At 58.6% G+C, this 46,688-nt stretch carries 39 protein-coding genes and 1 pseudogene; 22 read left to right on the plus strand and 18 right to left on the minus strand.

What is annotated here, in order from left to right; genetic code table 11:
- Nucleotides 1-67 precede the first annotated feature (67 nt).
- Nucleotides 68-322 (plus strand): annotated as a pseudogene (locus tag A6D6_RS15310) (DDE-type integrase/transposase/recombinase); the annotation flags it as partial.
- Nucleotides 323-624: 302 nt separating this feature from the next.
- On the opposite strand, the gene A6D6_RS15315 reads toward A6D6_RS15310, so the two are convergent.
- The 5 genes from A6D6_RS15315 to A6D6_RS15335 form a co-directional block, all read right to left on the minus strand.
- Nucleotides 625-1,230: a TetR/AcrR family transcriptional regulator gene (locus A6D6_RS15315; RefSeq protein WP_026949633.1), complete on the minus strand. Its 606-nt coding sequence runs from the start codon at nucleotides 1,228-1,230 to the stop codon at nucleotides 625-627.
- A gap of 240 nt (nucleotides 1,231-1,470) precedes the next feature.
- Complete coding sequence (locus A6D6_RS15320; RefSeq protein WP_116028209.1) at nucleotides 1,471-2,703, minus strand: NAD(P)/FAD-dependent oxidoreductase; 1,233 nt, start codon at nucleotides 2,701-2,703, stop codon at nucleotides 1,471-1,473.
- Nucleotides 2,704-2,778: 75 nt separating this feature from the next.
- Nucleotides 2,779-4,428 (minus strand): GMC family oxidoreductase, encoded by a 1,650-nt coding sequence (locus A6D6_RS15325; protein WP_116028210.1) that lies wholly within the window; start codon nucleotides 4,426-4,428, stop codon nucleotides 2,779-2,781.
- 17 nt (nucleotides 4,429-4,445) lie between these two features.
- Complete coding sequence (locus tag A6D6_RS15330; protein WP_116028211.1) at nucleotides 4,446-5,858, minus strand: cytochrome P450; 1,413 nt, start codon at nucleotides 5,856-5,858, stop codon at nucleotides 4,446-4,448.
- 12 nt (nucleotides 5,859-5,870) lie between these two features.
- Nucleotides 5,871-6,191 (minus strand): 2Fe-2S iron-sulfur cluster-binding protein, encoded by a 321-nt coding sequence (locus A6D6_RS15335; RefSeq protein ID WP_014994420.1) that lies wholly within the window; start codon nucleotides 6,189-6,191, stop codon nucleotides 5,871-5,873.
- Between the two features lie 123 nt (nucleotides 6,192-6,314).
- Between A6D6_RS15335 and cypR the strand changes: the two genes are divergently transcribed.
- From cypR to A6D6_RS15400, 14 genes are all read left to right on the plus strand, one after another.
- Nucleotides 6,315-7,379, plus strand: coding sequence for a transcriptional regulator CypR (cypR, locus tag A6D6_RS15340; RefSeq protein ID WP_116028212.1), 1,065 nt, complete (start codon nucleotides 6,315-6,317; stop codon nucleotides 7,377-7,379).
- A 192-nt stretch (nucleotides 7,380-7,571) separates the two neighbouring features.
- Nucleotides 7,572-8,504 (plus strand): metal-dependent hydrolase, encoded by a 933-nt coding sequence (locus A6D6_RS15345; RefSeq protein ID WP_014994418.1) that lies wholly within the window; start codon nucleotides 7,572-7,574, stop codon nucleotides 8,502-8,504.
- Nucleotides 8,501-9,340 carry an SDR family NAD(P)-dependent oxidoreductase gene (locus A6D6_RS15350; protein ID WP_116028213.1) on the plus strand — a complete coding sequence of 280 codons (840 nt, stop codon included), beginning with the start codon at nucleotides 8,501-8,503 and terminating at the stop codon, nucleotides 9,338-9,340. Before A6D6_RS15345 ends, A6D6_RS15350 begins: the two co-directional genes overlap by 4 nt.
- A gap of 20 nt (nucleotides 9,341-9,360) precedes the next feature.
- On the plus strand, nucleotides 9,361-10,356 hold the full coding sequence (locus A6D6_RS15355; RefSeq protein ID WP_228234744.1) for an alpha/beta hydrolase: 996 nt from the start codon (nucleotides 9,361-9,363) through the stop codon (nucleotides 10,354-10,356).
- A 32-nt stretch (nucleotides 10,357-10,388) separates the two neighbouring features.
- Nucleotides 10,389-12,038, plus strand: coding sequence for a flavin-containing monooxygenase (locus tag A6D6_RS15360; RefSeq protein ID WP_116028214.1), 1,650 nt, complete (start codon nucleotides 10,389-10,391; stop codon nucleotides 12,036-12,038).
- Nucleotides 12,035-13,027 carry a hypothetical protein gene (locus A6D6_RS15365; RefSeq protein WP_201303807.1) on the plus strand — a complete coding sequence of 331 codons (993 nt, stop codon included), beginning with the start codon at nucleotides 12,035-12,037 and terminating at the stop codon, nucleotides 13,025-13,027. The genes A6D6_RS15360 and A6D6_RS15365 overlap by 4 nt, the downstream gene beginning before the upstream one ends.
- Nucleotides 12,993-13,520, plus strand: a complete 528-nt coding sequence (locus A6D6_RS21735) for a TLP1 C-terminal extension domain-containing protein (protein WP_201303808.1) — start codon at nucleotides 12,993-12,995, stop codon at nucleotides 13,518-13,520. Before A6D6_RS15365 ends, A6D6_RS21735 begins: the two co-directional genes overlap by 35 nt.
- A 19-nt stretch (nucleotides 13,521-13,539) precedes the next feature.
- Nucleotides 13,540-14,724 carry an acyl-CoA dehydrogenase family protein gene (locus tag A6D6_RS15370; RefSeq protein ID WP_089033102.1) on the plus strand — a complete coding sequence of 395 codons (1,185 nt, stop codon included), beginning with the start codon at nucleotides 13,540-13,542 and terminating at the stop codon, nucleotides 14,722-14,724.
- A 10-nt stretch (nucleotides 14,725-14,734) separates the two neighbouring features.
- Nucleotides 14,735-15,610: an alpha/beta fold hydrolase gene (locus A6D6_RS15375; RefSeq protein ID WP_232802237.1), complete on the plus strand. Its 876-nt coding sequence runs from the start codon at nucleotides 14,735-14,737 to the stop codon at nucleotides 15,608-15,610.
- A gap of 17 nt (nucleotides 15,611-15,627) precedes the next feature.
- Nucleotides 15,628-16,809 (plus strand): lipid-transfer protein, encoded by a 1,182-nt coding sequence (locus tag A6D6_RS15380; RefSeq protein ID WP_116028215.1) that lies wholly within the window; start codon nucleotides 15,628-15,630, stop codon nucleotides 16,807-16,809.
- 12 nt (nucleotides 16,810-16,821) lie between these two features.
- Nucleotides 16,822-17,280: a MaoC family dehydratase N-terminal domain-containing protein gene (locus A6D6_RS15385; RefSeq protein WP_014994410.1), complete on the plus strand. Its 459-nt coding sequence runs from the start codon at nucleotides 16,822-16,824 to the stop codon at nucleotides 17,278-17,280.
- Nucleotides 17,277-17,696 carry a MaoC family dehydratase gene (locus A6D6_RS15390; protein WP_116028216.1) on the plus strand — a complete coding sequence of 140 codons (420 nt, stop codon included), beginning with the start codon at nucleotides 17,277-17,279 and terminating at the stop codon, nucleotides 17,694-17,696. Before A6D6_RS15385 ends, A6D6_RS15390 begins: the two co-directional genes overlap by 4 nt.
- Before the next feature lie 56 nt (nucleotides 17,697-17,752).
- Complete coding sequence (locus A6D6_RS15395) at nucleotides 17,753-18,559, plus strand: SDR family NAD(P)-dependent oxidoreductase (RefSeq protein ID WP_233918103.1); 807 nt, start codon at nucleotides 17,753-17,755, stop codon at nucleotides 18,557-18,559.
- Between the two features lie 4 nt (nucleotides 18,560-18,563).
- Nucleotides 18,564-19,724, plus strand: a complete 1,161-nt coding sequence (locus A6D6_RS15400) for an acyl-CoA dehydrogenase family protein (RefSeq protein WP_116028218.1) — start codon at nucleotides 18,564-18,566, stop codon at nucleotides 19,722-19,724.
- A gap of 203 nt (nucleotides 19,725-19,927) precedes the next feature.
- Here the strand turns inward: A6D6_RS15400 and A6D6_RS15405 are convergent, their stop codons facing one another.
- The 4 genes from A6D6_RS15405 to A6D6_RS15420 all read right to left on the minus strand — a co-directional run bounded on the left by A6D6_RS15405 (nucleotide 19,928) and on the right by A6D6_RS15420 (nucleotide 26,566).
- Complete coding sequence (locus tag A6D6_RS15405) at nucleotides 19,928-21,712, minus strand: AMP-binding protein (protein ID WP_116028219.1); 1,785 nt, start codon at nucleotides 21,710-21,712, stop codon at nucleotides 19,928-19,930.
- A 340-nt stretch (nucleotides 21,713-22,052) separates the two neighbouring features.
- Complete coding sequence (locus A6D6_RS15410) at nucleotides 22,053-23,672, minus strand: class I adenylate-forming enzyme family protein (protein WP_116028220.1); 1,620 nt, start codon at nucleotides 23,670-23,672, stop codon at nucleotides 22,053-22,055.
- A gap of 116 nt (nucleotides 23,673-23,788) precedes the next feature.
- Nucleotides 23,789-24,832, minus strand: a complete 1,044-nt coding sequence (locus A6D6_RS15415; protein ID WP_014994404.1) for a BtrH N-terminal domain-containing protein — start codon at nucleotides 24,830-24,832, stop codon at nucleotides 23,789-23,791.
- 93 nt (nucleotides 24,833-24,925) lie between these two features.
- Entirely contained in the window at nucleotides 24,926-26,566 is a 1,641-nt protein-coding gene (locus tag A6D6_RS15420; protein ID WP_014994403.1) for a 3-(methylthio)propionyl-CoA ligase, read from the minus strand.
- 659 nt (nucleotides 26,567-27,225) lie between these two features.
- Here A6D6_RS15420 and A6D6_RS15425 point away from each other — a divergent pair.
- The 6 genes from A6D6_RS15425 (at nucleotide 27,226) to A6D6_RS15450 (ending at nucleotide 36,135) form a co-directional block, all read left to right on the plus strand.
- A complete protein-coding gene (locus A6D6_RS15425) occupies nucleotides 27,226-28,623 on the plus strand; it encodes an OmpP1/FadL family transporter (RefSeq protein ID WP_236564123.1) in 1,398 nt (465 codons plus the stop codon).
- A gap of 35 nt (nucleotides 28,624-28,658) precedes the next feature.
- Nucleotides 28,659-31,736, plus strand: coding sequence for an Ig-like domain-containing domain (locus tag A6D6_RS15430; RefSeq protein WP_116028221.1), 3,078 nt, complete (start codon nucleotides 28,659-28,661; stop codon nucleotides 31,734-31,736).
- A 118-nt stretch (nucleotides 31,737-31,854) separates the two neighbouring features.
- The gene (locus A6D6_RS15435; protein WP_236564124.1) at nucleotides 31,855-32,820 is read left to right on the plus strand and encodes an alpha/beta fold hydrolase; all 966 of its coding nucleotides are present in this window, start codon (nucleotides 31,855-31,857) and stop codon (nucleotides 32,818-32,820) included.
- On the plus strand, nucleotides 32,801-34,303 hold the full coding sequence (locus A6D6_RS15440) for a flavin-containing monooxygenase (protein WP_014994398.1): 1,503 nt from the start codon (nucleotides 32,801-32,803) through the stop codon (nucleotides 34,301-34,303). The genes A6D6_RS15435 and A6D6_RS15440 overlap by 20 nt, the downstream gene beginning before the upstream one ends.
- A 24-nt stretch (nucleotides 34,304-34,327) precedes the next feature.
- Nucleotides 34,328-35,191 carry an SDR family NAD(P)-dependent oxidoreductase gene (locus A6D6_RS15445; RefSeq protein ID WP_116028222.1) on the plus strand — a complete coding sequence of 288 codons (864 nt, stop codon included), beginning with the start codon at nucleotides 34,328-34,330 and terminating at the stop codon, nucleotides 35,189-35,191.
- 32 nt (nucleotides 35,192-35,223) lie between these two features.
- A complete protein-coding gene (locus A6D6_RS15450) occupies nucleotides 35,224-36,135 on the plus strand; it encodes a metal-dependent hydrolase (protein ID WP_116028223.1) in 912 nt (303 codons plus the stop codon).
- Nucleotides 36,136-36,207: 72 nt separating this feature from the next.
- On the opposite strand, the gene A6D6_RS15455 is transcribed toward A6D6_RS15450, so the two are convergent.
- The 8 genes from A6D6_RS15455 to A6D6_RS15490 all read right to left on the minus strand — a co-directional run bounded on the left by A6D6_RS15455 (nucleotide 36,208) and on the right by A6D6_RS15490 (nucleotide 44,590).
- A complete protein-coding gene (locus A6D6_RS15455; protein ID WP_014994395.1) occupies nucleotides 36,208-37,806 on the minus strand; it encodes a GMC family oxidoreductase in 1,599 nt (532 codons plus the stop codon).
- Nucleotides 37,799-38,911 carry an acyl-CoA dehydrogenase family protein gene (locus tag A6D6_RS15460; protein WP_014994394.1) on the minus strand — a complete coding sequence of 371 codons (1,113 nt, stop codon included), beginning with the start codon at nucleotides 38,909-38,911 and terminating at the stop codon, nucleotides 37,799-37,801. Before A6D6_RS15460 ends, A6D6_RS15455 begins: the two co-directional genes overlap by 8 nt.
- A 9-nt stretch (nucleotides 38,912-38,920) precedes the next feature.
- Complete coding sequence (locus A6D6_RS15465) at nucleotides 38,921-40,081, minus strand: acyl-CoA dehydrogenase family protein (RefSeq protein WP_026949624.1); 1,161 nt, start codon at nucleotides 40,079-40,081, stop codon at nucleotides 38,921-38,923.
- Nucleotides 40,082-40,124: 43 nt separating this feature from the next.
- Nucleotides 40,125-41,675 carry a long-chain-fatty-acid--CoA ligase gene (locus tag A6D6_RS15470; protein WP_014994392.1) on the minus strand — a complete coding sequence of 517 codons (1,551 nt, stop codon included), beginning with the start codon at nucleotides 41,673-41,675 and terminating at the stop codon, nucleotides 40,125-40,127.
- Between the two features lie 49 nt (nucleotides 41,676-41,724).
- Nucleotides 41,725-42,120: a PaaI family thioesterase gene (locus A6D6_RS15475; protein ID WP_014994391.1), complete on the minus strand. Its 396-nt coding sequence runs from the start codon at nucleotides 42,118-42,120 to the stop codon at nucleotides 41,725-41,727.
- A 43-nt stretch (nucleotides 42,121-42,163) separates the two neighbouring features.
- Nucleotides 42,164-42,625 (minus strand): PaaI family thioesterase, encoded by a 462-nt coding sequence (locus A6D6_RS15480; protein WP_035451349.1) that lies wholly within the window; start codon nucleotides 42,623-42,625, stop codon nucleotides 42,164-42,166.
- A gap of 78 nt (nucleotides 42,626-42,703) precedes the next feature.
- The gene (locus A6D6_RS15485; protein ID WP_199466731.1) at nucleotides 42,704-43,720 is read right to left on the minus strand and encodes a BtrH N-terminal domain-containing protein; all 1,017 of its coding nucleotides are present in this window, start codon (nucleotides 43,718-43,720) and stop codon (nucleotides 42,704-42,706) included.
- Nucleotides 43,721-44,590, minus strand: a complete 870-nt coding sequence (locus A6D6_RS15490; protein WP_014994388.1) for a metal-dependent hydrolase — start codon at nucleotides 44,588-44,590, stop codon at nucleotides 43,721-43,723. It abuts the gene before it with no gap.
- 383 nt (nucleotides 44,591-44,973) lie between these two features.
- On the opposite strand from A6D6_RS15490, the gene A6D6_RS21740 reads away from it, so the two are divergent.
- Nucleotides 44,974-45,243, plus strand: coding sequence for an efflux RND transporter permease subunit (locus A6D6_RS21740; RefSeq protein ID WP_197020991.1), 270 nt, complete (start codon nucleotides 44,974-44,976; stop codon nucleotides 45,241-45,243).
- A 115-nt stretch (nucleotides 45,244-45,358) separates the two neighbouring features.
- On the opposite strand, the gene A6D6_RS22175 is transcribed toward A6D6_RS21740, so the two are convergent.
- Entirely contained in the window at nucleotides 45,359-45,538 is a 180-nt protein-coding gene (locus A6D6_RS22175; protein WP_116028235.1) for a patatin-like phospholipase family protein, read from the minus strand.
- Nucleotides 45,539-46,688 lie beyond the last annotated feature (1,150 nt).

The following is a 46,688-nucleotide window of genomic DNA, read 5'->3' on the forward strand; positions in this document are numbered from 1 at the left end:
CTCTTTCCGCACCCGCCCGCATCCCAATCTGAACCGCCCCGGCTTTACCGGAGACTCCATATCTTGAGATGTTTACGCACACTGTATCGTCGGTTGGCGCGTAGCAACGTCGAAGAAAACGGCACTGGTACTGGACGCTCTGGAGCAAGCCCTGTGGTCACGAAAGCACAGGCAAGGATTGATCCACCATAGTGATCGGGGAAGCCAATATCTCTCGATCCGCTACACAGAACGTATGGCTGATGAGGGTATCGATGCCTCAGTCGGCACCACCGGCGACTCCTACGACAATGCGCTGGCCGAGACCATCATCGGCTTATTTGTAGTAATTCAGACTTGACCTGACAGTTGCCGATTCTTCAGCAGGTGTCTGTCAGGTGAAGTTCAGCCTATTAACTTTTACTTCTGGATCGACTTCTTATCCCACAAGGTGCGACTGGCGTTCTACCGCAACACTTCCTCCCCTGGTGGTGTATTATTGCTGTAGCAATTCAGCGTAACGTACAGATCTTCCTTTAACGCTTCCAGGCTGTTGTATATTTTCCGGCATAATGATGAAACTTCTTGGGGAACCTTCTTATGGAAGCGCTCGCAGATGTCACTGGTCTGCGGTAATACTATGAATCACATACCTTCGTTTAGCACCGCGTCGCGGATCATGCGCCAGACAAAATCGCCTATCTCCTCGAGCGTATAGCGACCATCGTCGCTAAACCAAGTGGCTACCCAGTTGAGCGCACCGAGGCCTATAAGACGCAGCAAATCCAGATCCACTTCCTTTCGAATTACCCCTTTCTCCGCCAGTGACTTAAGCATAGTCGCCCAGAGGGACTCATAACGGTCGCGCAGCTTGATCATCTCCTTACGTGCTTCGCCGCGCAGAGAACGCCACTCAAACAACAGTACATAGACCATGTCCGAGCCGCTGACCAGCATCTGAAGGTGCGCATTGATGCCTCTACGCAATTGCTCCACGGGTTCCGCCGCACCGGCCACGGCTTCGGAGACAGCAGTCGAGGTTTGCTCCAAACCAAGGCGCATCAAATCAACAAGAATATCCTCCTTGGCCTGATACCGGTAATGAAGGCTGCCGGGCAGCAGATCACACGCTTTTGCGATTTCTTTCACCGTGGTCCGGTCATAGCCCTGCTCCCGAAACAGTCGAGCGGCGGATGTCAATACAAACTGACGATCAGACCGGGCCGGGCCGACCTGGCGCTTTTTTTTCATGGTTTTCTCCTCCGGCCTCGGGGTGCGGCGCGAATCCGAATTGCGAGAGCCCATTGCCTGCATCAGACCGACGACTCCCCCCGGAATGGCTCGTCGCGCCGAAGATCCGCGCGGCCCCATTGATTTTCTCACAAGTCATCGGGTGAGCACCACCGGCCTTGGTCAGCTGGCCGGGAAAGAGACCCGGGCCGCGTGCGGTCTGCGTCGCACCGCATGGCGGCGCTGCTTCAGTATCAAGCCTTATGCCAACGATTTCAATTCGGTGCTCGGATCCTTCAATGCTTCAACACTGACGTCCTTGCCTTGATATACGAGCTTCTTCCCGACCATGAAGGCCATGGGCATATTTACCGCGTCAACGGCCACCAGCCGGCTTCCCTGTAAATAGAATACCACAAATGCTTCATCCGAGGGACTGCCGCGAACCACCCGCTGATCGTGGTTTTGAGATAACCCCACCATTTGCAAGCGTACGTTAAACTGGTTCGACCAGAACCACGGCACGCTTTTATAGGGCACGCGCTCACCCATAAGCGTCGCGGCCGCCGTACGGGCCTGATCGACGGCATTCGCCACGGACTCAAGTCGTTGCATCTTTTCAAATAACAGATTCCGGTGGCGGGTACAGTCGCCGATCGCCAGGACAGCGGGATCCGCGGTACGAGTAAACTCGTCAACGACAATACCGTCATCACAGGGCAAGCCCGCGGCCTCGGCCAGAGCGGTTTCCGGAAGAACACCGATGGAAACAAGCACGATATCGGCCGGCACGATACCGCCGTTCGCCAATCTCACGCCAGTCACACAACCTTGCTCTCCCGCTTCGAAGCCGGTAACCGCGGTGTTCAAACGTACATCCACGCCGGCGTCAGTATGCTTGGCGTAAAAGAATGCGGACATCTCCGGCCCAGTAACCCGTTGCATAAGCCGATCAGCGGCTTCCAGTACGGTGACATCGACGCCGCTCTTGTTTGCGCTGGCGGCGACCTCGAGACCGATATAACCGCCACCCACGATGACCAAACGTTTCCCTGCAACTAATCGTTGACGCAAGTTATCCGCATCGGCTATATCATGCAAATAGTGAATGCCTTTCAAGTCCGCTCCTGGCGCATTCAAACGCCGAACACGCGATCCCGTGGCCAGGACAAGTTGATCGTATTTCAAGGTGCTCTGGTCCGACAACCGGATGATCTTGTTGTTTCGATCGATTTGCACGACTCGCACACCGAGCCGCAACTGATGACCCGCGTTTTCATATATTGAGATCGGCTTCAAATACAGTGAACCCTGATCAACTTCGCCTGTCAGGTAATTCTTGGACAGAGGCGGGCGCTGATAGGGTGGGTGGGGCTCTTCGCCCACCAGAATCACTTTATGCTGATACTTCTTTTGCAACAGTGTTGTCAAAAGCGCTCCCGCCGCGTGCCCGCCGCCAACGATGACCGTCGTTTGTTTCTGATTGTTCGTCATAGCCTGTCTCTTTTTTACTGTGCCTTGGGGTCCAATTTCACGATTAAAAACGCCATGGGGACGAGCACGCCGCACTCAATACCGCGATCGGCCGCGGGACACCTTGAAATCCTCGAGAATCATCTCGGCCCCCTTCTCGCCAATCATGGTCGCCGGCTGATGAGTATTTCCGCCCACCAGGGTCGGCATAACGGAAGCATCAACCACCCGCAGGGACCGGAGGCCATGCACGCGCAGTCGGGGATCGACCACCGCCATTGGATCCAATCCCATCTTACAGGTACCTACAGGGTGGTAGGCCGACTCGCCGCTACGCCTCACCCATCTGGCGAGCTCTTCGTCACTGCGCAGCGTCGGTCCCGGCGATATCTCGACCTCGTGGTGAGACGCGAAAGCCGGCTGCTCCAGAATCCTGCGTACTAAACGCACCCCCCGAACGAGTTTCTCGACGTCGGCGGGCTCAGCCATATAATTGGGGTCTATCAGCGGTGCCGCGAAGGGATCGGCACTGTGCAAACCGACGTGGCCGCGCGACAAAGGCCGGAGCCCATAAATCATCACGATGTAACCATAACCGCTCATCGCGGTCTTCATATCCCGCCCGTGATCAGCGTACAGCATCGGCCCGAAATGCAGTTGCAAGTCGGGGATCGGCTCTTCCGCACGGGAACGAATAAACCCACCGGCCTCGGCGCCGTTACTCGACAGTAAACCGCGACGACCGCTCAGATACTGCAGCAGGGCCCGAAGGCCCTTGAACCAGTAGCTCGGATGCATGGAAATGCTCTGGCGGTCGCGCGCTCTAACACGCACGAACACGTCGATGTGATCCTGCAGATTCCGTCCCACGCCCTCCAGCTCATGACGCAATTCAATCCCGTGCCGGGACAGTTCACCGCGCGGCCCGATTCCAGAAAGCATCAGCAGCTGCGGAGAATTAAACGCGCCGCCGCAGAGAACTACTTCGCGCCGGGCACGGACCTGAGCCAGCCCCTTCCCGCTCCGATATTCGACACCGGTGGCATGGCCGCCCTGGAGCAACACACGCGTGACGTGCGCTCCGCTGCGGACAGTCAGGTTGGACCGAAACGCCGCGGGTTCGAGATAGGCACGCGCATTACTACAGCGCGCGCCGTCCTTCTGATAAACATAGTAGTAGCCCACGCCTTCCTGTTCACGTCCGTTGAAATCCGGGTTGCGCCGGTGGCCCGCCTGCATCGCCGCCTTGACGAACGCCGTGCTTAGCGGATTGGTATAGCGGCGCTCGGCAATATTAAGCGGGCCACCCCGACCATGAAACGCCGTTTCAAGAGCCGCCAGCTCCGGCTCGAAATGTTCGGATCTTCGGAAGTAAGGCAACACATCGGCATACGACCACCCTTCGCAACCGAGCCGTGCCCACTCGTCGTAGTCCCGGGCATGTCCGCGAATGTAGACCTGCGCGTTCATGCCGCTGGACCCGCCGACCATCTTACCTCGTGGCTGATATAAGGCACGGCCATACATGTGCCACTGCGGCTCGGTATTGAACTGCCAGTTGACGCGACGACTGAAGATCAGCTGCAGAAAGCCCAGCGGCATATTCACGAACGGATTGCGGCGGCTCTCCGGACCTGCCTCGAGCAACAGCACCGAATGGCGGCCGCATTCGGATAGACGGTTGGCGACGACGCATCCGGCCGAGCCCGCCCCAACCACGACATAATCGAACTGTTCGGATGACATCGGCTCCGGACGTGAATTCAATTTTTTGCGGTCAACTTGACCATTAGCTTGGAATAGCCCCGCACAAAGTTGGACTGCACACGCTCGGGCTCACCCACGACCTCTATGTTATCAAAGCGCTTGAGTAACTCTTCCCACAAAATCCGCAATTGCAACTCAGCCAGACGGTTTCCCATGCAACGGTGAATGCCGTAGCCAAAGGAAATATGATTCCGCGCGTCCTTTCGATCAATAATAAGCTGGTCGGGATTTTCGAACTTTCGTTCGTCTCTATTACCGGAGGCATACCACATCAACACGCGGTCCCCTTTCTTAATGGTCTGACCACGCAGCTCCACGTCCTGCGTGGCAACCCGGCGCATGTGCGCGAGTGGAGTTTGCCAGCGGATAATTTCCGAAACCATGTTCGGAATCAATTCCGGGTTTTTCTTCAGCTTGATGAATTCCTCGGGGAACTGATTCAGGGCCAGCACACCGCCGCTCATGGAGTTGCGGGTGGTGTCATTGCCGCCAACAATCAGCAGCGCCAGGTTGCCGATAAACTCCATTGGACGGTTAATCAAATCCCGGGTATCCTCGTTACTCTGTAGCATGCTGATCAAGTCGAAACCCGGAGGCTCGCCAGCCTTGCGTCGTGCCTCCTTGTCTCGCCAAAGCCTCGAGAATGACCAGGCCATGTCCGCGGCATCGTCAAACATGATGTCTTCGTCGGTAAACTCGCCACCAGTCGCCGAAGATGCTCCGGACAGTCGGTCCGACCAATCAACCAGCTTGTGACGCTGCTCGTAAGGGAAATCCAGCAACGTTGCCAACATACGCCCGGTCAACTCCTTGGACACTGCCGGCACCCAGTTGAAAGCCTTGTCCAGGGGCAGACTGTCGAGCACCTCGGCGGCGCGCTGCCGGATCAGCCCCTCCATTTCCTTGAGATTCTGGGGTGCCACCACACCTTGGACCGCCCGGCGTTGCACATCATGTTTTGGCGGATCCATGGCGATAAACATTTCCACCGACAACCCTTCCGGAGGATCACCCAGAATGATTTGTGGCTCGGAGGAAAAGAGCTCGTGATTCTTATCGACGAACAAAATGTCTTCATAGCGTGTCACCGACCAGAATGGCCCGAACTGGCTGCTTTTCTGGAAGTGCACCGGTGCCTCATCACGTAACCGCTTGAAATAGGCACCCCACTGATCTTGCCGATACAGAAAAGGGTTGCTGGTGTCAATATCCTCAAGTGCCAGGGTATTGACGTCAGGCACGGGCTGTTCGAGAAACTTGACCTGTGGGCGTGTTGACCCCAGTGCCTTTTTCTTCGCTTTCATCAGAGATTTGAGTGCCTTGATCTGTAAGTGCATAGGCACCAATCTCGATGTGGCATTAATCATCTTTGTTTGCATGGCATCGTTCGTGCCTGACTTGGTTGACATGGTGACCTCCCGCTACATCTGAAATTCAGGCAACAGAACGGTCATACCGTCCATCGCCTCAGTGGTTCGAATCTGACAGCCCAGCCGAGAAGTTTCTGCCCGCTCCGGAGTCATGGACAACATCTGCTCTTCAGCATCATTTATTTCCCCGGTCTTTCCGAACCATTCATCGGTCACTATCACGTGGCAGGTGCCGCAGGCGCATTCCCCACCGCAGTCTCCGTCGATGCCGGGCACAGCGTTATTAACAGCAACCTGCATCAGCGAGGAACCAGATTCAAACTCGGCAATGTGCTCGGTACTGTCATGCTCAATGAACGTAATCTTACCCAAGACCTTTCTCCAGCAAGTAACTTAATGACTGCATCGTGGTTGTTGATTCGCTTGCCAGGGAGGTCATTTATTGACACACTGGGGTCATTTAAAGACAGGCATGCCTATCAACGGACCGTATCAATGACACAGCAGAAGGGTGAACCGAAAGCTTCGGAAGGCGGCATTCCGTCGAACTATTCACGACTTATTGCCCGCGAGCTGGACTTAACCGTCAGCCAGCTACCCTCGTTGCTGCAAGGTACCGGTCTCGGTATCGCGCAATTTCTGGGCGAGGACAGTCTGCTCACGCCAGCTCACCAGGTGCGGATTTTACGCAATGCACTGGCGTTGTCGGGCCAGTTTGAGTTCGGCTTACGGCTGGGTAAGCGTCTGACCCCGGCGACCCACGGCGCCATCGGTTTTGCCGCCTCGAGCAGTCCGGACCTGCTCACCGCGCTACAGGCGATTCAGACATTCCTACCTACTCGCGCAAGCATCGTCGAGCTACACCTGCAGGAAGCTGAAGAACACCTGGAATGCCGACTGGACTTCCAAGTGCCGCTGGACGCGGATATCGAGCGTTGCCTGGCGGATACCATGATCGTGGTGCTGCTTGAATTCGGCGAGTTCGTTGTCGGTCGCCCACTACATGAGGCTGAAATTTGTTTTACCCACCGGACACCTGAGTACCACGCGATGTACTCGGACTACTTGCCCGGTCGCATTCGTTTTGGCTCCGATAAGTTCACACTAAAACTGCCGATGGCACTGTGCCTGGAACCGAACGCCTCCGCCAATCATGAAAATTACCGCCTGGCTCTTGAGCAATGTGAATCAATGCTTGCCGAGCTTCAGAACCACAAGCCCAGCTACCAGACCCGGCTTAAGAAGATGATGCTATCGAGACCCCCCGGTTCGCTCAGCGAAGACGAAGCAGCGGCCTCCCTTTTCATGAGCAAACGCACTCTCGCTCGCAAGCTCAAGGAGGAAAACAGTAGTTTTAGGAAAATTCGTGACGAAATCCTATCCCGGCAAGCGATCAGCTACCTGTGTGACAGCAAGCTTTCGATCGAAGCCATCGCCGCGTTGATGAACTATCATGACGGAGCCAATTTCAGGCGTGCCTTCAAGCGCTGGTTCGGTCTTTCGCCCGATCAGTACCGGCAGCACGCCGGTTCCCGGCACACTCTACCCCCTGCCCCCTAGTGGTCCGGTACCACGCTCCGGCATTCCGTTTCCTTTCTTTTGTACCGTATCTCGACCGGCCTTTCCCGCCGGTCTGACGCGATCTGTTTCCCGGCGCGCGAAGATATCCACTGACTGCTTTTTTCGGGCCTTGACATTTGGTCAATCGCCCAAATAAAGTGACTCAACAGTCGAACTACTCAGGAGGTCGACATGGTGATCGCGAGCCGCAAGATTGGTTACGATGAAGTCGAACACAGGGATTTGAATTTCGGCATGAGCCCGGAGACGGTGCCGCGCCACTGGTTCAACAACGATCCGTGGATCACTCACTGGATGAACGCGATCCTGGCCGCGGTGCCGGACGGCGAGCGCTGGGTCATGCAGGCCACGAGTAAGCAACTCGAGAATCTTCACGATCCGTCAGTGCGCAAAGCCGCGATCAGCTTTATTCGACAGGAACGCTCCCATGCACGGGAGCATGACGCCATGAATGAAGCGATGGTCGCGCACGGCATTCCAATAGACCGGGCGGAGGCCGTGTTCAAGGCGATCAGAAAGCCCCTTCAACGCTACCTGGGCGGCGCCACCCAGTGCGCCATGGCCGCGAACTTCGAGCATTTCACGGCCGTGATTTCCCAGGTAATGCTCGATCATCCGGAACTGTGGGACGATACCAGGCAGGAAGTCGCCGCCATGCTGTTCTGGCACTTCGTGGAGGAGACGGAGCACAAGTCAGTCAGCTTCGACGTGTTCGGAGAGGTAAGCGGGGGCGGCGTCCGCGCTTACGCAATCCGCATGGCGACGCTCGCTCTGGGTACAGCCCTTTTCCTGCCTCTGGTGCACGGTAACTGGCTGTATTTCCTCTGGAAAGATCGGCAGCTCACGAACATCCCCTCGGCACTGCGCGCCATTAAGTGGTTGTACTTCGCACCTGGAATCTTCACCCGAGCTTTTGTGATCGATACGCTGCCTTTTCTCTCCCCCCGCTTCCATCCATGGGACGCCGATAACCGGGAAGTCATCCACGCCTGGAAGCGCGCCTACGAGGAAACCGGTGATGCCCAGCAGGCTTACCAAGCATTCCGGCAATGGCATGACGATAACAGGCGTGACACAACAGCGGAACGAGTGACGGCGGCGTGAGCGGTGCCAAGCGTAAAACACTGAAACCCTCCGAGGGGGCGGCGGCCCTGGTCACGGGGGCGGGCAGCGGCATCGGCCGCAGCTTCGCCTATGAGATCGTGCGCCGTGGCGGATCAGTGATCTGCGCGGATATAGACCGCCAGCGCGCCGAGCAAACCGCCAGCATACTCTCGGAATTGGGCGAAGGTCGGGCTGTCGCCTACCGCTGCGACGTAGGTAGTGAAAAGCAGATGGCCACGCTCGCCGACAAGGCCGAATCGCTGCTCGGACGGCCAATGACGTTGGTGGTCAATAACGCCGGGGTGGGCGTAGGCGGCCGCATCGGAGAAGTGCCGCTTGGCGATTGGCGCTGGTGCCTCAAAGTCAATCTTTGGGGCGTCATTCATGGTTGTCACTTCTTCGCACCCAAGCTGCGCGCACTGGGCTACGGCGGCATTGTCAACGTGGCTTCGGCCGCCGGTTTCGGCGCGGCGCCGGAGATGAGTGCGTATAACGTGACCAAGTCCGCGGTCCTTTCACTCTCCGAAACTCTGGCGGCCGAGCTGACCGGCACCGGCGTGCATGTTTCGGCCCTGTGTCCCACCGTGGTACCCACCAACATTCTGGACAAGGCGCGCCTGCCCGAGCACCGCGGCGATTTCGCCCATGCCGCCATGCGCAAGTGGACCTTCGCCACCAGCGACCAGGTGGCACGCCGGACCCTGGACGCCCTCGATCGAAAGCAACTTTATGTGGTGCCGCAGTTCGACGGGCGTTTCATGTGGCGGTTCAAGCGCTACGCGCCGCGGCTATACGCTCGCGCGCTGGGCGAGGCGTATCGCCTGGCCGGGGGCTGATATCCGGCAGGAGGCAAATCATGACATCATTCTCGGCAAGAGTTGCCGACCGTGGTTTTCGGCTACTGATGAAACGCGAGCCGGCTAGTCCCGACGAGTTGGTGATGCGGTTACGGCGCATCGCCGCGATGGCCCGCCTGCCGGGCGGGCTGCCGTCCGGAGTCACCGCGCGCAAGACCACCATTGGCAATGAACCGGCCGTACCACCCGGCGTGCCGGCGGTGCGTGTCAGTCCCAGTCAGCCCACGGCCACCGTGCTGTATCTCCACGGTGGCGCCTTTATCAGTGGCCGTTTCCCTACTTATGCTGAGCTTTGCGGGCAGCTGGCCAAGAGACTGAACGCACGCGTGTTCTGGATCGACTACCGCCTAGCGCCGGAGGCGGCCTACCCGGCCGCCCTCGACGATGCCCACCATGCCTACAGGGCGCTGGCCGAGGACTATCCTGACGAGCCGCTGGCCCTGATCGGAGATTCCGCGGGTGGCAACCTCACTCTGGCCACGCTGCTGAGGCTGCGCGATGCGCAGGCCGCCTCGCCCGATTCCTCCCCCCGCATGCCAGCCTGCGCCGTGTCGATCTCACCCGGCGCCGATGCGGTTGGCGATACACCGTCGCGCCAGGCCAACGCGGCCAGCGATGCCATGCTGACTCCACGCATGATCAAGATGGCCACCGATCTGTATCTGGCCGGCCATGATCCCCGGGATCCCTATGTCTCACCGATATACGGCGATTTCCGTGGCCTGCCGCCTCTTATGCTCACTGTGAGCGAATCCGAGGCCCTCCGTGATGATGCCTATCGGGTAGCGCACCGTGCGCGCCAGGCCGGCGTGGCCGTGACCCTGCGCGCCCGCTGGAATATGCCACATGTGTGGCCGGTGTTTCATTCCATGTTGCCGGAGGCGCGCCAGGACGTTACCGAAATAGTCGGCTTTATGCGCCGGCATTTGTCGGCGCCCGTAGCATGCACCCGGGCCGTGGCACGGACGAAACTGCGCCTCGCGCATAGCGGCTAAGCGGCCTGCTAAAAACTGGAAGGAGGACCACTATGAATGTCGCGGAGGACCGGATTCAACAAAGCCGTCGTGGCCAGCGGGCGCCGCGCCACGGGAGCGCTGAACCCGACCACGAGATTTTGATCATCGGCGCCGGCTTCGCCGGAATGGGCGCGGCCATCGAGCTTCTCAGCCGCGGCATGAAATCCTTATCGATCATCGAGCGTGCCGCCGATGTCGGCGGCACCTGGCGCGACAACCGCTACCCCGGCGTGGCGGTGGACATCACTTCTTTCGTCTACTCTTTTTCCTTCGAGCAGAATCCGAACTGGTCGCGGGTCTTCGCGCCGGGTGACGAGCTGCAGAACTACGCCCGCCGTGTGGCCAGCAAATACGGCCTCTATCCCTACATACGTTTCGGCGTCAGCGTGAAGCGTGCCGAGTTCGATGAAGGCGAGCACTTGTGGCGGGTGACAACCGACAAGGGATGTGTCACCGCACGCCACCTAGTGTCCGCCACCGGCGGGTTGATCTCGCCGAAGATGCCGGATATCGAAGGGGTCGAGGATTTTCAGGGCGAGCGCATGCACACCGCGCGCTGGGACCACGAAGTGGATCTCACCGGCAAGCGGGTGGCGGTGATCGGTACCGGCGCCACCGCGGTGCAGCTGATTCCCGAAATCGCCCCGCGGGTGGCGCATCTGGATGTCTATCAGCGCACGCCCATCTGGGTACTCAAGAAACCGGATGTCCGTATGCCCGGCTGGATGCGCACCGTCTTTCGTTGGTCGAGCCTGGCCCAGCAGGGAGTACGTACCACCACCGATGCGCTGACCGAATCGTTGATGATCATCGCGGCGGTTTACTATCGGCGCTTTCCTTGGCTGGTGCAATGGGCCCAGCGCGCCGGCGTCAACAACATGCGCGAGCAATTGCCCGATAACCCGGAGTTATGGGGCAAATTAACCCCGCGATATGGCTTCGGCTGTAAGCGGCCGACATTTTCCAACAACTACTTTTCCACCTTCAGCCGTAGCAACGTCGATCTGATCACCACCCCTATCCAACGCATCACTCCCAAGGGCATCGAGACCATCGACGGCATTGAGCACGAGATCGATGTGCTGATCCTGGCGACCGGCTACAAGGTTTTCGAAAAGGGCAATCTGCCCTCCTATGAAGTCGTGGGACGCGGCGGTGTGGATCTGGGCGAATTCTGGGAGCGGAACCGTTACCAGGCCTATGAGGGCCTGACAGTACCCGGCTACCCCAATCTCTACATCATGCTGGGTCCATACGCGCTGATTGGTTCATCCTATTTCAAAATGGTCGAGGGTAACGCCATTCACGTGGCGCGCTGCATCCAGGCCGCCCGAAAGCGGGACGCGACTTGCGTGGAGATTCGTCAAGACGTGCACGATCGCTACTTCCGGAATATCCAACGACGCCAACAAGGGACGGTGTTCCTTAACCACAATTGCGCGGCCTCTAACAGCTATTACTTCGATCATCATGGCGACGCGCCCATGCTTCGACCTTCTACCTCTTTCGAGATGCTTTGGCGAGCGAAACACCTGCCCATGGCTCATTACCATTTCAAAAAGGCCTATCCGGCAGGATGGCTATCAGATGACTCAAGGCTGACGTCCAACAGCAGGCCTTTTCCCGGAGATGATACCGTTGCGGAGGTTATTCGCCGATGACGACTCATGAGGAAACAACACCGGTGCTGGTCGGCGCCGGCCAGATCAGCGCGCGCGAACCGGATACCGAGCGCACCCCCATAGGCCTGGTCGCCGAGGCTGCCCGAGCCGCGGCGGCGGACTGCGGTGTGACCGGGGTTCTGGGTCAGATCCAGTCGTTAACGTGTCTCAACATATTGGCGCCGTCTTATTCCGATGCCCCGTCCACCCTGGCGCGGCATCTGGGCATCGACCCCGGCGAGCGCTTCTACACACCCATAGGCGGGAACATGGGTCAATGGCTGGTCGGTTACTATGCCGATCGCATCGCCGCCGGTGGTCTCGATTGTATCTTGATCGCGGGCGGCGAGGCGCTTGCCACACAGATGCGCGGCAAGGGCGCCGGCCTGTCCGGAGTGCTGGACACCGCCACCGGCGAGGGTCCGCGACTGCTCGGCGATGACCGCGAGCCGACCAATTCGGCGGAACAACGCCACGGGCTCAATCTGCCCATCCAGATCTATCCGTTGTTCGAGCAGGCGCTGCGGCGTCGCTACGGCCTTGACCCAGCCGAGCACCGACGAATGCTGGGCGAATTCTATGCCCGATTCAACGCCGTCGCGGTCGACAATCCGCGAGCCTGGCGCCGCGACCCTTTATCGGCGGCCGATATCGCCGAGCGCTCACCCAAAAATCGCATGGTCGGCGCGCCCTACACCAAGCACATGAACGCCCTCATCGCGGTGGATCAGGCCGCCGCGCTGGTAATGATGTCCGTGGCCAAGGCCCGGCGGCTGGGCATCGACCCTGAACGCTGGGTGTACCCCCTGGCCGCGGCAAACGGCCACGATCATTGGTTCGTCTCCCAGCGGGCGGATCTTTCCCGCTCGCCGGCGATCACCGCCTGCGGCGAGCGGCTGGATCGACGCGATCGATCACCTGGACCTGTACAGCTGTTTCCCCAGCGCTGTACAGATGGCGCGCGATGCGCTGGGTATCTCCGTGCATGATCCCCGGCCACTGACCGTCACGGGTGGCTTGGCTTACCATGGCGGGCCCGGCAACAACTATTGCACCCACGCCATCGCCGAGATCATGAACCGTATCCGCGCCGACCGAAGCACCACCGGATTGGTCAGCGGCGTGGGCTGGTACATGAGCAAGCATTCGCTGGGGCTCTACGGCGGAAGACCGCCCGTCGGCGGTTGGCGGCCGATCGATCCGGCCGGGCTGCAAGCCGAGATCGACGCCGGCCCCGTCGTGGAACTGGTGGAGCAGGCGCAGGGCAAGGCCCGCATCGAGACCTACACTGTCATGCACGACCGCGCCGACCGCCCGGTCCAGGGTATTGTGCTGGGCCGCCTGAGCGATGGCCGGCGGTTTGTTGCCAACACTCCCACCGACACGGACCTGCTCAATGCCATGACGAACGAGGAATTTCTCAATCGCACGGGCCGCGTGCACCACGATGGCAAACGCAACCTATTTACCCCGGAGGGGTGAGCGCAAGGGGGAGACGATAATGAGCATCGCGTCCGAAGCCCAGTTCGACCAAGCGCGCGTAGCCGAACGCATGCGTGACATTCGCGAGGCCACCCGCGTCGTGAGCGAAGGCTTTTCCCGGGAATACATGCGCGAATGCATCGATAATCACCGATTCCCTCAGGAGGCCTGGGAAGCGCTGGGCGAATATGGGCTGCTTGGCATCACCATTCCCGAGGACCTGGGGGGCTCGGGCGGCGGCCAGGTGGAACTAGTCGCGCTGATGGAAACGCTGGCCGAGGCCGGGCTGGTGCTGCCCATGCTGTTGCTCACTGGGTTTGCGCGAGTGCCGATCATCCGCAATGGCACACCCGGGCAAATAGAGCGGTTCGTCAAGCCGACAATCAGCGGGGCCGAGAAACTGTGCTTCGCAATCACCGAGCCGGATGCCGGGACCAACAGCTTCGCGATGTCCACGCTGGCGACACCGGATGGTGACGGCTATCGGCTGACCGGGCGCAAGGTTTTTATTTCCGGTGCGGCGGACGCCGATCGAATGCTGGTCGTGGCCCGCACCCAAAAAGCCGGCGAAGTCAAACGACGCACCGAGGGTATGTCCTTGTTCGTGGTGGATACCGACGCGCCCGGCGTGGAACTACAGCCCCTGAATATCGACGTCGGTTGGCCGGAGCGGCAATACCTGGTTTTTTTCGATGACGTCAAACTCGACGCGGGTCGCTTGATCGGCAACCCGGGACAGGGCCTGGCCGGAATGTTCGAGGCGCTGAATTCGGAGCGCCTGCTGGTCACCGCCATGTCCGTGGGCCTGGGCAATTACGCTCTCAAAAAGGCAGTGGCCTACGCCAACGAACGCAAACCTTTCGGCACCCCCATCGGGGGTTATCAGGCTATACAGCACCGGCTGGCCGAGGCCAAGGCCGAATTGGAGGCAGCACGGCTGATGATGATCCACGCGGCTGCGACGTTCGACGCCGGTGGCGATGCCGGTTCTCATGCCAACATGGCGAAATTGCTGGGTTCTCGCGCGGCGGTCAAAGCCGTCGAGGCCGCCCTGCAGACCCACGGCGGCTACGGTTTCGACCGGGACTACGACATCATCACGCTATGGCCTTCGGCACGGTTAATGGAGGTTGCACCAATCAACAACGAAATGCTGCTCAACTACATCGGAGAACATGTCCTTGGCTTACCCAAATCCTACTGAGACGCGTGACGTGATCGAGCGTGACGGATTCACTGCCCCGGACGGGCGGCAAATCGCGCTGTGGCGCTGGCCCGGATCGCGCGAACGCCCCACCCTGCATTGGGCCCATGCGACGGGCTTCCATAGCCAGGTTTACCGCTCGCTGCTCGACGAATTGGCTGACGATTGCAACGTGCTGGCCTGGGATATGCGGGGCCACGGGGCCAGCGCCGAGGCGGCCGATATTAAAACATTCCGCGGTTGGGAAACGTACTACGAAGACCTTGTCGCTTGGCTGGAAAGTCTGGATGAGCCTGTCTGGCTTGCGGGTCATTCGATCGGTGCCACGACCAGTATCATGGCCGCGGCCCGACGACCGGACAAGGTGCGGGGCTTGATCCTGGCGGAACCGGTGATCATGGATCCCTGGCAGGGCTGGCGATTGTGGTCGGCCAAGCTGCTACGCCAGTCACAGCGGTTTTCACTGGCCGCCGGAGCCGCACGTCGCCGCAGGGTGTTTGACTCGCGCGCCGCCGCACTGGAGAACTTTCGTGGCCGTGGTGGCTTCAGAACCTGGCCGGAAGCATGGCTGGAAAACTACGTTGAGCACGGCCTCGTGGCCCATGATGATCGTTTTCGCTTGGCCTGTACGCCGGAATGGGAAAGCACCACCTTTGCCCATACCGAACACAACCCCTGGCCCGCCGTCCGACGATTGCGGTGTCCGATGGTCGTACTGGCCGCGGAACGCGCCTCAACCTTCTCGCCAAGGGCGCGCCGGCGCCTACATGCCTTGCTACCCTCCGCCGAGTTGAACGTTCTGGCTGGAACAACCCATTTTCTGCCCATGGAGCGACCGGAAGTGGTGCGGGATGCAGTGCGACAAGCAATGCACGGTGATACCTAGAGGGTAAGGAGAAAAGCATGAAACACACAGCGGTGATCAGCGGCGTCGGCATGGTGCCGTTCGCGAAACCCGGCGCCAGCGCGCCCTACTACCAGATGGGTGCCGAGGCGGCGCGTCAGGCCCTGGCCGATGCCGGGCTGGACTACGCCAAGGTGGAGCAAGCCTACGTGGGCTATGTCTATGGCGATTCCACCTGCGGCCAGCGAGCGCTCTACCCAATCGGCATGACCGGCATTCCCGTGATCAACGTCAACAACAATTGTTCCACCGGCTCGACCGCCCTGTTCCTGGCGCGCCAGGCGGTGGAGTCCGGCGCCGCCGACTGCGTGATCGCCCTGGGCTTCGAGCAAATGAAGCCGGGAGCGCTGGGCAGCTACTACAACGACCGGCCGACCCCCTTCGAACCCTTTGACCGGATCTGCGAGGACCTGGTGGGACAGCCCGAGGTGCCGCTGGCGATCCGCTATTTTGGCGGCGCGGGCATGGCGCACATGGACAAGTACGGCACCAAGGCGGAGACCTTCGCCAAAATACGCGCTAAGGCGAGCCGGCATGCCGCGCGCAACCCGGTGGCGCTGTTCCGCAAGGAAGTGACAGTGGAGGAAGTGATGGACTCCCCGGTGTTGATCGGCCCAATGACCCGCCTGATGGCCTGCCCGCCGACCTGCGGCGCGGCGGCGGCCATCGTCTGCTCCGAAGCCTTCGCCAGGGCCAACGCTCTCGATCACCGAGTGCGCATCCTGGCGCAGGCGATGACCACCGACACACCGAGCACGTTCGAGGCGCGCAACATGATGCAACTGGTCGGCTATGACATGACGCGCACCGCCGCCGATCAGGTTTACGAGACCGCTGGCATCGGTCCGGAGGAGCTCGACGCCGTGGAACTGCACGACTGCTTCGCCACCAACGAGCTGCTGACTTATGAAGCACTACGGCTGGCGCCGGAAGGTGGCGGCGAGCAGATGGTCGAGGACGGCGACAACACCCACGGTGGGCGCGTGGTTACCAACCCCTCGGGCGGGCTGCTTTCCAAGGGTCATCCATTGGGCGCCACCGGGTTGGCGCAATGCACCGAGCTGGTCCAACAGCTGCGAGGACAGGCCGCGGACCGCCAGGTCGAAGGCGCGCGCATTGCGCTCCAACACAATCTCGGCCTGGGCGGCGCCTGCGTGGTGACGATGTACCAGGCCACCTGAAGAGGACGAACTATGATCGACACTAAACACATCGGGCTGCGCCTGCCGACCGTCAGCTTCGAGGTCGAGAAGGGGCGGTTACGTTTTTTCGCCAAAGCCACCGGCGAAACGCGGCCCGAGTACCTCGACGAGTCTGCGGCCCGGGCAGCCGGCTACCGTAGCCTGCCGGCACCACCAACCTTTCTGATGGGCGCCGACCTCGATGCCGGAACCATGACCACGTTGCTCGAAACGCTGAACGTGCCGATCGGACGCATCCTGCACGGCGAGCAAAGCTTCACCTATCACGCGCCGGTATGTGCCGGCGACGTGCTCAGCGTCGAGTCAAAGATTAGCGACATCTACGGCAAGAAGAGCGGTGCGCTCGAATTCATCGTCAAGGATTCGCTGATCAAGGACGCGACTGGCGAGACCGTGCTCGAGGCACGCAGCGTGATCGTCGTCCGCAACCCGCAGGAGAACGCAGCATGAACGCCCCCACTCGTGACCAGGTCAAGGTCGGCCAGGCGCTTCCGCCACTCGAGCTTCCGCCCATCACGCGCGCGACGCTGGCACTGTTCGCCGGCGCCTCGGGTGACCACAACCCGATCCACATTGACATCGACTTTGCCAAGGCCTCTGGCATGCCGGACGTGTTCGCGCACGGCATGCTGCCGATGGCCTATTTGGGCCGCTTTCTGACCCAGTGGGCACCGCAGACCCGGCTGCGCCGGTTCTCGGTCCGCTTCGCCGCCATCACGCCAGTCGGCGCACGGCTGAGTTGCACCGGCAAGATCGTTGAAATCACCGAGGACGGCCACGAAACACTGGCCCGGCTCGAGATCGGCGTGGTCGATAAACAGGGTGAAGTCAAGCTCGCCGGCGACGCCCTGGTGGCGCTGGCCTGAAACACGTCCTTTCCATCACCAACAAAGCAGGACTGCGTATGAAACTTCAAGATAAAGTGGCCATCGTCAGCGGCTCAGGGCGCGGGATAGGCCGGGAAATCGCCCTCAAACTCGCCGCCGAAGGCGCCAGCGTGGTAGTCAACGATCTTGATGCCGCCCCGGCGGAGGAAACGGTCGCGGCGATCAAGGACGCCGGCGGCAGGGCCGTGGCCTGCATCGGCAGCGTGACACAGGAGGATTTTGCCGAACGCTTTGTGAACACGGCAATCGAACAGCTGGGCGGTCTGGACATCATCGTCAACAACGCCGGCTACACCTGGGACAACGTGATTCAGAAAATGAGCGATGAGCAGTGGCAGGCGATCATGGACGTGCACGCCACGGCGCCCTTTCGCATTCTGCGCGCGGCCTCCGAATACTTCCGCGTGCAGGCCAAGAAAGAAGCCGCCGAAGGGCGCGAGGTATTCCGTAAGGTGGTCAACATCGCCTCGATCGCCGGCACCGGCGGCAACGCTGGACAGGCCAACTATTCGGCCGCCAAGGCGGCGGTGATCGGCCTGACCAAGGCGATGTCCAAGGAATGGGGCAGGCTCAAGGTGAACGTCAACTGCGTGGCCTTCGGACTGATCAAAACGCGCCTCACAGAGGCGGAAGCAGGCTCTGATGCGAGCATCGATGTGGAAGGCCGCAAGATCAAGGTGGGCGTCAACCCCGATCTGCTCAAGACCATGGAGGCCATGGTGCCGCTCGGTCGCGCCGGCACGCCGGCCGAGGCCGCCGGGGCCGTCTATCTGTTTTGCACTCCGGAGTCGAACTACATCAGCGGTCAGACGCTGCTCTGTGGCGGCGGGTTCTCAATGTGAGGCCATGGACACCATGACGTTTAATCAATCACCCTGGATGGACGAAGAACTAACGCTGTTCCGCGACAACGTCCGGAAGTTCATCGCCACCGAAATCACCCCCTTCGAAGAACACTGGGACTCCCAGCAGCACGTCGAGCGCACGCTGTGGACAAGGGCAGGCGCCGCCGGCCTCCTGTGCACCGACGTGCCGGAGAAATACGGCGGGGCGGGGGGAAGCTTCGCCCATGAGGCCGTGATCCTCCAGGAGCAGGCCCGTGCCGGCAATACCAGTTGGGCCAAGGGCGTTCATGAGATCGTCAGCCACTACATCGTCAGCTGCGGCACGCCGGAGCAGAAGCATCGCTGGCTTCCCAAGCTCGCCTCCGGCGAGTGGGTGGGGGCCATTGCCATGACCGAGCCGGGCACCGGCTCGGATCTACAGGCCGTGCGCACGCGGGCCGAACGCCAAGGCGAGAACTATGTGGTCAACGGGTCGAAAACCTTCATCTCCAACGGCCATCACTGCGGCCTGCTGATCGTCGTCTGCAAGACCAATCCGGCCGAGGCCGCCAGGGGCGTCTCGCTGCTGGTCGTCGAACAGCCGGGCGAGCAGCCCGGCTTCCGCCGCGGCCGGCTTCTGCACAAGATCGGCCAGAAAGGTCAGGACACCGCTGAGTTGTTCTTCGATGATCTGCGGGTGCCGGCCGAGAACCTACTCGGCGGCGAAGAGGGCCAGGGCTTCTACCAACTTATGAACCAACTGCCACGCGAGCGCTTGATCATCGGCGTCGGCGCCATCGCTGCCGCCGAGGCGGCCCTGGAGCACACCTTGGCCTACGTGCGCGAGCGCAAGGCCTTCGGCAAGCGTCTGCTCGACTTCCAGAACACGCGCTTCCGGCTCGCCGAGCGGCGCACCGAAGTGACTCTCGGCCAAGTGTTCATCGACCACTGCATCCAGCGCCTGATCGCCGGCGCACTCGACGCGGAGACGGCCTCAATGGCCAAATGGTGGTGCACGCAAAAGCAGTGCGAGATCGTCGACGAGTGCCTTCAATTCTTCGGCGGCTACGGCTACATGCTCGAGTATCCCATCGCACGCTTGTACGCCGACGCCCGGGTACAGAAGATCTACGGCGGCACCAACGAGATCATGAAGGAGCTGATTGCGCGGGGGCTCGATTGAATGCGATTCACGTCACCGGGCTTCCGTCAGCCGGATGGCGATATCGCCAGTCCCCGGGGCCGCCGCCGCTGGCGTTGACCCCACCTCGCGATAGATGCGCCCGTGGTTGACGTTCTCCATGATCAGCCGGGAGCCGGCCGGATCCTATACAAGATTGACAGGTCGGTAACAGCCAGAGCGCGCAAGGCATTTCCAACAGCCCGCTAACCGTGCCGGGCGACACCTTTCCAGTATTTCTCCTCAAGCTGCTTTTTCGGTAGCTTGCCGGCCAAGTTGCGGGGCAGCTCGCCAAAGTCCACGATCTTTGGCAGCTTGAAACCGTACAACCCCTCCGTCTTGCAGTGCTCGATGATCTCCTTGCGAGTGGCCTGCTGGTGCTCTTTGAGCTCAATTACCGCCGCCGGCACCTCGCCCAGGTCCTTGTCCGGCGCCCGCACCACGGCAACGTCAAGAACCGCCGGATGCCGCTTGATAACCGTCTCGATCTCATTGGGGAAAAGATTCACCCCGCCGGAGATGATCATTTCCTTGATCCGCGAAGTCAGGTACAGAAAACCATCCTCGTCCACATAACCAATCAGACCATCGTCGTACCAGAGCTTGCCCTCGACCCCGATATAATTCTCCTTCATCTTCTCTTCGCTGAGGCCGACGTAGTTCAGCGCAAGGGCCATCGGGGAGCGCACGAGCACCTTCCCTTCCTTGCCGGGTGGGGTCCAGGTGCCGGTCTCCTCGTCATAGATCCGGCATTCCGCCGCCCGCAGCTTGCCAACGCTGTCGTAGCGCTTTGGGTTCTCCTGGTAGTCCTCGCTGGCGAGAACGCTGATCAGGCCGCTCTCCGAAGCGCCGTAGTATTCATGGAAGACATCATCCGACGCTCCCTGGCGGCGGAACAGCGTGTTGATCTCGCGCTTGACCTTGGGCGGACAAGGCGCCGCCGCGCAAATGATTACCCGCATGCTGGAAAGGTCGTATTGGGACTTCAGAGCCTCGGGCAGTGCCAGGATGCGCTCGAGCATGGTCGGGGCGACGAAGGTCCAGTTGATACGCTCGTCCTGAATAAGTTTAAGCATGAGCTCGGGATCGAACTTGCTCATGGGCACCGCGGTGCCGCCGAGAAAGAACGGCAACACCGCGATCTGTACCCCGGCATGATACAGCGGCCCCGGAATCAGCGTGCGGATGTTGTTGCTGATCGGATCCCGGATTTTGCCGATCTTGTAGAAATGAAAGGCCGATATCTGCATCAACCCCAACCGGGTCACCTCCTCCTTGGAGGCGCCCCGCCGCGCCTCGGCCGAATCCGATGTCAGCCGGTCCCGGTCGATGTTGATGTATTTCGGCGTCCCTGTGGTACCGCCGCTGTAGGTCTTTGGGGCCATGCCCAGCTTGCCGCTTGGGAGTATGGACCGGCTGTCCCGGATCAGTGACTCGTAGGCGATCATACCCTCGGGCAACTCGTCAGCATCAACCACGATGAAGTGTTCGACGGTGGTCAACTGATCACGAACCGACTGTACCGCTTCCACAAAGGCGCCCCCCAATACCAGAGCCTTTGGCGAGGCCTTGTTGATACATTCCGCCAACTCCTTGGGCTGGAGATGCCAATTGAGCATCGGCATGGGATTGTCCCTGAGCGTACAAGCCAGCATCAATTCGAACCATGGCGCGCCGTTGTGCATCACCTCGGCCACCGCCTCGCCTTCGCCGATACCCAGCCGGTGCAGGCCATTGGTCAGGCGGAGAACTCGATCCCTGAATTGACCGAAGGTGACCCGACGATCACCGTCGACAATCGCCTCACGATCTCCCCAATGCTCCCATAGAGCAAGCAGGAATTGCCGCGGAAGCTCCTGTCGCTTAAGCCGGCTACGCCACGCGGCCCGGACGCCACCAATCGCCAACGCGCCCCAACCAAACTGGCCTAAAATCTCCCTGAGGGCCGCACGGGCCTCGGGCATTGCTTTCAGCTGGGCTATAGCGGACATTTCGAAGATCTCCTGACTGGTGTTATGTTGTTATGGCAGGCGCGAGACGGGGTTGGTAACCCGCCCGTTTCCGTGGTTTCCACCGAACCGGACGCGCGCGAAGCTGGACCGCAACCCGTTCAAACTCGTCGACGATTCCGGTGTTGTCGAAACGCTTAAAAGTTCCTCCGACAGGATGCGCAGTTGCAATTAGGCCAGCCGGCTGTCTATGCAACGGTGGAAGTTTCAGCAGCACCATTTGTTCCCGACCATGGTTGTGTGACAGCAGCCTAGCGAGGTCATTTTTTGACAATACGGGGTCATTTGGAGACACCCAATGAGAGGCATGACGGCGAACCGGCTACAGGGCTCGCAATTCCTTCTTCAGAATCTTGCCCACCGGATTGCGGGGAATGGCGTTGATCAGTTTCATCTTTTCCGGCAGCTTGTAGACACTCATGCCCTGCTCCCTCAAGTAGTCGTTGATTTCCTCCAGGATCGGTGGGTTATCCTCGTCAACAGGCACCACGCAAATACAGATCCGCTCGCCCATGATCTCGTCCGGTTGGGGTATGACCGCGACGTCCCGTACCTTGCCGAAGCCCAGCACCGCGTTCTCCACCTCCACACTGGAGATATTGTAACCACCCCGAATCACGATGTCCTTCTTGCGGTCATAGAACCCTAGGTGCCTGTCATCCCGCACGATGAAAAGGTCGCCGGTGCGGAAAAAGCCGTCATAAGTGAACGAAGCCGCGGTAATATCCGGGCGCTGAAAGTAGCCCGCGAACACACCCGGGCTGCGATAGCAAAGCTCGCCGATGCCACCTGGTTCGGTTATCTCCTCATCCTCATCGCCGAGAATTTTCAGCTCGACCCCGCTGACGCCGGAAGGCCATTGGACTCCTGCCTTGCCCCACCAGGGCAGGTGATCCACCCGCATCTCCAGGTCCGGCACATCGGCCGGGCCGGCTACCAGACTGGTGCCCTCGTTCTGGCCCCAGATGTTGACGATCTCGATGCCCCAGCGGCGCTTGAACTCCTGCATCGACCAGGCCGAGGGGGGCGCCGAACCGGTGGTGATGGTCCGCACGCTGGAGAGATCCAGCTGGTCCACGTTGGGCAACTTGACAATCATGTTCAGCATTGCCGGTACCAGAATCGTGTACTCGATGTGCTCCTCGGTCAGCTGGCGCAACAGGATTTCCGGCGTAATCGGATGATGCAGCACCAGGGTGCCCCCCGCCGCCAGCCAGGGGAGGTAGTTCACCCCTACCGCCGTCATGTTCACCAGCGGTGCCACACACAGAATGCGGTCACCCTCGCGCAGGCCACAGGTGGTGAACACCAGGTTGGTCATGTACTCCCAGTTGTTGTGGCTCATGGGGCAGCCCTTGGGGTTTGACTCAGTGCCCGAAGTCCAGCACAGGGTGAAGATGTCATTGGCATCCACCGGCACCTCCGGGACCCGGCCCGGATTTCCATGGGCGATATCGGTCAGCGCCGCCAGACCAATGTAGTGCTCGAAGCCCAGCTCCTGCCCCAGGGCCCGGTAATCAAAGCCGTGGAAGCTTTCCACCGAGGCGTAGAATCTGGCGCCGGTGATCTCTTTCACATAGCCCACATCCTTGCTTCGCCATTGCAGGGGCAACGCGGAAAGCAGACCGCCGGCCTTGGCCGCCGCCAGATAGAGCATGGCCAGCTCCCAGATGTTCGGCAACTGCGCCACCAGTAGGTCGTCCTTGCCGAAGCCCCGGCGTGCCAGCTCGGCGGCGGTGGCGTCCACGGCCCGACCAAACTCGGCCCAGCTGAGCCGCTGGGGCGGTGTGCCGACCAGCTCGTCACGATTGGGGGGATCCACCACCGCTTCCCGGTCCGGGTAGGCGGCACGATTGGCGGCAAAGCGATCCAGCAGGGTTCTGTCACCCCAGTAGCCTTTATCGGAGTATTCCTCGATCAGTTCAGGTTCGTGTAAGATCATTTACCCTATTCCTCCAAGCTTATTGGCCCCAACCGAGTCCGCGCTCGCTCGCCTTGTGGTTCATGGACGGCATCCGCGAGCGGCGGGTCGGGTCTCGCCGGCGCTCACCGCCGACTCTACGGGCTTGCCGCCTCCTCCAGCGCCTGCACCGCGCGTTGCTCGGATGACGGGAGTTGTTCGGCATGGGCGACGAGCGCCCGCCAGTCAAGCTGATCGGCGGCGGCATATGTAGCAAGACGGCTCCAGGCGTTGGCGCAGTCGAGCAGGACGTCGGCGGCACGGGCAAAGGATCGATCGCCCGTGAGGCGGGCAACCTCGGCGCAGAATTCCGCTTCGAGGCGGCGGAACAAGCCACCGCCTGTGCCGGCTTTCTCGACGAAGACCGGTAAGACCCTTAGCGATGCGTTAAGCTGGTCATCAGTCAGGCTATCTCCCCAGGTGGCCAGATCGTCGACGAAGATATTGACGCCCTTCAGGCCGGAGGCGACCACACCATCGGCGGGCAGGTCCGCCGGATCGAACAGCGTCGCATCCGTGCCGCGCATATTGCGCGCCGCGCTTGCCGCTGCATCGCGCGCCACCGGCAGTAGCTCAGGCAGCCGATCAGGAAAGCGTATCGGGTAAGTCGCGTGGCGATTGGGATTGGGAAAGCCATGGGAGGCACGAGCTCGCGCCAGAGCTTTTAGGGGGACTTCCTGCACCTCCTCGCGATCGTTGTCCACCACCCGGGCGACGCCGCGCCTCTCGTCGTAGCCGATGACGACGATGTCATGACGGGTGTTGGATAAACGTACCCTGAGATACGGCAGCTCGGCGATGTCAGCCCAGATCATCACGGGACGGCCGGCGTCGATTTCGTCGGCGACCCAGCGCCAACCCTCGTCGGGATCGTCGGTTTGGCGACGCTCGGTTTCAATGCCGAGGCGGTGGCAGAAGTCGAGCTCCATGTCACCGTTGCGCCCTACCAGGTAGATGGGAGGCGTGAGCTCGGATACTCTCATATACATAAAGGACAGCCCGCCGCCGAGGCCGAACACGAGCCCCTCGCCCGGCGGCCCGTCCCAGCCAAGCCCGGCCCATTCCAACAGGTCGCGCAGTGCGCCCGAGCCGCAGTGCCCACCCATCCGGTGGGGATAGTTGGAGATTTGCACGCTTTTCATTCCACTACTCCAGCTGTGTTCAAAGACCTGAGCCAACGCCGGTTGGCGTACCGCGAGCTCACTCCGCCGACGAGGCGCGGATCGAGGCCTTTTTTAACCACCAACCTCTGGCAACGAATAGTCCTTGAACTGCTCGCGCAATTTGGCCTTCTGTAGCTTGCCGGTCGCCCCGTGCGGCAGTTCGTCGACGAATACCACGTCATCCGGCAGCCACCATTTCGCGACCCGCTGGCTCAGATAGTCGATCACGCCCTGCTTGCCGAGCTGGCTGTCCGGCTCGCGCACCACCACCAGAAGCGGCCGCTCGTCCCATTTCGGATGATGCACCGCTATGACCGCTGCCTCGGCGATCTCGGGATGCCCCACCGCTTCGTTCTCAAGATCGATGGAACTGATCCACTCGCCTCCGGACTTGATCACGTCCTTGGTGCGGTCGACGATCTCCATGTAGCCTTCGGGATCGATCTTGGAAACATCGCCGGTGCGGAACCAGCCCTCGCTGTCGAAGGCCTTGGCGCTGGCTTCAGGGTTTTCGTAGTAGCCGCTGATGATCGCCGGGCCGCGCACCAGCAGCTCACCGAAGGACTTGCCGTCCCGCGGCAGCGCTTGACCGTCGTCGTTGACGATCTTCATCTCCACCCCGAACACCGCACGCCCCTGCTTGGCCTTGATGTCGAACTGCCGATCAAGCGGCAAATCGGCGTCCTTGGGACGGATCATCGAAACCGTGCCGATCGGACTCATCTCGGTCATGCCCCAGCCCTGCAAGCCTTCGACGCCGTACTTCTCCTGGAATTCGCGCATCATCGCCCGTGGCGCGGCCGAGCCGCCGATAAGAACACGCTTGAGCGAGGTGAACTTCTGCTCGGTCTTACGCATATGACCAAGAAGCCCGAGCCACACGGTGGGCACACCCCAGGCCTCGGTGACGCCCTCGTTATTGATCAGCTCGGCCAGGCTCTCGCCATCGAGCTTCGGCCCCGGGAAGACGATCTTCGCGCCCACCATTGGCGCGAAGTAGGGGACGCCCCAGGCGTTAACGTGGAACATCGGCACCACCGGCAGCACGGCACTCTCCTCGCCCAGATTCATTCCGGGGATGGTCAACACCGAGAAGGCGTGCAGCAGCGTCGAGCGGTGCGAGTACAACACCCCCTTGGGATTGCCGGTGGTGCCGGAGGTATAGCAGAGCGACGAAGCGGTATGCTCGTCGAACTCCGGCCAGGCCATTTCATCGGACTGCTCGCCGACCAATTCCTCGTAGCACATCACGTTGGGCAGCGAGGTTTCGGGCATATGAGCGCGGTCGGTCATGACGACATAGCCCTTCACGCCTTCAAACAGACCTTGCAACTTCTCCAGCAATGGAACGAAGGTCAGATCAAGGAAAATGTACTGATCCTTGGCGTGATTGACGATGTAGCCGAACTGCTCGACCGGCAGACGCGGATTGATTGTGTGACAGATCGCCCCAATACCGGAGACCGCGTAATACAGCTCCAAGTGCCGATAGGTGTTCCAGGCCACCGTCGCGATGCGATCCCCGGCCTGGACGCCCAGCGACTTGAGCGCGTTGGCCAACTGGCGGCTACGCTTGGCCGCATCTTCGTAGTTGTAACGGTGCAGGCCGCCTTCCGGAGTCCGGGACACGATCTCCTGCTCTGGATAGCTGGCGGCCGCGTACTCGATGATCTGGGAAATCATCAAAGGCCGGTCCATCATTAATCCACGCATCTGTCTCTCCTCAATCAGTCGATTTTCTCTGGCGGTTTCTGTCGGATGGCGTATTCGAAACCGCAACAGTCGACAGAACAAAATAGTATTTTTGAGCGCACTGGAGGCCCCGCGATTGTAATCGGGCGTGGCCAAGGCCCCGAACGCACCGGAAAGACGGCGATCTTTGCTCGCCCACACCCTCCCGAGCGCACCAACGACGGCGCCCCCAAGGAAGAAACCCTATGTTGCTTCCTACCAAGCGCTTGCTCAAGACCCTATCCTGCTTTAGCTTCGATGGACAAGAACAAGAGCCGTCCCAGAACGGCCAAGGACCACTGTCCGCGCGATGTCCCGAGCCCGTGTGCTGCTCGCGAAACCGGAGCATCACGCCGCCAGTGGCCGGGCAGCTCCAAGGTGCCGAAAGTGGCCCAGATCCACGAGGACTTCCCCCGCACCGGGACCGGCAAGGCCAGAAGCGCATCATACGCACCGAACTGCGCGACTTTTCGCTGGGGCAGAAGAAGGCGGCTGGCGGCGACAACACCGTAAAACCTTAAATTTTCATTGACTGATAAGCAATTTTTCGTATTGCCTCAAAACCAAGCCCAGCGCATTGTTTGTTCGACCAAACAAAACATGTCAGATGCCACCCCGAATAACAAAAAGGATGATTCCCAATGACGATAATCAGGTCTCACCATCAGTCCCGCGAACACCTTTTCTTCTCCAATGCCGGTCTTCGGGTCCGTCGTGTCTTGGCCGTTCTGATAGTCGTGCTGCTCCCATGCGAGGTAATGGCCGGAGCGGGCGATGCAGCAAGCACCTACGGCCTGGGCCCCATTCACGCCGGCTCGGCCCAGGCGTTCAGCGCTTTCCACAGCGGTGCTTGGGCCACCTACTACAACCCGGCGGCACTTGCGCGCTCGCCGGAAGGTGAACTCACAGTGGTCTTTCAGCACGGTGACCAGGAGTTGCGTGCCGAATCACTTGGCGGAGCCGCACCATTCGATCGCGAAAACGATGTGCTCACGGACCAGAGTTCGGAGTTACTGCTTCTTGGTATCAAGACCCGTGTCGCCGGCGCGGCGGACTTGGACACACCGATCTATCTTGGTATTAACGTCGGCGTGGATGAGTATGCCTCCAACGCGCTGCCCTTCGCGGCCAATACCAGTCAGGAAGGCCAGTTCCTGCGTTTTGAGTCGCAACCCTTGTATCTCGCTTTTGGTGGGGCGGTTAGCAACCTCCTGCGCGGCGTTGATATCGGTGCCTCGGCAAGACTCACGCTGGCGGCCCAGGCCCGCCTTGAAGCGGTCTCCGATCTGTCCGGCAATACCGACTCCGAAGAGCTCTCTCTGGAAGCCGAACCGACATTGACGCCCTCGCTGGGCATTAACGTCAACCTGAGCGATACGCTGTGCGGTTCGAGCGCCTGCCTGCCTTTCGCGCTTAAACCGGAGCTGGCGTTGTTCTATCGAGGGGAGTCGGAGTACGACGTCAGCGTGGACGCCAACGTGGTGATTCCCGGTGTCATACCCGAGCCGGGCCTTGATCTTGCGCTGGCCACTCTCGACACGTTCCAGCCCCAGGTATACGGAATCGGATTGCTGATGCCTTTAGGTAAGTTCGAGCTGGTTGCGGCTGTAGAGCGCCAGTATTGGTCCGATCTTGAGAGTGAATTCGCCGGTGACACGGTCAGGGACCAGGCTGGACTGCGCTTTAATGACACCACCGTTCCCCGCATCGGCGTCCGTTACACGTGGTCGGACGCTCTTAAACTTTATGGGGGCGTGGCCGTCGAGGATTCCCCACTTCAATCGACCCGGTCCCAGGATGTCAACTTTCTCGACAGCGACCGTATCGTGGTCGGTGTTGGCGCCGATTACCGCCTGAAACGCGCGCCTATAATCAATATGCCCCTTGTGATGTCCCTGGCTTATCAATACCAGCAGCTTGATGAAAGAGAGTTCAACCTCACATCCATCAACTCGCCAACCAATCCCAACCCCTACGAGACCATTCGCGTGGATGGCGACATACACGTCATCTCGGGTTCCCTGTCACTCAAATTCTAGACCGCGATGGCGGAGCTGAATTCAGGAGAGTAGAGATGAATAAACAAATAAACATTCGGCCGCGGTACGTTTCGTTTGCCCTTTGGGTGTTCGGGCTGATGTTGATCAGTGCGTGCGGCGATGACGAAGGCAAAGTCGTCAATCCATGGCGCGCTTCGGACACACTGGTGTTCGCTTACCCCTACCCTGGCCAGCAGGAGGTGCCGACGAGCGGCAATGTCGTGCTGCGTTTCTCAACCACACTGAGTGACGAGGTGAGCGGCGATGTCGAGGACCGTCTGCGGCTCGCCGACGACGCCGGAAACGCCGTGCCCTTTACCCCGGAAGTGATCGATGGCGGCCGGGGGCTGGTACTGAAACCACGGACTTCACTGTCGCCCAATACGCATTATCGGCTGAGTGTCAGCGAGGCGGGCCTGGGGCGTATCGACGATACCGTATTCAAAAATTTTCAATTTCACACGATGGGCGCCCATGCGGGGTTCGCCGACGCCGTCGGCAGTGACGGCTTTAAGATACTTGGCATCACACCTCTGGATCCCGATCCACTGCTGGCCGGCATCGAGGATGCCAGAATAAATGATATGAGCACGCTACGCATGGTCTTCAACCGGCCGCTCGACCCGGCCACCACCGTTTATGGCAAGCAGATCACGCTTGTCGACGACCAGGGCCAGCTGATCGACGCCTCCGTGCTACTGCAGGGGCGCTATTTGATACTGGATCCGCGCCAGGACCTGGACACGGTGGAATACACGTTAGCATTATCGGGGCTCCGCAGTCGTGATGGTTCTCTACTTCCGGAAGTCGAACGCCAGTTCACACCCATGGGCACACAGCCGCGCGAAACCACGGTCATCAAGGTCGGTTCCCTAGGCGAGCAACAGCCGGACCTGCAATCCCAGCTGACGGGAAGACCGGTCAATCAGGTGCCACTGGACAGCTTTATCATCGGTGACAGCGCCGTTACCGAACTGACAGGCTCGTTGGCCGCGGACCTGGGCTTTGTCCCGGACTTTGCCGATGCCGTCCCCCTCCGGGTGCCGGCCGGCACGGTACTGCGAGGCGCGCCGGTCGATGTCAACATTCTGGGGGAAATCCCCGCCGGTATCGATACCGGCGACCTGCAGATTACCCTTCTCAGTGACGCCAACGGCTATCTGATTCCCAATCCCTTCAGTACCGAGACGACGGCGCCTCGCTATGCACTGCTCAGAATGGATGCGGCCATGACCGCGGAGGGAACCATCGCCAATGCCGCCCTCAGTCAGAATCTGCTCAATATCCAGGTCGTCGGTCTCGCCATTGTCGAGGATGGCAAGCTGGTGCTGGATGCCATCTCCGTGGTCGACCCCGACATTCTCGGCCTTGAGAAGGCTGGTGCCCAATTATCTTTCCACATGGAGTCCTTCGCCGGGCAGCGAAACCCGCCAATGCCTGAGCCGGATCTACGCCCTCTGGAATTACAATCCTGGTCGCCGGGTGAGGACTTCCAGGCCAACACACGCCCGGGGGATCCGGTCATTCTGAACTTTAACAAGGCGATTGATCCTGCGTCGGCGTTTCTTGATGGCGCTATCAACGTCCAGGTTAACGGCACTTCGCTACCACCTGAAGACGTCTCGATGCGTGTCGACGGCGCCACCGTCATCCTCGAAGGCACCGGAATCGTGGAGCACAACCAGGACGTTGAAATCATACTGACCAGCCAACTACGGGACACGGCGGGCAACCCTCTGAGCAAGGATTACACCCTTGATATGCGCCTTGACGATCTGTTCTTGCCGAATGACAACCGCGACAGCCTTCGTGCGCCCTTGGTAGCCGCCGTTTTCCCCGGATACCCCTGTGCTCTGACCGACGCCCGGTTAATCGGTGAAAGATCACGATGGCGTAACGGACGCTGCCAGGGCGGCCAGGGAAGCGACCCCCTGTTCCCCGTGGTCGGGCTTTTTCGAGAGTACCCTATACGGGTCATCTTCAACCGCCGTATAGATCCGGCAACAGTCAACGGCGACACTTTTTTCGTCGAGCGTCGCGATGCCGGTGGGGATTGGCAACCGGTGCCGGGCCACCTCGACGTGCTGGCGCAACGGGTTGAGTTTTTCCCTGACAGCCCTTGGCGAGACGGTCAGCTATATCGCTATACGTTGCGCTCGGAGCCCACCAGTCCCGACTGCGGAAACAACGCCATCTGCACACTGGACGGTGCTGCCTTGCAAACACGCCAACTGTCACAGAGCAGCGACACGGCTCCAGCGCCGCGCGAGGGAGGTCCCGATATGGTAAACCACTTTGTCGTGACCGGTGACGATCAGCGTTATACCCTCGTATCCCTGCGTTCCCTACCGACGGTCGACGTAAATGCCAATCTACAGGTCGACAATTCAGAACAAGGTGCCACCGACGACAATGGTGTCATCAAGGCGCCCGCCAACCACCTGCGGTTGGAGCTGCGGGACACCGGGGGCGTGATTACCAACGCCAACCTGGGCTGCTCAATTGGCGAGGACTGTCCGGAGAAACGCTTCGCGTTCGTCAGTACCGGCGCGTTGCAGGCCGGCCCCCGGGAATACGACTCCGCCGTCTCCATCAACCGTAGACTGATTGACGATAACCCGGACACGGATGATCGGACCACGGGCGCTGTTCGTGTTTCCGTCTTTCCAACTACGCTGACCACCACGGGGGTCTTTCTCGAAGCCAGAGCGTTAGGCCTCATCACCATTGGTCTCGAGACAGGTCCCTTGGTTCTGCGTTTACTACCCGAGGGCGATTCACCGTTTATTGAAGGCTACATCACCGAGACAGAGGACGGTCCCTGGTTCAGCACCACCTTCGACCTGTTGATAGACGCGCCTGAACTGGAACCTAGGCTGATTATTGAACTTGGGCACGATATTCGCAGCAAACGGGTTAACAACGTCACTCTCGAAGGACCGCTTCGGTTCGTCGACGATGGCAGACTGATACTCAAGGTCTCCAATCCCGACCCGCTGACCATTCCCGCCAACATCGACCTGATCGGCATCGGTCTGGCGTCGGTTGAACTTGAAGCACCTCCCTTGGGAGTGGACCTGACCTTCACGTTCCTTCCGGTGAAGGATTTTTAACGTGTTATACCCCGGCCGTTACAAACTGGTCTGAAAGGGGCTGGAGAAGCATTGCCGTTGATATATTCAATCTGTAATATTGGTTGGACGACCAAATGTATTGCCGGAAGAGTTGACTATGACTGACTCTCAGACGACGACATCGTCCGCGCATTGCGGCCTTCGACGCAGTGTTCGGGTGCGATTCACTGGCAGTGAGGGGTTGAATCTGTGGGCCAGCCGCCATGGTGAAGACACGGCGCCCCCCGTATTGCTCCTGCACGGCGGCGGGCAGACCCGCCATGCCTGGTCCGACACGGCGATCGCACTGGCCGATGCCGGCTACTGCGCGTTTAGCCTGGACGCACGAGGCCACGGCGAAAGCGACTGGTCTCGAGAAGGCGACTACAGTGCCCGAGCCCTTGCAGCGGACCTCAGCGCGGTGATTCGCTCGCTACCGGCCCGGCCGGTTATCGTCGGCGCGTCCATGGGTGGCCTGACCGCTTTGCTCACGCTTGGCGAAGACACCTCCCTGGATTGCGAGGCACTGGTACTGGTCGACGTGGCGCCAAGATTGGAACCTCGGGGCGTCCGCCGGATCATCGAATTCATGCGTCATCATCAGGACGGATTCGAGACGCTGGAGCAGGTACGCGACGCCATCACCGCCTACAACCCGCGCCGCCCGCCATCAAAAGATCTCTCCGGGCTACGCAAAAACCTGCGGCAACACAGTAATGGCCGGTTTTACTGGCACTGGGACCCAGCTTTTCTCAACCACGCGAACGCGCCAACCAAGGCCGGGAGCATGTTCGACCGAGCAAGGCTGGAGCTGGCGGCCCGCCAGTTGGACGTACCGGTGCTTTTGATACGTGGCTACTACAGCGATGTTCTTAGTGACCGGGGCGCAACAGAGCTGCTCACTCTAATCCCCGAGGCACGTTATGTCGTTCTGGAACAGGCCGGCCATATGGTCGCGGGAGACCGTAACAGTGTTTTCACCGAGGCGGTACTGCAATTTCTGAAAGAACGGCCAGCCGCCACCGAGCCGGAATCGTGCCGCACTGCCGCTACGGAGCAACACCATGAAACACCCTTATCTTGATGTTCTGATCGTCGGAGCGGGCCTGTCGGGAATTGGCGCGGCTTGTCACTTAAAGGAAAAATGCCCCAACGTCCGTTTTGGAATCGTTGAACGACGCAAACGGATCGGAGGCACCTGGGATTTATTCCGCTATCCCGGCATCCGCTCCGATTCCGACATGTTTACCCTGGGTTATAACTTTCGGCCCTGGACCGATACCAAGATGCTTGCCGACGGCCCTTCTATCCGTCGGTATATTGACAACACCGCACGCGAATACGGTGTGAAACGCCGAATCCAGTTCGGTCTGAAAGTGATCTCGCAATCCTGGCATAGCGAAAACAAACACTGGATCGTCAAAGCCATCGACGAAGCAACCGATGAGGAGCACCAGTTCAGCACCGGCTTTGTATTCAATTGCACCGGATACTACAAGTACGACTCCGGCTACACACCGGAGATTCCGGGGATCAACCAATTCCGCGGTGACGTAATCCATCCGCAACACTGGCCGGAAAACTACGATTACAGTGGCAAACGGGTGGTGGTTATTGGCAGTGGCGCCACTGCCGTGACGCTGGTTCCGGCCATGGCCGACAAGGCGGATCATGTAGTGATGCTGCAGCGCTCGCCCACCTATGTAGCCACCGTGCCGGAGCAGGATCTGATATCCAGGAACCTGCGCCGCATTCTGCCGGAGATGGCCGTTTACCGGCTGGCCCGGACCCGCAATATTCTGTTGCAAAGAGCGGTATATCGACTTTCTCTGAGTAAGCCCAAGGCGATGCGACGCCTGCTTTTGGCGACCGCGCGCCGGCAGCTCGGCCCGGAGGTCGATATGCGGCATTTCCAGCCCCATTACAATCCCTGGGAAGAACGCATGTGCGCCGTTCCCAAGGGTGATCTCTTCAAGGTTATCCGCGAAGGCCAGGCCTCCGTGGTCACCGACCACATCGAAGCGGTCACCGAAACCGGGGTCCAATTGAAGTCCGGCGCTCATATCGACGCTGATGTTCTGATCACAGCCACTGGCCTTGATTTGCAGCTGTTCGGTGGTGCCAGATTGGAAGTCGACGGCCGTGAGGTTCATGTGGCGGACGCCCTGATGTACAAGGGACTGATGCTCGAAGGGGTACCAAATATGGCCCTGGTGTTCGGTTACACCAACGCTTCTTGGACGCTGAAGGCCGATATCGCCTCTGAATTCGTCTGCCGCCTTCTGAATCACATGCGCGATATTGGCGCCCGGGTGGTCACACCCGTCGATGGACAAGGGAGCAAGACCCAGATGAACTTTCTTAATTTACGTTCCGGATATGTTCTTCGCGCCAACGACCGCCTCCCTCGTCAGGGCAGCAGGACCCCCTGGCAGAATCTTGATGACTATTTGCGTGACCTGCCCGCATTACGCTATGGCAACCTCGAGGATGGCCACCTTCGTTTTGAGGGAAGTGGCATCAAGCGCGGAAGGAACCGCGTATTTCGCAAGTTACTGAGTGCCTGATCCGCCTACCTGTTGGAGCATATTATGAAACGTTTTTACGGGAAAGTCGCTGCGATTACTGGCGCCGGTTCAGGCATAGGTCGAGCGACCGCCATGCTGCTGGCGAAGAAAGGCTGCCATTTGGCTCTGTCGGACATTGACGAAAACAGTCTAAAAGACATCGCCATCGACCTGCGCGACTACCCGGTCAGAGTCACCACCCATGTTGTTAATGTAAGCCGAAGGGATGAGGTGTATCGGTATGCGGATCAATGTGTCAAGGAGCACGGACAGGTTAACTTGATAATGAACAATGCCGGCGTTGGACTCGGAGAAACCGTCGATGCCATGAGCTATGAAAACTTCGAATGGCTTATGAATATTAACTTCTGGGGGGTGGTATACGGAACCAAGGCCTTTCTGCCTTATCTCAAGCAATCCGGCGACGGCCATGTGATAAACATCTCCAGCATCTTTGGCATCATTGGAGTCCCCACCCAATCAGCCTATAACGCCGCGAAATTCGCTGTTCGAGGGTTCACCGAGTCGCTGCGCGAAGAACTGGACATTGAGCGAAGCCGTGTTAGTGCAACCTGCGTGCACCCGGGCGGCGTCAAGACCAACATTGCGCGTAATAGCCGAATGGGTGATATGGGGAACATAGCCCCGGGCAGCAAGGAAGAAATTACGGAACTTTTCGATCGCATCGCCCGGTCCACGCCGGAACAGGCTGCCAACGCTATCCTCCACGCGGTTCGCAAGAACCGACGTCGCGTGTTGATAGGTAATGACGCAACGATACTGGACGCCGGCCAACGCCTGATGCCGGCGGGCTATCAGCGGCCCCTCGAAGCGTTCTTTCGAATGCGACAGGGGCGGCAAAAAATGTCTAGTCAATCATCGCAATAAGCAGGATCAAACTTCAAAAAGAGGGCCGAGTCATGGCTTTAAAGAAGAGAACTAGTGCAAAGACGTCCAATGTCCTGAACGGTGCGTCAGTGGGCATCCCACCCCGTCACATAAACTTCCAGTTTCCGAACACAACACCAAAGTACTTCTATGCTGACAACGCTACGGCAACCACATTCTTTGCCATGCTGTCCGGGTTCTTTCCACCCGGTGAGCGCTACTTCATGGATTCGGTGCGTTATTTTCGAAACCGTGTCACCGACAAGCAGCAGCGAGCGGCCATTTCCGGATTCATGGGGCAAGAAGCCATTCATGGTCGCGAGCATGACCGCCTTAACGAATTGCTTGCCGAGAGCGGCTTCGACATGGACACTCCGGACCGCTTCGTAAAATTCGGCCTCCGCATTCTGAAAATGCTGCCGAAGAGAACCCAGCTTGCCGCCACTACTTTCATGGAACATTTTACCGCCTTGCTTGCGGAGCAGCTATTGGAAGACGAGACGTTTCAAAGTCTGGCCGACCCGGAGATGATAAAGATATGGCAATGGCATGCTCTTGAGGAGCTTGAACACAAATCTGTTGCTTATAACGTTTACGAAATCATCGGCAATAGTCACGGTGAGCGGATCGCAGCGACGGCGGCATCCCTGGTTGTGCTCTTGCCGATGTTGGGGATCACTTGGGCATGGATGCTCGCCAAGGACGGGAAGCTGGGCAGCGTCAAGGACAATGCCATTGGATTGAACGTACTGTTCGGTCCAAAGGGATTTGTCTCCGGGATTATGCGCCGCCTTCCGGAGTTCGTTGATCGACGTTACCATCCTGACAATCACGACACGCGGGCACTGGAAGATACGTGGCGACAACGCCTGTTCGCTGAAAACGGATCACTATACCGAGCTTACAGAAACCGTCCCGAGGGCGACCAAGTCAAGATGGCCTAATATCCGAATTCCGCCGCCCCAAAAGACCTGGGGACGACATTAGCACTACCGTTTGGTGGCGCTAATGTCGTCTCATTGTTGATCCTGAATGATATAACCAGCCGCTTTCTCGCCGATCATCATGCTTGCCGCGTTAGTGTTGCCACTGATCAAAGAAGGCATGACGGACGCATCAGCAACGCGCAATCCTAACACGCCCCTGACTCTTAACCGATCATCCACTACGGCCAGATCATCCACCCCCATACGGCAAGTGCCCACCGGATGATAAATAGTTTCAGCGCGCTGCCTGATATCGTCCTCAATTTGGGTATCGGTTACCACATCGCTCGCCGGTAGATCTTCTCCTCCAAAAACCTCGGCGAAAGCTTTTGTCTGGAACACCCGCCGAGCCAGTTTGACGCCCTCTCTCAGGACGCCAAGATCGTCAGCATCGGAAAGATAACAGGGATCAATGAGCGGAGCGCTGAGAGGGTTGCTATCGGCGAGACGAATCCAACCGCGGCTTTTAGGCCGCAACTGGCATACATGAATGGTGCAGCCAAAGCCTGACGTGAATTCCCTGCCATGATCGCGCAGAAATGCGGGCAGAAAATGCATCTGCACATCCGGGCGCGCCCCTTCGCCGACATTAATAAACGCACCCGCCTCAGCCGCATTGCTGGCTAGAAAGCCGCGCCGATGGCGGAAGTACTCATAGAACGCTCGCATCAAACGCGGTAGAAAGTAAGGGGAGAAGCCAATCGACTGTTTGCTACGATCGTGAATCGAAATAGTCATGTCCAGGTGGTCTTGAAGATTACACCCCACCTCTGGGCAGTCGACCAGACAATCAACGCCAACACTTTGTAAATGGTCACGGTCACCAATGCCTGAAAGCATCAGCAAATGGGGCGAGTTGATTGCCCCACCCGAAAGTACGACTTCCCGATTTGCCCGAACGGTGTGAGATGTGCCGGCCGTATCGCTATACTCGACGGCTACCGCACGTCCATTTTCGATCACTACCCGGGAAACCATTGCATTAGTCAGAATGGTCAAATTACCGCGGCTCCTCGCCGGATCGAGAAACGCCCTCGCGGCGCTCCAGCGTCGCCCATCTTTTTGCGTCACTTGGAATTGGCCGAAGCCGCGCTGCGATTCACCATTGAAATCATCGTTACGCTTTTCGCCTAGTTCTTCCCCGGCGCGAATGAACAACTCAGTCAGCGGATTAGGATCCCTGACCCGAGTGACGTTCAGCGGTCCTCCGTTACCGTGCCAGGCGTCCGGCGGATACTCCTCATTGTGCTCATGCGCGTTGAAGATGGGCCGGACATCATCCCACCCCCAACCCTTCAGCCCGCTGTCCCGCCAAGCATCGTAATCCTCAGGTTGTCCACGAATATAAACCATGGCGTTGATCGAGCTACTACCACCGAGAGTTTTTCCACGGGGCCAATAGAGCCGCCTACTGTCAAGCGCTCGTTGAACCACTGTTTGATAGCCCCAGTTACGCTTGCCCTCCCGGATCAAACCGATCACCCCGAACGGCACGTTCACAAACCCGCTGTTGTCGTGCGGACCCGCCTCCAGCAAGCAAACAGAGAATCGGCCGGACTCGCTTAGTCGGTTGGCCAGAACACAACCGGCGGATCCCGCTCCGACTACGATGAAATCATATTCATCCACGATCGAACTCCTCTCCGAGGGCGGCGATACGATCAAGATGGTAGTCACCATGGCCGTGTGTTAGGGAGCAGTGCGTCATGAGACGAAAGTAATGGCCTATATCAAGCTCTTCGGTGACCCCGATACCGCCGTGAATCTGGATCGCCAGTTGCGCGATCTTCACCCCCTTGTCGGCATAATACGCCTTGGTGGCCGAACAAGCGTGTTCCCGCTCAAGCGTATCGTCTAGATCCGCTTTGACGGAAACCATGAACAGCATCGACTCCAACTGTTGAAGATCCGTGAACATATCCACGAGGTAGTGTTGAATTACCTGGAAGCTGCCGATCGGCGCACCGAACTGCTTCCGCGTCTTTGCGTAATCAAGAGTGCGCTGATAAAGCGCACTGGCGGCGCCATACATACGCGCGCAATCGAGCGCCTGCAGCCAGGCGACCGCCTTGCTGACGGCGCGCTCCACCTTCACGCCACGAGAAAGAATCATCTCCTCGTCAATCACCACGTCATCGAACAGCACATCGGCAAGCCGGCTACCGTCCAAGCCCCGATAGCGGGTCACCTCGCAGCCTTCAAGCGGCACAAGGACCAAGGTCAGCTCATCGCCAAGCATCGCCGTCGTCAGCACCTTATTCGCGCAGCCACCATCAGGAACGAAATTCTTCCGTCCAGACAGTTTGCCACCGTTAATCGACAGGGATGGCTTCAAAATATTGTATCCGGCGTGATAGTCATAGAGCGCGCATGCCACCCTCTCATCATCATCGACAATGGATTGCAATACCTTCAATGCCCGCTCAGTACCCAGATACTCGAGAAGTTTTCCAGGACCGATCACCAGATCGACATAGGGGTCCAGACATAAGACGGCGCCAGCCTCCCTAACAATCATCGCCACGTCGATCAGATCGCCGCCATAGCCTCCGACCGACTCAGGAAACGGCAGACCAAACCAGCCTAGCTCGCGCATCAAATCCCATCGTGATGGATCGCAATGATTGAGTTGGTTGAGTTGTTGTATGTAGGTATCAAAACCATAGTGATCCTTGAGATACCGCCGTGCCGTATCGGCAACCATGGTCGTGTTATCGGAAAGATTGAATTCCATTATGACCTCTCATAAACCTAACAGCATCTTGGCAAGCACGTTCTTCTGAATCTCGTTCGATCCGCCATAAATCGTGCAGGCACGAAGAAAATTGTACCGACGAGGGGAATGATTAAAGCTTTCATTACCCACCGCTGATGAACTATCCCAGACAAGCGACATCAACCCGCCCATCTCGACCATCGCTTGGGACATTTTCTGCTGTAGCTCGGTACCCTTGATCTTGAGACCGGAAGACTCCGGTCCAAAAGGTCTGCCCTCGTCTGTCGCGGCAACGGTCCTAAAGTTGGTGTACTCCAACGCCGTCAGTTCGACTTCCAACTCGGCCACACGTCGTCGCGCCTGTTGCTTATCGATGTAATAAGGAGCTTCGTCAATAGCCCTCTTCATGCGAGCCAATGCATAGTGACTGTCGGCAACGCCGGCGATCGTTGTGCGTTCATGCGTTAACAAAAACTTGGCGATCGTCCACCCCATACCCTCCTTCCCCACCAGATTGTCCAGCGGCACCTTGACATCGGTGAAATACACTTCGTTGAGGTGATGGTGCCCATCAATGGTATAAATGGGACGAACCTCGATACCCGGCGTGTTCATATCTATTAGCAGGAAAGAGATACCCTGTTGCTTCTTGGCATCGGGGTCGGTTCTAACAAGACAGAACATCATGTCCGCCCAATGCGCTTGGGTGGTCCAAATCTTCTGGCCATTGACCAGGTAGTGGTCCCGTTTGCGCTCGGCGCGGGTTTTAAGGGATGCGAGGTCCGATCCGGCATTGGGCTCGGAATAACCCTGGCACCAAAGCGTCTCGCCGCTCGCTATCCCGGGCAGCCATCGCTCTTTTTGTTGCGCGGATCCGAACGTGTAGATCACAGGGCCTACCATGGCGACACCGAAGGGACTTACCGGAGGCGCCCCAGCCATGGCCCTTTCAAGATCAAAAAGATAACGTTGTGTGGCGGTCCATCCCGGACCTCCGTATTGTTCAGGCCAAGTTACCGCCAGCCAACCCTGTTTACCGAGCCGTTTCTCCCATCGCTGTTGCTGCGATTTTTCCGGCATTTCGCCAAGCGCGGAAATACGACTAATCTCTTCAGGAATATTTTTCCGCATCCATGCGCGTATCGTCTTTTGAAACTCCTGCTCTTCCTGCGTAAATTGCAAATTCATAATTTTCCTCATCCAAGCAAGTGGTTTTGACGAGAATGATAAATCAGGTAACCGATCGCCCCATCCGGCCCCAGTAGGGTGCACGCAGCTCATTCTTGAGAATCTTGCCGGCGCCACTTATCGGCAATGGTTCACTACGGAACTCGATACTACGGGGAAGTTTGTAGCCGGCAATCAACTCCCGGCAATGGCTCAACAGCTCTTCTTCCGTGAGCACATGGCCTTGGCGAGGCACGACGATTGCATGCACCGTTTCAACCCATTCATCGTGGGGAATCCCCACCACCGCGCATTCCTGTACCGCGGGATGACTATAGATAGCACTCTCAACTTCGACCGAAAATATATTCTCCCCACCACTGATGATCATGTCCTTGACGCGATCGACGATGAAGACAAACCCGTCTTCATCCATATAACCGAGATCACCGGTATGCAACCAGCCGTTACGCAGGGCCTCAGCGGAGGCTTCCTCCATTCCCCAATAACCCAGCATGACGTTCGGACCTCTGGCGCAGATCTCGCCAACTTCGCATCTCGGCCGCTCGGTATCATCCTTGTCAAAAATGGCAACCTCGACTCCCAGCGCGGCCCTGCCCGCGCTTCGAAGCTTGTCGCCTCCAGGCACATGGAAATCGGGTGGCAAGGCGGTGATGATGGGTGACGCCTCCGTCTGTCCATACCCTTGAGCGAACAGAGCGTCCGGCATCTGCTTCATGGCGCTGATCAATACTGACTCAGGCATGGCCGACGCTCCATAGAGCATGCGCTTGACGCTACTTACGTCGAATTCCTTTATTTTTCCGGAGGACACCAGCAGATTGATCATCGTTGGCACGAGCAGGGCATGTGTAACTCTTTCACGCTCAATAAAAGAGAGCACATCGTCTACATCGAAACGAGGTACGATGCCGTGCGTGCCACCAGCTAGCGTCACGGCAAAAGTGCTTGCCATATCGGCCAAATGAAACATCGGAGCCGCATGCATGTAGATCGTGCCGGACGCATAATCCATTTCCGGCACCACATTAAGCGCATTGAAGACAAGGTTGTCATGGCTCAGCATCACGCCTTTCGACCGCCCGGTGGTCCCCCCGGTATAGAACAATCCGGCAAGCTCGCTCCCTCCTTCGCTGATATCCCGCATCGGATCTGATTCAGCGATAAGCGACTCATAGTCGACACACCCGTCCGGTAAACTACCGTCGCCCATGAAAACCACATGTTGAACGGTCTCAAGCAGCGGCCGTAGTTTTGACAGCATGTCGCTGAATGCATCATCGACAAACAGGATGGACGATGCGGAATCGTTCAGACTGTACGCGATCTCTGGCGGTGCCAGGCGGATATTGACGGGATTAAGAGCCGCGCCGGCCCATGGCACGGCGTAAAAATATTCTAGGTAGCGGTCGCTATTGAGTGACAAGATCGCGACGCGATTCCCGCTTTCCGCTCCCAAGGCGCGAAGGCCCGCGGCCAGGCGCGCAACACGATTCTCAAAAGCGCGCCATGACCGCCTTCTATCCTTGTAAATCGTGGCGATGCCGTCAGGATTTTGCTGGACCGCACGACGTAATGTTTGCGATATGATCAAGGTATTCTCCCAAGTCGCTCAAAAATCATCAGCCCCCAGTTGAAAATACTTAGCGGCTATAGATAAAGCGCCCGATTGACACAAGCGTTTTATCCAGATAAACGTCGACGGAAACGACTACGAAACGTCTTCCTGCACGGACAATACAAGGCTCGGCACGAATCGTGCCCGCAAACGCGGGCCGTAAATAATCAAAGGTCATACTACTGCATGACGGCTCTTCGACCAGATCAAGCGATTCCATCAAATAAAGAGCTGCCGTTATTTCGGCAAAACTGGCGAGAATGCCGCCATGAAAGGTACGCAACAGAGGATTACCGATATGCTGTTCTCGAAAGCATAACCGGCAAGAGAACCCCTCATCAGAGGTCAGCGCCTCAAGACCTAGAAACTCCACAAATGGAGTATTTTCAAGCATTTCTTTTTGCGCTTTATTCAGAGCCATGTCAGCCAACCCGTCATCTGGCGATTCAAAAGCGATCGCTCTTTCATACTTTACCCTCCCCTTTCATGGCTGAATCGAATGCAGGCCCGAGAGTACCGACGGCAAACGAACCGAATACCGTTGCCAGCAAGTTATGATCGGAATAAGCGCAACCTTGTCCGCGCACATAGGCGATATCACCTCGTACCGCGTAACACTCCACCTCGCTGTAGATTCCCTCCCCCGCGGGTACAGGCCGAATGAAATCCACACGCAGATCGATGGTCGCAATCGGACGCATGTCACCGAGTCGGGAAAATATTGCCAACCCGCAATTTGTATCCAATAGCGTGACAACAACTCCTCGGTGAAGCCCCCCGTGTCGATCGCAAAGCGCTGGACGGCAGGAGAGACTCATGGCGGCACGCCCTTTGCCAACTTCCTCCACTTCCACGCCGAAGGCGTTGAACAAGGGATGGGATGTGCCAAAGAAGGTCTTGGCCATGGTTAAATAACGATCTGACATCGAATCGCTTCCCCCTTTTCATTGGCCAGGCTCACTCAGAGCCAGTGTCTCGCTCCGGGTCCGGTCGCTTTTGTCTAATCAGCCCAGAGCATCTAGTGCACGCTTCACATAACGCGACTCGTGTGATTTAACCCGATTAATAGCCAACTCGATATCGGCGGAAGGAAATGTCGTTGCCTCGGAAGCCATTTTCAAAACAGCCGCCAAGCCGGACCAAGCCGCTGCCGCGCCTCGCATGAGCTCCACTAACTTCGCATCTCTCACCACGGTAATCCGTGCACTGGCCTCTTCCAAAAAGTCGGCGTAAAGGGTGCGAAATCCGGCTCCCCCAGTACCGCGCTTTTCGATCACCTGGTAAGCAAAACGCAACGACCAGCGCCAGTTTTCGTCAGCCGCCCAATGTGACAGCCCGTCAATCCAAGTATCCAGCGCCGTGAGACCGCTAAAACGATCGCCGTTCGCCAGAGCATAGGCATTGTCAAAGATGGCCCTCCGAATACGTTCCGGAGTTACGCTGGCTTTGATAGCTTCGGGGGCAAACAGGTTGCCGTTATGAATGAAAGGGGGTGCGGTGGAGAAGCGCGCGTCGGCCAAATTAGCCGTAGATACCGCGATCAACCCCGGGCGTTCGGTATCACTGACCAACACCTCGTCCCGCTCCTCGTCATATAACCATGCCACGATGGCGTGCCCTGGAAAATGTGTGCTGCTTTGGAAGTAGGGCAAATGGAAAATGTCAGTTAACAACAATGCGGGTCGATTCTCATTCAGCCCCCCTTTGAGATCCGTATTGGCGGACCGTTGATCGCGGTAGCTGCGCCAGGAAAAGGGAACATCCAAAGTATTGAATACGTTTTCCTCGAATTCCATTGAACGCACATGGACGATGAAAGGGGTATTGGAGGCTGCAGTCTCCACATAGGTAATGCCGAGTCCGGCCCCAAGACCAAAACAGCAAGCCTCGCTCATCACCAAGCCGTGGAACTCAAGCAAGTCACGGATGGCCGAACTGCCACAGTGCCTGCCCGGCCTGTGGCAGTGACGCGCCCCGATCTTTTGCCTTACAGCCGTTTCAGACACTTCTCCGCCGACCATTCAGGCGGCCTCGCTCACCGGCTCGGTTTCATATACGGCGGCCGATGCCCGCATCGGATCACCATGCTCTCCGTACTCCTTCAACCATGCCGCGACTTTCTCCGGCATGCCCGTTTCCCAGGGGTGGAATCCCGGACGGAACCACGCAATAAACTCGGGCAACATGCGGGTCAGAATACCGCGATGACCGTAGAGCCGGTTTAGACCACGCAGCACTACCGTCGGCCGTCGCATCGCACCGTCAAGACGCAACATATTCACGAACACCGGTCCGACGACCAGGTGCACCATCAGCATGGCAACCACCAAGGCCGAAGCGCGAGTCAAATAACCCCCGCCTGCCGCGGTTCGGTATACATCGTACGCCACTGCCTTGTGCTCAACCTCTTCCACACCATGCCAGAGAAACATCGCCCGCATTACCGGATCCGCATCTCGGAACATATCCGTTTCATCCTTGAGCATCGCCTCGCCCAGAGTGGCGGTAAAATGCTCGAAAGCCGCGGTCATCGCCAGTTGATACTTTTCCGGCATGTATTTCTGTGTCGTACGAATAAAACGACGCAGGTTGCGGGTAATTTGATCGACATCGATTCCCTGCGCCTCCATCACGTCATTGAAACGATCATGGACAATACCGTGCTGCCCCTCCTGACGAATGAAATGGCGAATATCTTCACGCAAGCGCTGGTCCGTCACCTGATCCTGGAAATGACGCACCGACTGGATAAAAAACCGCTCCCCCTCGGGGAAGTGCACCGACAAGGCGTCAAAAAAACGGGTTAAAACAGGATCACCGCCATTCCAGTGACGCGGCACAGAGGACACGTCGAAATCTACTTTACGGGGCTGAATAGAGATTGCGCTCATCAGGGCCTCCATTTAGAACATTACAAGTGTGTATCATACGCTTGCTCGGTATTTTATTGGTTGTCCAACCAATTTTCAATATTTGCTTTCCCTGATAACCCAGTGATTTGAAGAAGCACTACCAGAGAGAGGCAATACCGTCCACGGAGGCAAGGGCTCAAATGAGCTTCCACAAAAAAATACCTTAAAAAACAACAACTTAACAAACATTTAACGAGATGTGCACACCATATTCCTGACTACGCAGGTAATCCCGATAGCGATGCTGATAACAGTCACCGGCATGGTGCAGACCCGAGTCAGATCCAACCTGATGAGCTTGGATACGCCGGACTTTGGCCTGCTGATGAACAGGCCATCATCATTCTCAAGCTGTGGGATGAGTGAGCGGCCCCGTCCGGGTGCAGCAGGTCAATGAACTGGCGCAATTGGTTGAGCCGATCCCCGGCAACCGCCACGAATTCCTGCAGCCAATCCAGATGCGCTTCAACGAGCTGCTCGCCGGCGTGCGCACGGAATTGGTTATCAAGGTGTACGGCGACGACTTCGATCAGCTGGAGCAACTGGGCATGGCTATCGAGACCGCTATCGGCGACGTGGAGGGCATCGCCGATATCCAGATGGAGCAGACCGCACCGGCCTACCGATGCTGACGATTATTCCGAACCGCACTGACACAGTGCGGGCTGGACGTGGATGCGATGCAGGACCAGTTGGCGACTGCTATGAGCGGAACCATGACGGGTCGCTTCAGCTCCATCATGTTGGTCAAAAGCGGACTTGTGCCCGAGAAAACAGATCGACGGTATAAACGCGCTTCCCGTCCGAACCGTAGTGATGGATGAGAAAATCAAGTGGTGAGTTGCTGACAATGCCACCGTCCCAGTAGGCCTTGCCGTCAATGACCGTCCAGGGGAAACCCAGCGGCAGGCTGCCGCTCGCCAGGATATGCTGAGGGCGTCAACATAGCTGTCAAAGACTTCGAACTCCGCCGTAGTGACATTGACAGCACTGAGGAGCAGCCGCACCAGGCTCGTCTTGAGCGCTGCGAAATTCACGTATTTCACAAGAAGCTCCTTCCCCGGCGCGGTGTCGTAGTAGCTCGTCCAGTGTATCGGGAATTCGGTGTGCGAACAGAACGGCTGCATCCAGCGGGGTCGGAAAAAGCACGGCACTTCAAATCACACAATTGAGTTCCCGGAAATCCCGCTGTGATCCAAGCCCTTGCTACCAGTGTGTAATGTACGGTGGCTGACGGTTTAAATGCACATTTTTGATATCGCACTCTTTTTAAACCAGTCCTGCCCCGTTATTAAGGAGCCATCGCCCAAGGAACACGGGCGGGCGGAGCGCATCGCGTCCGAAAGGACCGCAAGGAAGGAGGGCAGGCATGTCACCAGTGCGTTGCTTGGGGGGACCGCCGAGGTGAGGCGGTGTGGGTCATCATCAGCTATCGGGAAAGCCTGCGGGGGTATTACATGTTGGTTGAGTTTCAGGACACCAGAGGGAGCCGTCACCGGATCTATTCCAGCGCGAACTGGCGTCAATTGCTGGGCTGTCAGAAGGCGCTGGCGCACCTCAGGGTGCGTGTCCCCCACTTGGGCACGGGTGGCGCAACAGAGTGCGCGTCACCAAGCGGCCCATACCGTGGTAGTGAGAGAATAAACAGTCATGACTCCAATACAGGAAGCAGGAGACTGGAAGGGACGTCCGATCTGGGTCACCATTGAATTTCGAAAACTACTCCGTGGATACCACGTCACAGAGAAACCCAAGCGTCCTCGACAGCCCGACCCTTCACTCTATTCCTGCCTTCATCGTCGGCAACTGAGCCTTCTCCAACAGGCGTTGACGCAGCTGGGGGGGGGCGTGCCCCATTGGGTCTTCAAAAAGGCGGCGGAAGTGGCCCGCCACGAACCTCTCTCTTAACTCTCTTGAGTGACGACGGTGACGGCAGAGCCTCCCTGCGCCCGATGATGCCGTGACATCGCGTCGTTATAGAGAATCGTCGGCTTTCCAGCCCCGGTTATGCTCTGGCGGTATAGCCACCATCATGCCACAATACCCCCATCACCCGCCGCCACGACGGTCATCGTGG

It is taken from the genome of Alcanivorax xiamenensis (assembly GCF_009846745.1).
Classification (GTDB): Bacteria; Pseudomonadota; Gammaproteobacteria; order Pseudomonadales; family Alcanivoracaceae; genus Alloalcanivorax; species Alloalcanivorax xiamenensis.

Excerpts from the sequence above, each read along its gene's own strand:
- A6D6_RS15315 (WP_026949633.1), bottom strand. The coding sequence starts at position 1,230 with ATGAAAAAAAAGCGCCAGGTCGGCCCGGCCCGGTCTGATCGTCAGTTT.
- A6D6_RS15320 (WP_116028209.1), bottom strand. The coding sequence starts at position 2,703 with ATGACGAACAATCAGAAACAAACGACGGTCATCGTTGGCGGCGGGCAC.
- A6D6_RS15325 (WP_116028210.1), bottom strand. The coding sequence starts at position 4,428 with ATGTCATCCGAACAGTTCGATTATGTCGTGGTTGGGGCGGGCTCGGCC.
- A6D6_RS15330 (WP_116028211.1), bottom strand. The coding sequence starts at position 5,858 with ATGTCAACCAAGTCAGGCACGAACGATGCCATGCAAACAAAGATGATT.
- cypR (WP_116028212.1), top strand. The coding sequence starts at position 6,315 with ATGACACAGCAGAAGGGTGAACCGAAAGCTTCGGAAGGCGGCATTCCG.
- A6D6_RS15345 (WP_014994418.1), top strand. The coding sequence starts at position 7,572 with ATGGTGATCGCGAGCCGCAAGATTGGTTACGATGAAGTCGAACACAGG.
- A6D6_RS15355 (WP_228234744.1), top strand. The coding sequence starts at position 9,361 with ATGACATCATTCTCGGCAAGAGTTGCCGACCGTGGTTTTCGGCTACTG.
- A6D6_RS15360 (WP_116028214.1), top strand. The coding sequence starts at position 10,389 with ATGAATGTCGCGGAGGACCGGATTCAACAAAGCCGTCGTGGCCAGCGG.
- A6D6_RS15365 (WP_201303807.1), top strand. The coding sequence starts at position 12,035 with ATGACGACTCATGAGGAAACAACACCGGTGCTGGTCGGCGCCGGCCAG.
- A6D6_RS21735 (WP_201303808.1), top strand. The coding sequence starts at position 12,993 with ATGGCGCGCGATGCGCTGGGTATCTCCGTGCATGATCCCCGGCCACTG.
- A6D6_RS15370 (WP_089033102.1), top strand. The coding sequence starts at position 13,540 with ATGAGCATCGCGTCCGAAGCCCAGTTCGACCAAGCGCGCGTAGCCGAA.
- A6D6_RS15380 (WP_116028215.1), top strand. The coding sequence starts at position 15,628 with ATGAAACACACAGCGGTGATCAGCGGCGTCGGCATGGTGCCGTTCGCG.
- A6D6_RS15385 (WP_014994410.1), top strand. The coding sequence starts at position 16,822 with ATGATCGACACTAAACACATCGGGCTGCGCCTGCCGACCGTCAGCTTC.
- A6D6_RS15390 (WP_116028216.1), top strand. The coding sequence starts at position 17,277 with ATGAACGCCCCCACTCGTGACCAGGTCAAGGTCGGCCAGGCGCTTCCG.
- A6D6_RS15400 (WP_116028218.1), top strand. The coding sequence starts at position 18,564 with ATGGACACCATGACGTTTAATCAATCACCCTGGATGGACGAAGAACTA.
- A6D6_RS15405 (WP_116028219.1), bottom strand. The coding sequence starts at position 21,712 with ATGTCCGCTATAGCCCAGCTGAAAGCAATGCCCGAGGCCCGTGCGGCC.
- A6D6_RS15410 (WP_116028220.1), bottom strand. The coding sequence starts at position 23,672 with ATGATCTTACACGAACCTGAACTGATCGAGGAATACTCCGATAAAGGC.
- A6D6_RS15415 (WP_014994404.1), bottom strand. The coding sequence starts at position 24,832 with ATGAAAAGCGTGCAAATCTCCAACTATCCCCACCGGATGGGTGGGCAC.
- A6D6_RS15420 (WP_014994403.1), bottom strand. The coding sequence starts at position 26,566 with ATGCGTGGATTAATGATGGACCGGCCTTTGATGATTTCCCAGATCATC.
- A6D6_RS15425 (WP_236564123.1), top strand. The coding sequence starts at position 27,226 with ATGACGATAATCAGGTCTCACCATCAGTCCCGCGAACACCTTTTCTTC.
- A6D6_RS15430 (WP_116028221.1), top strand. The coding sequence starts at position 28,659 with ATGAATAAACAAATAAACATTCGGCCGCGGTACGTTTCGTTTGCCCTT.
- A6D6_RS15435 (WP_236564124.1), top strand. The coding sequence starts at position 31,855 with ATGACTGACTCTCAGACGACGACATCGTCCGCGCATTGCGGCCTTCGA.
- A6D6_RS15440 (WP_014994398.1), top strand. The coding sequence starts at position 32,801 with ATGAAACACCCTTATCTTGATGTTCTGATCGTCGGAGCGGGCCTGTCG.
- A6D6_RS15445 (WP_116028222.1), top strand. The coding sequence starts at position 34,328 with ATGAAACGTTTTTACGGGAAAGTCGCTGCGATTACTGGCGCCGGTTCA.
- A6D6_RS15450 (WP_116028223.1), top strand. The coding sequence starts at position 35,224 with ATGGCTTTAAAGAAGAGAACTAGTGCAAAGACGTCCAATGTCCTGAAC.
- A6D6_RS15460 (WP_014994394.1), bottom strand. The coding sequence starts at position 38,911 with ATGGAATTCAATCTTTCCGATAACACGACCATGGTTGCCGATACGGCA.
- A6D6_RS15465 (WP_026949624.1), bottom strand. The coding sequence starts at position 40,081 with ATGAATTTGCAATTTACGCAGGAAGAGCAGGAGTTTCAAAAGACGATA.
- A6D6_RS15475 (WP_014994391.1), bottom strand. The coding sequence starts at position 42,120 with ATGGCTCTGAATAAAGCGCAAAAAGAAATGCTTGAAAATACTCCATTT.
- A6D6_RS15480 (WP_035451349.1), bottom strand. The coding sequence starts at position 42,625 with ATGTCAGATCGTTATTTAACCATGGCCAAGACCTTCTTTGGCACATCC.
- A6D6_RS15485 (WP_199466731.1), bottom strand. The coding sequence starts at position 43,720 with ATGGTCGGCGGAGAAGTGTCTGAAACGGCTGTAAGGCAAAAGATCGGG.
- A6D6_RS15490 (WP_014994388.1), bottom strand. The coding sequence starts at position 44,590 with ATGAGCGCAATCTCTATTCAGCCCCGTAAAGTAGATTTCGACGTGTCC.